Origin of the sequence: Azotobacter chroococcum (assembly GCF_004339665.1) — a bacterium.
Classification (GTDB): Bacteria; Pseudomonadota; Gammaproteobacteria; order Pseudomonadales; family Pseudomonadaceae; genus Azotobacter; species Azotobacter chroococcum.
In genome coordinates this window covers 113,623-170,580 of the sequence record NZ_SMMU01000004.1, presented here as the reverse complement: position 1 = coordinate 170,580, position 56,958 = coordinate 113,623, and the positions used below count along the sequence as shown (strand labels likewise).

Genomic DNA, 56,958 nt, shown 5'->3' with positions numbered 1-56,958 from the left:
ACGCCGATCAGGAACAGGCCACCGGTCAGCAGGTAGAGCAGGCCGGTCAGCCACTTGCCCAGGTACATGCGGTGCACGCCGAAGACGCCGAGGAAGGTCAGCAGCAGCCAGGCGATGTTGTAGTCGGTGGAGCCGGCATGAAAGCGCAGGTCCGCCTCGCGGTCCATCGACGGGATCAGGAACAGGTCGATCAGCCAGCCGATGCCGAGCAGGCCGAGGGTGAAGAACCAGATCGTCCCGGTCAGCGGACGGCCGTAGTAGAAGCGGTGCGCGCCGAGAAAGCCGAAGATCCACAGCAGGTAGCCGATGAGCTTGCTGTGGGTGTCCTGAAGCTGCATGACGAATCTCCCGAAAGACATTCAGGATGGGCGAAGGCGGCCGCGACGGCAAGGACCCTGCCCTGCGGCAGCTCCGGCCCTTCAGCGCATGCGCCGGCCGGTGTCCTCCTCGCTGGCCTGCAGGCTGAGCCCGTCGGCCACGCTCTCCAGGTGCCGGCTGTCGGTCTCCGACTCCAGCTTGATCATCAGGCGCAGGTCGTTGGCCGAGTCGGCGTGGCGCAGGGCTTCCTCGTAGGTGATCTCGCCCTGGCTGTAGAGCTGGTACAGCGCCTGGTCGAAGGTCTGCATGCCCTGTTCGGTGGAGCGCTTCATCACCGCCTTGAGCTCGTGGACCTCGCCCTTGCGGATCAGGTCGGCGACCAGCGGGGTATTGATCAGCACCTCGATCACCGCCCGGCGCCCCTTGCCGTCCGGCGTCGGGATCAGCTGCTGGGCGACGATGGCGCGCAGGTTCAGCGACAGGTCCATCCACACCTGGTGGTGACGGTCGGCGGGGAAGAAGTTGATGATCCGGTCGAGCGCCTGGTTGGCGTTGTTGGCATGCAGGGTGGCCAGGCACAGGTGGCCGGTCTCGGCGAAGGCCACCGCGTAGTCCATGGTTTCGCGGGTGCGGATCTCGCCGACCATGATCACGTCCGGCGCCTGGCGCAGGGTGTTCTTCAGCGCCACCTCGAAGGACTCGGTGTCGATGCCCACCTCGCGCTGGGTGACGATGCAGCCCTGGTGCTGGTGGATGAACTCGATCGGGTCCTCGATGGAGATGATGTGGCCGCTGCTGTTCTGGTTGCGATAGCCGATCATCGCCGCCAGCGAGGTGGACTTGCCGGTGCCGGTGGCGCCGACGAACAGCACCAGGCCGCGCTTGGTCATCGACAGCTCGCGCAGTACCTCGGGCAGCTGGAGCTCATCGAAGGTCGGGATGCGCGTCTCGATGCGCCGCAGCACCATCCCCGCCAGGTTGCGCTGGTAGAAGGCGCTGACCCGGAAGCGGCCGATGCCACGGGCGCTGATGGCGAAGTTGCACTCGTGGCAGGCGGCGAACTCGCGGCGCTGCTGTTCGTTCATCACCGCGAACACGGTTTCCCGGGCCTGCTCCGGCGACAGCGGGTTGCGGGTCACCGGCACCAGGCGCCCGTTGAGCTTCATCGACGGCGGCATGCCCGCGGTGATGAACAGATCGGAAGCGCCCTTCTCCATCATCAGGCGCAGCAGCTTTTCGAATTCCATGGTCGTAATCGCCTGTCGCGCCCGCGCAAGAAGCGGCGCTTACTTAGAAGTTGTCGGGAATCTTCGCCTTCTCGCGGGCGTTCTCGCGGGTGATCGCGCCCCTGGACAGCAGGCTCTTCAGGCACATGTCCAGGGTCTGCATGCCAATCGAGCCGCCGGTCTGGATCGCCGAGTACATCTGCGCCACCTTGTCCTCGCGGATCAGGTTGCGGATCGCCGGGGTGCCGATCATGATCTCGTGGGCCGCCACCCGGCCGCCGCCGACCTTCTTCAGCAGGGTCTGGGAGATCACCGCCTGCAGCGATTCGGAGAGCATCGAGCGGACCATCGACTTCTCCTCCGCGGGGAACACGTCGACCACCCGGTCGATGGTCTTGGCCGCCGAGGTAGTGTGCAGGGTGCCGAACACCAGGTGACCGGTTTCCGCGGCAGTCAGCGCCAGGCGGATGGTTTCCAGGTCGCGCATCTCGCCGACCAGGATGACGTCCGGGTCCTCGCGCAGCGCCGAACGCAGCGCCCCGGCGAACCCCAGGGTGTCGCGGTGCACCTCGCGCTGGTTGATCAGGCACTTCTTCGATTCGTGGACGAATTCGATCGGGTCCTCGATGGTGAGGATGTGGTGGTGCTTGTTGGCGTTCAGGTAGTCGAGCATGGCCGCCAGGGTGGTCGACTTGCCCGAGCCGGTGGGGCCGGTGACCAGCACCAGGCCGCGCGGCACCTCGGTGATCTTCTTGAACACCTCGCCCATCCCCAGGTCGTCCATGCTCAAAACGCGCGACGGAATGGTCCGGAACACCGCGCCGGCACCGCGGTTCTGGTTGAAGGCGTTGACCCGGAAGCGCGCCACGCCCGGCACCTCGAAGGAGAAGTCGGTTTCGAGGAACTCCTCGTAATCCTTGCGCTGCTTGTCGTTCATGATGTCGTAGATCAGCGCGTGCACCTGCTTGTGATCCATCGGCGGCAGGTTGATCCGGCGCACGTCGCCGTCGACACGGATCATCGGCGGCAGACCGGCGGAGAGGTGCAGGTCCGACGCGCCCTGCTTAGCGCTGAAGGCGAGCAGCTCGGTAATGTCCATGGGGGTCCCCAATCACAAACAAGCGGGTAGAATGCCGCGACAACCGGCGGCCCGGGCAGGAAACGGCACAAATGTCCACGATCCCAGAGAGTGTTGCAAAGGTTCGCGCGCGTATCCGTGAGGCGGCGCAAGCTTCCGGGCGCGATCCGCAGGACGTGCAGCTGCTGGCCGTGAGCAAGACCAAGCCGGCGAACGATTTGCGCGAGGCCTTCGCCTGCGGCCAGCGCGACTTCGGCGAGAACTACCTGCAGGAGGCCCTGGCCAAGCAGGCCGAGCTGGCCGACCTGGCGCTGACCTGGCATTTCATCGGGCCGATCCAGTCCAACAAGACCCGCGCCATCGCCGAGCATTTCGCCTGGGTCCACGCGGTGGACCGGCTGAAGATCGCCCAGCGCCTGTCCGAACAGCGCCCGACCGACCTGCCGCCGCTGAACCTCTGCCTGCAGGTCAACGTCAGCGGCGAGGCGAGCAAGTCCGGCTGCGCGCCCGCGGAACTGGCGGAACTCGCCCGCGCCGTGGCGGAGCTGCCCAACCTGCGCCTGCGCGGACTGATGGCGATTCCCGAACCGACCGACGACCCGACCGCCCAGCGCGCCGCCTTCGCCCGCCTGCGCGAGCTGAAGGACGGCCTCGGCCTCGATCTCGACACCCTCTCCATGGGCATGAGCCACGACCTGGAGGCCGCCATCGCCGAAGGCGCCACCTGGGTGCGCATCGGCACCGCCCTGTTCGGCGCCCGCGACTACGGGCAGCCTTCCCGCTAGATAAAGGAAAGTCCCTCATGAGTGACACCCGCATCGCCTTCATCGGCGCCGGCAACATGGCCGCCAGCCTGATCGGCGGGCTGCGCGCCCAGGGCCTGCCGGCCACCGCGATCCGCGCCAGCGACCCGGGCGCCGAGCGGCGCGCCCTCATCGCCGCCGAGCACGGCATCGAGCTGTTCGCCGACAACGCCGAAGCCGCCGCCGGCGCCGACGTGGTGGTGCTGGCGGTCAAGCCACAGGTGATGAAGGCGGTCTGCCAGGCGCTCGCCATCCACCTGCGTCCGGAACAAGTGATCGTCTCCATCGCCGCCGGCATCACCTGCGCCAGCCTCGAAGCCTGGCTGGGCGAGCGCCCCGTGGTGCGCTGCATGCCGAACACCCCGGCGCTGCTGCGCCAGGGCGTCAGCGGCCTGTTCGCCAACCCCCGGGTGTCCGCGGCCCAGCGCCAGCAGGCCGAACAGCTGCTCGGTGCGGTCGGCCTCGCCCTGTGGCTCGACGAGGAACGTCTGATCGATGCGGTGACCGCCGTCTCCGGCAGCGGCCCGGCCTATTTCTTCCTGCTCATGGAGGCCATGACCGCCGCCGGCGAGCGTCTCGGCCTGCCGCACGAAACCGCCGCGCAGCTGACCCTGCAGACCGCCCTGGGCGCCGCGCGCATGGCCACCGAAAGCGGCGTCGACGCCGCCGAACTGCGCCGCCGGGTGACCTCGCCGAACGGCACCACCGAGGCGGCAATCAACACCTTCCAGGCCGGCGGTTTCGAAGCCCTGGTGCAGCAGGCGCTGGACGCCGCTGCCCGACGCTCCGCCGAACTGGCCGAACAGCTGGGCCGATAAGGAGCCTACCCGATGAATGGAATGAACACTGCGGTCATCTACCTCGTGCAGACCCTCGGCAGCCTCTACCTGCTGATCGTCCTGCTGCGCTTCATCCTCCAGCTGGTGCGCGCCGACTTCTACAACCCCCTCAGCCAATTCGTGGTCAAGGCCACCCAGCCGCTGCTCAAGCCGCTGCGGCGGGTCGTGCCCGGCTTCGGCGGGCTGGACTTCGCCTCCCTGGTGCTGGCCATCCTGGTCCAGCTGGCGCTGATGATCGGCGTCCTGCTGCTGATGGGCTACGGCGTCGGCGGCTATCTGCTGCCGCTGCTGCTCTGGTCGGCGATCGGCGTCACCTCGCTGTTTCTCAAGGTGTTCTTCTTCGCCCTGATCGTCAGCGTGATCCTCTCCTGGGTCGCCCCCAGCAGCTACAACCCGGCCGCGCAGCTGGTCAACCAGATCTGCGAGCCCCTGCTGTCGCCGATCCGCCGTATCCTGCCGAACCTCGGCGGGCTGGACATCTCGCCGATCTTCGCGTTCATCGCGCTGAACCTGGTCGACATGCTGGTGATCAACAACCTCGCCGCCATGAGCGGCATGCCGCGCGCGCTCAGCCCCTTTCTCTGATGAGCTGGTTCCGTTGGGACGGCGAGGACCTGATCCTCGCCTGCCATCTGCAGCCCAAGGCCAGCAAGGACGAATTCGCCGGGCTGCACGGCGAGCGCCTGAAGATCCGCCTCACCGCCCCGCCGGTGGAGGGCAAGGCCAACGCCCATCTGCTGGCCTTCCTCGCCGGCGCCTTCGGCGTGCCGAAGAGCCAGGTGAGCCTGGAAAGCGGCGAGTTGAACCGCCAGAAGCGGGTACGCATCCGCCAGCCGCGGCAGCTTCCCGCGCTGCCCGGCCTCACCCCGCGGCCGGGCGCCTGAGCCGCGGCCGGTGTGGTGTTGCAGCCCTTGCCAAGGGCATGACCCTTGCCGGCAGGCAGCGCCTTGCCCGGGCGACCTTCAGGCGGCAACGCAAGCGTGGAAATAATCGATGACAGGCCCTAGACTGGCGCCTCTTTTTTGCAAGAGCAGGGGCCTGCCATTGGCTTTTCCCGAAGATTCTGTCGGTCTGGTTCGCCCGCAGATGCTGCACTTCAGCGAACCGCTGATGCTCGCCTGCGGACGCAGTCTGAGCGACTACGAACTGGTCTATGAAACCTACGGCGAACTCAACGCGGCACGCAGCAATGCGGTGCTGATCTGTCACGCCCTGTCCGGCCATCACCATGCCGCCGGCTACCACAGCCCCGAGGAGCGCAAGCCCGGCTGGTGGGACAGCTGCATCGGCCCCGGCAAGCCCATCGACACCCGCCGCTTCTTCGTCGTCAGCCTGAACAACCTCGGCGGCTGCAACGGCTCCACCGGCCCCGGCAGCCTCAACCCGGCGACCGCCCGCCCCTACGGCGCGGACTTTCCGGTGGTGACGGTGGAGGACTGGGTGCACAGCCAGGCGCGCCTGGCCGATGCCCTGGGCATCCAGCAGTGGGCCGCGGTGGTCGGCGGCAGCCTCGGCGGCATGCAGGCCCTGCAGTGGACCATCAGCTATCCCGAACGGGTCCGCCACTGCCTGGCGATCGCCTCGGCGCCCAAGCTGTCGGCGCAGAACATCGCCTTCAACGAGGTGGCACGCCAGGCGATCCTCTCCGATCCGGACTTCCACGGCGGGCATTTCCAGGAGCACGGGGTGATCCCCAAGCGCGGCCTGATGCTGGCGCGCATGGTCGGCCACATCACCTACCTGTCGGACGACGCCATGGGCGAGAAATTCGGCCGCGAGCTGAAGACCGACCAGCTCAACTACGACTTCCACAGCGTCGAGTTCCAGGTGGAGAGCTACCTGCGCTACCAGGGCGAGGAGTTCTCCGGGCGCTTCGACGCCAACACCTACCTGCTGATGACCAAGGCGCTGGACTACTTCGACCCCGCCGCCGCCCACGGCGACGACCTGGCCAGGACCCTGGCGGCGGCCCGGGCCGACTTCTGCCTGATGTCCTTCACCACCGACTGGCGCTTCTCGCCGGCCCGCTCGCGGGAGATCGTCGACGCGCTGATCGCCGCCGGCAAGAACGTCAGCTACCTGGAAATCGACGCGCCGCAGGGCCACGACGCCTTCCTGATACCGATTCCCCGCTACCTGCAGGGATTTCGCAGCTACATGAACCGAATCGCGGTATGACACGCCCATGAGAGCCGATCTGGACATCATCCAAGAGTGGATTCCCGCCGGCAGCCGGGTGCTCGACCTCGGCTGCGGCGACGGCGAGCTGCTGGCCCGGCTGCGCGAGCACAAGGAGGTCAGCGGCTACGGCCTGGAGATCGACCCGCAGAACATCGCCGCCTGCCTCGACAAGGGCATCAACGTGATCGAGCAGGACCTCGACAAGGGCCTCGGCAACCTCGCCAGCGACAGCTTCGACGTGGTGGTGATGACCCAGGCGCTGCAGGCCGTGCACTACCCGGATCGCATCCTCGAGGAGATGCTGCGGGTCGGCCGCACCTGCATCATCACCTTTCCCAACTTCGGCCACTGGCGCTGCCGCTGGGACCTGGCGAGCAAGGGGCGGATGCCGGTTTCCGAGTTCCTGCCCTACACCTGGTACAACACGCCGAACATCCACTTCTGCACCTTCAAGGACTTCGAGGCCCTGTGCCGCGAACGCCAGGTGCAGGTGCTGCAGCGCCTGGCCGTGGACCGCGAGCACCGGCATGGCTGGGCCAGCCGCCTGTGGCCTAATCTGTTAGGTGAAATCGGCATCTACCATGTCAGTCGTCGCTGACCGCGCCCCCGGCCGGCCGCGGCGACCCGGGCGGATGCCCTCGCCCCGCGTTCCTGGTAAGGAGATCGCCATGTCTCGCCCCGCCCTGTTCCTGCTTGCCCTCTGCCTGTCGCTGCCGGCCACCGCCGCCGAGCGCCTGCAGAAATTCGCCGACCTCGATGTGCACTACAGCGCCTTCAACTCCGGCTTCCTGCAGCCGGAAATCGCCAGCGCCGCCGGCATCGTCCGCGGCAAGAAGCAGGGCGTGCTCAACATCGCCGTGCTGAAGGCCGGCAAGGCCCAGTCCGCGACGGTCAAGGCCCAGGTACGCAACACCCTGGGACAGATCCGCGCGCTGAGCTTTCGCGAGGTCCGCGAGGGCGAGGCCATCTACTACCTGTCGCAGTTCCCCTTCGACCAGGAAACCCTGCACTTCAAGGTCGACGTCCAGAGCGGCGGCGGTCCCCTCAACAGCTTCGAATTCGACCAGCAATTCTTCCCCGACGAATGATGACTCTCTCCCAACTGGTACTGGCCAGCCACAACGCCGGCAAGCTCAAGGAACTCCAGGCCCTCCTGGGCGACGCCGTCCAGGTGCGCTCGGTCGGCGAATTCAGCGACGTCGAGCCGGAAGAAACCGGCCTGTCCTTCGTCGAGAATGCCATCCTCAAGGCCCGCCACGCCGCCCGCGTGTCCGGCCTGCCGGCGCTGGCCGACGACTCGGGCCTGGCGGTGGACGCCCTCGGCGGCGCGCCGGGCATCTACTCGGCACGCTATGCCGGTGGCGGCGGCGATGCGGCGAACAACGCCAAGCTGCTGGAAGCGCTCAGGGACGTGCCGGACGCCGGGCGCGGCGCCCGGTTCGTCTGCGCCCTGGCCCTGGTGCGGCATGCCGAGGACCCGCTGCCGATCCTCTGCGAGGGCCTCTGGCACGGGCGCATCCTGCACGCACCGCGCGGCGCGCAGGGCTTCGGCTACGACCCGCTGTTCTGGGTGCCGGAGACGGACTGCTCCAGCGCCGAGCTGGCACCGCCGGAGAAGAACCGCCTGAGCCACCGCGCCCGCGCCATGGCCCAGCTCAGGCAGCGGCTGGGGCTGGCATGAGCCGGCAACCCTCTCCCCTCGCGCCTCTCCCGGAGGACGAGGGGAGGAAAAGCGGACTCCAGCTCCCCCCCCTGGCGCTGTACATCCACATCCCCTGGTGCGTGCGCAAGTGTCCGTACTGCGACTTCAACTCCCACGCCGCCGGCCCCGAGCTACCGGAAGAAGCCTATGTAGACGCCCTGCTCGCCGACCTCGAGGCGGACCTGCCGGCCGCCCACGGCCGCGGGCTGGTATCGATCTTCCTCGGCGGCGGCACGCCCAGCCTGTTCTCCGCCCGCGCCCTCGACCGCCTGCTGAACGGGATCGAGCGGCATCTCGCCTTCGCCCCTGACATCGAGATCACCCTCGAGGCCAACCCCGGCACCTTCGAGCAGGCCAAGTTCGCCGACTACCGGCGCCTCGGCATCAACCGCCTGTCGATCGGCGTGCAGAGCTTCCAGACCGCGCAGCTCCAGGCGCTGGGCCGCATCCACGACGGCCTCGAGGCGATCCGCGCCGCCGAAATGGCGCGGCGCGCCGGTTTCGACAACTTCAACCTCGACCTGATGCACGGCCTGCCCGACCAGGACGTGGCCGGCGCGCTGGCCGACCTGCGCCAGGCCGTCGCCCTCGGACCGACGCACCTGTCCTGGTACCAGCTGACGCTGGAGCCGAACACCCTGTTCTGGAGCCAGCCGCCGGAAATCCCCGAGGACGACCTGCTCTGGGACATCCAGGAAGCCGGCCAGGCGCTGCTGGCCGCCGAAGGCTTCGTCCAGTACGAGACCTCGGCCTATGCCCGGGACGGCCGGCGCGCACGGCACAACCTCAACTACTGGACCTTCGGCGACTTCCTCGGCATCGGCGCCGGCGCCCACGCCAAGCTCAGCGATCCGCACGGCCACATCCGCCGCACCTGGAAAACCCGCCTGCCGAAGGATTACCTCGACCCGGCCAGGCGCTTCCAGGCCGGCGAGCGCCTGCTGGAAGCGGCCGAGCTGCCGTTCGAGTTCATGATGAACGCCCTGCGCCTGACCGAGGGCGTGCCGGCGGAGCTGTTCGCGCAGCGCACCGGCCTGCCGCTGGCGGCCATCGCCGAGCCCTGCACCGCCGCCCGCGCCGCCGGACTGCTGGAGAACGATCCGCAGCTATTGCGCCCGACTGCCCGCGGCCAGCTGTTTCTCAACGACCTGCTGCAGCATTTCCTGCCGTAGGCGTGGCCGGTGCAGGGTGGAAAACGACCGCAGGTCTTTTCCACCCTACGCCCCCGCTCAATCGATGCGCTGGAACTTCAGATCCCATACCCCGTGGCCGAGGCGCTCGCCGCGGCGCTCGAACTTGGTCACCGGGCGCTCCTCGGGGCGCGGCACATAGGTGCCGTCCGCGGCCAGGTTGCGGTAACCCGGCGCGGCGCTCATCACTTCCAGCATGTGCTCGGCGTAGGGCTGCCAGTCGGTGGCCATGTGCAGCACGCCACCGACCTTGAGCTTCTGCCGCACCAGTTCGGCGAACGCCGGCTGGACGATGCGCCGCTTGTGGTGGCGGCTCTTGTGCCAGGGGTCGGGGAAGAACAGCAGCACGCGGTCCAGGCTGGCATCGGCCACGCATTGGCGCAGCACGTCCAGCGCATCGCAGCTGTAGACGCGCAGGTTGGTCAGGTTCTGCGCTAGGGCGCCGTTGAGCAGGGCGCCGACGCCCGGCTTGTGCACCTCGACGCCGATGAAGTCCTGCTCCGGCGCGCTTGCCGCCATCTCCAGGGTCGAGTGGCCCATGCCGAAGCCGATCTCGAAGGTGCGCGGCGCATGGCGTCCGAACACCTGGTCGAAGTCGCGCAGTCCGTCTTCCAGGGCCAGGCCGAATTTCGGCCAGCCCTGTTCGAGGCCGCGCTGCTGGCCTTCCGTCATGCGCCCGGCGCGCATCACGAAACTCTTGATGGTGCGCAGACGCGGCGCTTCGTCGGCGGTTTGCGGCGCTTGTTGGATTTCGTCGGTCATAACGCTTCCTGAAAAGACAAACGAGCCCTGCCCTCGCGGACAGGACTCGCTTCGCTGAACGCAGGCGACGCCGGGCGCCGCCCGGCAAATTAACGGATCAAGCCTTCCAGCGGCGACGAGGCGCTGGCGTAGAGCTTCTTCGGCATGCGCCCGGCGAGCCAGGCCAGGCGCCCGGCCTCGATGGCGTGCTTCATCGCCCGGGCCATCAGCACCGGGTCCTGGGCGTGGGCGATGGCGCTGTTCATCAGCACCGCCTCGCAGCCCAGCTCCATGGCGATGGTCGCGTCCGAGGCGGTGCCCACCCCGGCATCCACCAGCACCGGCACCGTCGCCTCCTCGAGGATGATGCGCAGGTTGTAGGGGTTGCAGATGCCGAGGCCGGTGCCGATCAGGCCGGCCAGCGGCATCACCGCGATGCAGCCCATTTCTGCCAGCTGACGGGCGATGATCGGGTCGTCGCTGGTGTAGACCATCACGTCGAAACCGTCCTTGACCAGCACCTCGGCAGCCTTGAGGGTCTCGATCACGTTGGGGAACAGAGTCTTCTGGTCGGCCAGCACTTCCAGCTTGACCAGCTGGTGGCCGTCCAGCAGCTCGCGGGACAGACGGCAGGTGCGCACCGCCTCCTCGGCGGTGTAGCAGCCGGCGGTGTTCGGCAGGATGGTGTAGCGTGCCGGGCTGATCACGTCGAGCAGGTTCGGCTCGCCGGGGTTCTGGCCGATGTTGGTGCGGCGCACCGCGACGGTGACGATCTCTGCGCCGGAGGCCTCGATGGCCTGGCGGGTCTCCTCGAGATCCTTGTACTTGCCGGTGCCGACCAGCAGACGCGACGTGTAGGTGCGGCCGGCCAGGGTAAAGGGCTTGTCGTTGCGAGCGGGACTCATCGGGATTTCCTCCTGGGCAGGCGGTTGAAAGGGTAGTGCCGGAGCGCCCTCCGGCGGTCGGGCCGGGCGCGAAGGTGCTTCAACGACCTGCTAACCACCACCAATGGCGTGCACCACCTCCACCCGGTCGCCCTCGCGCAAGGCGGTGGCGGCGTGCAGACTGCGGGGCACGATGTCGAGATTGAGTTCGACCGCGACGCGCCGGCCGGCCAGATCCAGACGGGCCAACAGATCGGCGATGGTCTGGCCATCGGCAAGGTCGTAGGGTTCGCCGTTCAACTGAATGCGCATGACGGGTTCGCTGCGTCCGGAAGGTTCGGCATTCTAGCGCCGATCCGCGGCGATCACCAAGGCAGCGGCGGGGGGCCACCCGGCACTCAGACCGAGCCCCCCAGGCGCCAGCCGGCCAGCCCTAGGCACAGCCAGCCGAGGAGGAAGGCCAGGCCGCCGAACGGTGTGACCAGACCGAGCTTGAAGCCGCCCAGGGTGAGCAGGTAGAGGCTGCCGGAGAACATCAGGATACCCAGGCCGAAGAGGATGCCGGCGGACGCCAGCAGGCGCCCCGGGCGATGCAGGGCGAGCAGGCCGACGGCGAGCAGCGCCAGGGCGTGGAACTGCTGGTAGTGCACGCCGGTCTGGAACACCTCGAGGTATTCCGGGCTCAGCAGACCGCGCAAGCCATGGGCGCCGAAGGCGCCGAGGGCGACGCCGGCGAAGCCGAACAGGGCCGCCAGCACGAGAAAGACACGCGCCATGAATGAGCTCCGGACAGACGAAAGAGGGCCGCTATAATGGCCCGCCCGACCGCCCCGGCCAAGTCGACCATGCCCCGCACCCTGCTCCGCCGCCTGCTCCAGCTTCCGCTCTGGCTCGCCGCCGGCTCCCTCCTGCTGGTGCTGAGCCTGCGCTGGGTGCCGCCGCCGGGCAGTGCGCTGATGGTGGAGCGCAAGGTCGACTCCTGGCTCGAGCGCCGCCCGCTCGACCTGCAGCGGGAATGGCGCCCCTGGGCCCAGCTGCCGGACGACCTGAAGATGGCGGTGATCGCCGCCGAGGACCAGCACTTCGCCGAACACTGGGGTTTCGACCTCGCGGCGATCCGCGCCGCCCTGGCACACAACGAGCTGGGCGGCACGCTGCGCGGCGCCAGCACCCTCAGCCAGCAGGTGGCGAAGAACCTGTTCCTCTGGTCCGGGCGCAGCTGGCTGCGCAAGGGCATCGAGGCCTGGTTCACCGCCTTGATCGAGCTCTGCTGGTCCAAGCAGCGGATTCTCGAGGTCTACCTGAACAGCGCCGAATGGGGCGACGGGGTCTTCGGCGCCGAGGCCGCCGCCCGTCATCATTTCGGCATCGGCGCCCCCTACCTGTCGACCCGCCAGGCCAGCCTGCTCGCCGCCGTCCTGCCCAATCCGCGGGAATGGAGCGCGTCCGCGCCGAGTGCCTACGTCAATCGCCGCGCCGACTGGATCGCCCGGCAGATGCGCCAGCTGGGCGGCAGCGCCTACCTCGAGCGTCTCGGCGGGCCGCATCCGCCCCGCTGAGTACGCGGCAGCCTACAGCCAGCCGTGTTCGGCCATCGACAGCGGCTCGCCGTCGCCGACGATGAAATGGTCGAGCACCCGCACGTCGACCAGCGCCAGCGCCTCCTTCAGCCGCTGGGTCAGGCTGCGGTCCGCCTGGCTCGGTTCGGCGACACCCGAAGGGTGGTTGTGGGTGAGGATCAGCGCGGCGGCGTTGTGCGCCAGGGCGCGCTTGACCACCTGGCGCGGATAGACGCTGGCGCCGTCGATGGTGCCGTGGAACAGCGCCTCGAAGGCCTGCACCCGGTGCTTGGCGTCGAGGAACAGGCAGCCGAAGATCTCGTGGGGCTCGTGGCGCAGGCGCGCCTTCAGGTAGTCGCGCACCGCCTGCGGACTCTCCAGCGCCGGATCGCGGCGCAGGCGCTCGGCCAGATGCCGGCGTGACATTTCCAGCACCGCCTGCAGCAGGGCGAACTTGGCCGGGCCGAGGCCGAGGCGGCGGCTGAACGAGGCGCGGTCGGCCTCCAGCAGGGCGCGCAGGCTGCCGAAGTCGTTCAGCAGATGGCGGGCCAGGTCCACCGCGCTTTGCCCGGCGACCCCGGTGCGCAGGAAGATCGCCAGCAGCTCGGCATCGCTCAGCGCCAGCGCGCCCTGTTCCAGCAGTTTTTCCCGCGGCCGCTCCGTCGCCGGCCAGTCCCGAATGCTCATGCCACCTCCCTGTCGACCCCCGCTGATCCCGGTGCGGGGCTGTGCTATCTTAGCCGGCATTTTGTGCCCGGCCGTGACGGGGAGCACGCCCGGACAGCCTCGCAAGGCAGCCGGGGGCCTGGGCAAGCGATCACGACAACAAAGCAAGGCAGGCCTATGCAGCGGCTGTATCGGAAACGCATCGTCCTGGGCGTCGGCGGCGGCATCGCCGCCTACAAGAGCGCGGAGCTGGTCCGCCGCCTGCGCGACCAGGGCGCGGAAGTCCATGTGGTGATGACCCGGGGCGGGCGCGAGTTCATCACCCCCCTGACCCTTCAGGCCCTGTCCGGCCATCCGGTGCATCTGGATCTGCTCGATCCGGCCGCCGAAGCGGCGATGGGCCACATCGAGCTGGCCAAATGGGCCGACCTGGTGCTGATCGCCCCAGCCACTGCCGACCTGCTGGCGCGCCTCGCCCAGGGCATGGCCGACGATCTGCTGACCGCCCTGGTGCTGGCCACCGACGCGCCGGTGGCCCTGGCCCCGGCGATGAACCAGGCGATGTGGCGCGACCCGGCGACCCAGGCCAACGCGCAGACCCTCGTCGCGCGCGGCCTGCGCCTGTTCGGTCCGGCCGAAGGCAGCCAGGCCTGCGGCGACGTCGGCCCGGGGCGCATGCTGGAACCCGCGGAACTCGCCCAGCGGGTCGCCGACTGCTTCGCAAGCGGCTGCCTGACCGGCCGCCACGTGCTGATCACCGCCGGCCCGACCCGGGAAAACATCGACCCGGTGCGCTACCTCACCAACCACAGCTCCGGCAAGATGGGCTTCGCCCTGGCCGAGGCCGCCGCCGAGGCCGGCGCCCGGGTCACCCTGGTCAGCGGCCCGGTGCACCTGCCGACGCCGGAGCGGGTCGAGCGCATCGACGTGGTCAGTGCCCACGACATGCTCGCCGCCTGCGAGGCGGCGATGCCCTGCGACCTCCTCATCGCCGCCGCCGCGGTGGCCGACTACCGGCCGCAGGTGGTCGCCCCACAGAAGCTGAAGAAGGACCCGAACAACGACGACGGCCTGCTCCTGCAGCTGGTGCGCAACCCGGACATCCTCGCCACCCTGGCGCAGCGCGCCGACCGCCCGTTCAGCGTCGGCTTCGCCGCCGAGACCGAAAACCTGCTGGAATACGCCCTGCGCAAGCTGAACGCGAAGAACCTCGACCTGATCGTCGCCAACGATGTGGCCAACCCCGGCATCGGCTTCAACAGCGAGGAGAACGCGGTCAGCGTGATCGACCGCGCGCAGCAGGAAACCCGCTTCGCCCAGACCAGCAAGGGCAAGATCGCCCGCCAGCTGATCGCCTTCATCGCCGACCGCCTCGACAAGGCCTGATACCCATGCACAGTCTGCAAGCCAAGATTCTCGATCCCCGCCTGGGCAGCGACTATCCGCTGCCGGCCTACGCCACCGCCGGTTCCGCCGGCCTCGACCTGCGCGCCATGCTCCAGGAGGAGCTGAGCCTGGAGCCGGGCCAGACCGCGCTGATCCCCACCGGACTGGCCATCCACATCGCCGACCCGGGACTGGCCGCGCTGGTCCTGCCGCGCTCGGGCCTGGGCCACAAGCACGGCATCGTCCTCGGCAACCTGGTCGGGCTGATCGACTCCGACTACCAAGGCGAGCTCATGGTCTCCTGCTGGAACCGCGGCCAGAGCAGCTTCCGCATCGCAGTCGGCGAACGCATCGCCCAGCTGGTGCTGGTGCCGGTGGTGCAGGCGCACTTCGAGCTGGTCGAGGCGTTCGACGCCAGTCAGCGCGGCGCCGGCGGCTTCGGCCATTCGGGCAGTCACTGACGTGGAACTCTGCGCCGCCCCGTCCATCAAACCTGCGGGTCGGCGCCTGATGGCAATCGAATGGCTGCCTGCCCGCCGCGTCGGTCGCCGACTGCTGCACTCAACGACATGCCCGACATGGACATCCTTGAAGTAACCCGGACCGCCAGTCCGGAAACATCGGAGCACCACCCCCGCATGAACAGCCTCCAGAAAGCCCCCTCCCTGCCCGCCAGCATCTTCCGGGCCTATGACATCCGCGGCGTGGTCGGCGACAGCCTGACCCCGGAAGCCGCCTACTGGATCGGCCGGGCCATCGGTTCGGAAAGCCTGGCCAAGGGCGAGCCGAACGTTTCGGTCGGGCGCGATGGCCGCCTGTCCGGCCCCGAGCTGGTCGAGCAGTTGATCCGCGGCGTGCGCGACAGCGGCTGCACCGTCAGCGACGTCGGCATGGTGCCGACCCCGGTGCTCTACTACGCGGCCAACATCCTCGCCGGCAAGTCCGGCGTGCAGCTCACCGGCAGCCACAACCCGCCGGACTACAACGGCTTCAAGATCGTCGTCGCCGGCGACACCCTGGCCAACGAACAGATCCAGGTGCTGCGCGAGCGCATCGAGAGCGGCAACCTGAGCGCCGGCGAAGGCCGCGTCGAGCAGGTCGACGTGCTGGAACGCTATTTCGAGCAGATCCGCGGCGACATCCGCCTGGCGCGCAAGCTGAAGGTGGTGGTCGACTGCGGCAACGGCGTCGCCGGGGTGATCGCCCCGCGCCTGATCGAGGCCCTCGGCTGCGAGGTGATCCCGCTGTTCTGCGAGGTCGACGGCAACTTCCCCAACCACCACCCGGACCCGGGCAAGCCGGAGAATCTGGAAGACCTGATCGCCAAGGTCGCCAGCGAGAAGGCCGACCTCGGCCTGGCCTTCGACGGCGACGGCGACCGCGTCGGCGTGGTGACCAACAGCGGCGCCATCATCTACCCCGACCAGTTGCTGATGCTCTTTGCCAAGGACGTGGCCAGCCGCAACCCCGGTTCCGAGATCATCTTCGACGTCAAGTGCACCCGCCGCCTGACCCCGCTGATCAAGGCCAGCGGCGGCCGTCCGCTGATGTGGAAGACCGGCCACTCGCTGATCAAGAAGAAGATGAAGGAAAGCGGCGCCCTGCTCGCCGGCGAGATGAGCGGGCACGTGTTCTTCAAGGAGCGCTGGTTCGGCTTCGACGACGGCATCTACAGCGCCGCGCGCCTCTTGGAGATCCTTGCCCAGGATTCGCGCAATGCCGACCAGGTGTTCGCCGATTTCCCGGTGGACCTCTCCACCCCGGAGATCAACGTCAAGGTCACCGAAGAGAGCAAGTTCACCATCATCGAGGCCCTGCAGCGCGATGCCCAGTGGGGCGAAGGCGCCGAGGTGAGCACCCTCGATGGCGCGCGCGTCGACTACCCGAAGGGCTGGGGCCTGGTGCGCGCCTCCAACACCACCCCGGTGCTGGTGCTGCGCTTCGAGGCCGAAACTGCCGAGGAGCTGCAACGCATCCAGGAAGTGTTCCGTGCGCAGCTCTATAATGTCGCCCCGGATCTGAAGCTGCCGTTCTAAATCCGGCCGGCATGCCGAGGCCGACGCCCGCCGCCAGGCGAGCGTCGGCCTTTCGCCATTTGGACGGCGACCGATTTCTCGCCGGCGCCTGCAGGCGTCGGACGCATTCACCCCAGTCTCTGTTCAGCGGAGTTCAGCATGACCCTCAGCCGTGATGCCGCCACCCAAGTCGCCAAGGTTCTCTCCGAAGCACTGCCCTACATTCGCCGCTTCGTCGGCAAGACCCTGGTGATCAAGTACGGCGGCAACGCCATGGAAAGCGACGAGCTGAAGACCGGCTTCGCCCGCGACATCGTGCTGATGAAGGCGGTCGGCATCAACCCGGTGGTGGTGCACGGCGGCGGCCCGCAGATCGGCGACCTGCTCAAGCGCCTGTCCATCGAGAGCCGCTTCGTCGACGGCATGCGCGTCACCGATGCGCAGACCATGGACGTGGTGGAGATGGTCCTCGGCGGCCAGGTCAACAAGGACATCGTCAACCTGATCAACCGCCACGGCGGCAGCGCCATCGGCCTGACCGGCAAGGACGCCGGGCTGATCCGCGCCAGGAAGCTCAAGGTCACCCGCCAGACGCCGGAAATGACCCAGCCGGAGATCATCGACATCGGCCAGGTCGGCGAGGTCGAGTCGGTCAACACCGGGCTGCTGAACATGCTGGTGCAGGGCGACTTCATCCCGGTGATCGCGCCGATCGGCGTCGGCGCCGACGGCGAGTCCTACAACATCAACGCCGACCTGGTCGCCGGCAAGGTCGCCGAGGCGCTCAAGGCCGAGAAGCTGATGCTGCTGACCAACATCGCCGGCCTGATGGACAAGGAAGGCCGGGTGCTCACCGGCCTGTCCACCGAGCAGGTCGATGCCCTGATCGCCGACGGCACCATCTACGGCGGCATGCTGCCGAAGATCCGCTGCGCCCTCGAGGCGGTCCAGGGCGGCGTGACCAGCGCGCATATCATCGACGGCCGGGTGCCCAATGCGGTGCTGCTGGAGATCTTCACCGACACCGGCGTCGGCACCCTGATCACCAACCAGCAGTCCTGAAGCCGGCGGCCGGCAAACGCGGACACGAAAAGGGGAGCCTCGAGCTCCCCTTCTTCTTCAGCCGCCCGATCAAATGCCGTATTGCGCGCGGTAGGCTTCCACGGCCGGCAGATGCCGCTTGAGCTCGGCATCTTCCGCCAAGTATTCCAGCACGTCGGAGAGGGAAGCGATGCTGACCACCGGCATGGCGAAGTCGCGCTCGACTTCCTGGATCGCCGACAGCGCGCCCTGGCCGCGCTCCTGGCGGTTCAGCGCGATCAGCACGCCGGCCGCCTGGGCGCCCTGGCCCTGGATGATCTGCATCACCTCGCGGATCGCCGTGCCGGCGGTGATCACGTCATCGACGATCAGCACCCGCCCGGCCAGCGGCGCCCCGACCAGGGTGCCGCCCTCGCCGTGATCCTTGGCCTCCTTGCGGTTGAAGCACCAGGGCAGGTCGCGGCCGTGGTGCTCGGCCAGCGCCACCGCGGTCGCCGCGGCCAGCGGGATGCCCTTGTAGGCAGGCCCGAACAGCACGTCGAAGGGGATGCCGCTGTCGACCAGCGCCGAGGCGTAGAAGCGCCCCAGCCGGGCCAGCGCCAGACCGCTGTTGAACAGCCCGGCATTGAAGAAGTAGGGGCTGGTCCGCCCCGACTTGAGGGTGAACTCGCCGAAGCGCAGCACACCGCGCTCGATGGCGAAACGAATGAATTCGCGCTGGTAGGCCTGCATGAAAAGTCCCGATAGGCACCGATTTAGCTATATGCTCCGAGGTCGGGTATCATACACGCTGGTTTTTTTGGGGGCCATGTATGCGGATCATCAGTGTAAACGTCAATGGTATTCAGGCTGCCGTCGAGCGGGGCCTGTTCAGCTGGCTGCAAGCCCAGAATGCCGACGTGATCTGCCTGCAGGATACCCGCGCTTCCGCCTTCGAACTGGACGATCCGACCTACCAGCTGGACGGCTACTTCCTCTACGCCAGCGAGGCGGAGGTCCCGAGCCAGGGCGGCGTGGCGCTCTATTCGCGACTGCAGCCCAAGGCAGTGATCGGCAGTCTCGGCTTCGAGACGGCCGATCGCTACGGGCGCTACCTGCAGGCCGACTTCGACAAGGTCAGCATCGCCAGCCTGCTGCTGCCCACCGGGCAGGGCGGCGACGAGAGCCTGAACCAGAAGTTCAAGTTCATGGACGACTTCGCCCACTATCTGGACAAGCAGCGCCGCAAGCGCCGCGAATACATCTACTGCGGCTCGCTGTACGTGGCGCACCAGAAGCAGGACGTGAAGAACTGGCGCGACTGCCAGCAGCTGCCCGGCTTCCTGGCGCCGGAGCGCGCCTGGATGGACCAGATCATCGGCCACATGGGCTACGTGGATGCCCTGCGGGAAACCAGCCGCGAGGGCGACCTCTACAGCTGGTGGCCGGACAGCGAACAGGCGGAAATGCTCAATCTCGGCTGGCGCTTCGACTATCAGCTGCTGACCCCGGGCATGCGCCGCTTCGTGCGCAACGCCCGCCTGCCCCGGCAGCCGCGCTTCTCCCAGCATGCCCCGCTGATCGTCGACTACGACTGGCTGCTGAGCCTGTAAGCGACGCCACCCCAGAAAAAGCCGGCCATGCCGGCTTTTTCTGGTCCGTTCACTTCACCAGACGCAGACAGAAGGGATAACGCCAGGCCTCGCCGGCATTCGCCCGGATGCCGGCGATGACCACCAGCACCAGCGTCGTCAGGTTGACCAGCAGCATCAGCGGGAAACCGATGAAGATCCAGGCCAGCGCACCGCAGAGCATCATCAGCAGGCTGTAGGTGATCTGGAAGTTGAGCGCCTCCCTGCCCTGCCGGTCGACGAAGGGATCGCGGTCCTTCTGCAGCTGCCAGACGATCAAGGGCCCCAGCACGTTGCCGATCAACGGCGCCACGAACCAGAAGAAGGCCGCGTAGTGGCAGAGCATCGCCCAGCGACGGGCCTGTGGGTCGGGCAGCGGAATGAGCGACTGCGACGTCATGGCGATCTCAGTCGGCCAGCACGGCGCGCTGCAGCTCGAACAGCTCGCGGATACCCTGGGTGGCCAGGGCCAGCATGGCGTTCAGCTCCTCCGGCTGGAAGGGCTCACCCTCGGCGGTGCCCTGTACCTCGATGAAACCGCCGGCGTCGGTCATCACCACATTCAGGTCGGTCTCGGCGTCGGAATCCTCGGGATAGTCCAGATCCAGCACCGGCTCGCCCCGGTAGATGCCCACGGAGACCGCCGCGACCATCTGCTTCAGCGGATCGCCCTTCAGCGCGCCACGCTTCTTCAGCACCGCCAGGGCATCGACCAGCGCCACCATGGCGCCGGTGATGGAGGCCGTGCGGGTCCCGCCGTCGGCCTGGATCACGTCGCAGTCGATGTACAGGGTGTTCTCGCCCAGCTTGCTCATGTCCAGCGCGGCGCGCAGCGAGCGGCCGATCAGCCGCTGGATCTCCAGGGTGCGCCCGCCCTGCCGACCCCGACTGGCCTCGCGCGCGGTACGCTCGCCGGTGGCCCGCGGCAGCATGCCGTACTCGGCGGTCAGCCAGCCCTTGCCCTGGCCCTTGAGGAAGCGCGGCACGCCGGACTCGGCGCTGACCGTGCAGATCACCCGGGTGTCGCCGAACTCCACCAGCACCGAGCCCTCGGCATGCCGGGTGTAGTTGCGGGTGATGCGGATCGGACGCAACTGGTGGGGCGCACGGCCACTGGGACGCTTCATCTGGGCTTACCTGTACGGTCGGGGAAAATTTGCCGGCCATTATAGGACGCCGATTGCCAGTCGGACATGCCGATTGGGCCGTGCCGACGCACTGCGCTACAATCCGTTCCCTTTAAATACGACGAATCGAGAGGTGGACACCATGGCGCACAGCATGACTGCCTTCGCCCGCGCCGAACGGGCCGGCGCTCACGGCACCCTGAGCTGGGAGCTGCGCTCGGTCAATCACCGTTATCTCGAACCGCACCTGCGCCTGCCCGAGGCCTTCCTCGACCTCGAGGGCACCCTGCGCGACGCCCTGCGCCAGGGGCTGTCCCGCGGCAAGGTGGAATGCACCCTGCGCTTCGACGAGGGCAGCGCCGGGCAGCCGCTGCAGATCGACCGCGAGCGCGCCAGCCAGCTGGTGGCCGCCGCCGAAGGCATCGCCGCGCTGATCCGCCAGCCGGCGCCGATCAACCCCCTCGAGGTCCTCGCCTGGCCCGGCGTGCTGGTCGCCACCGCGACCGATCACCAGGCCCTCAAGGCGGAAGCCCTGAGCCTGTTCGACGAGGCGCTGGCCCAGCTCAAGGCCGGCCGCGCCCGCGAAGGCGCGGAGCTGGCCCGGCTGCTCGCGGAGCGCCTCGACGCCATGCTCCAGGAGGTCGAGAGCTTGCGCCAGCTGGTCCCGCAGATGCTCGCCAACCAGCGCCAAAAGATCCTCGACCGCTTCCGCGACGCCCAGCTGGAGCTGGAGCCGCAGCGCCTCGAACAGGAACTGGTGCTGCTCGCCCAGAAGAGCGACGCGGCCGAGGAGCTGGATCGCCTCTGCACCCACATCGCCGAGGTCCGCCGCGTGCTCAAGGACGGCGGCACGGTCGGCCGCCGGCTGGATTTCCTGATGCAGGAACTCAACCGCGAGGCCAACACCCTCGGCTCCAAGGCCTTCGACCCCCGCTCCACGCAGACCGCGGTCAACCTCAAGGTACTGATCGAGCAGATGCGCGAGCAGGTGCAGAACATCGAGTGAAGCCCCTTCCCACGAGAATCCGCGTCCAGGAAACGTCCATGTCCGCCACCGGCACCCTCTACATCATTTCCGCACCCTCCGGCGCCGGCAAGACCAGCCTGGTCAAGGCCCTGATCGACGCCCTGCCGCAGGTGCGGGTATCGGTTTCCCACACCACCCGCAGCATGCGCCCGGGCGAGGTCGAAGGGGTGAACTACCACTTCGTCGAGCGCCCGACCTTCCTCGGCATGCTCGAACGGGGCGAGTTCCTCGAATACGCGGAGGTCTTCGGCAACCTCTACGGCACCTCGCAGCTGTGGCTGGAACAGACCCTGGCCGAAGGCTTCGACCTGATCCTAGAGATCGACTGGCAGGGCGCCCAGCAGGTCCGCCGGCTGCTGCCCCAGGCGCAATCGATCTTCATCCTGCCGCCGAGCCAGGAGGCGCTGCGCCAGCGCCTGACCAACCGCGGCCAGGACAGCGACGAGATCATCGAGCGGCGCATGCGCGAAGCGGTCAGCGAGATGAGCCACTACCTGGAATACGACTACCTAGTCATCAACGACGACTTCGCCCACGCCCTCGAGGACCTGAAGTCGATCTTCCGCGCCCGCCAGCTGCTGCAGGAAACCCAGCAGCGCCGCCACGGCGGCCTGCTCGTCGAACTGCTGGCCTGAGGCCGCGCCGGCAGCGCGCGGCCCCAGAACCCGTTCAGTGCCGGTGCAGGAAGGTCTTCAGCGCGGACACCAGCAGGATCACCCCGAGCAGGAGCATCAGCAGGCGCGTCGGTACCAGGCCGAGCAGCAGGCCGCCCAAAGCGGCACCAAGGATCGAGCCGGCCGCCATCCAGCCGAACAGCGGGCGTTCCCGGCCGAGGATGGCAAAAGCGCCGGAGCTGCTGTAGCGGGCGAAGCCGACGATCATGGTCGGCAGGCTGACCATCAGCGACAGGCTGCCGGCCAGCTTGATGTCCACCCCGTAGAGCAGCACGATGGTCGGGATCAAGAGCTCGCCGCCGGCCACCCCGAGCAGCGCCGCCACCACGCCGATGCCCAGCCCGGCGAGCAGGCCGGCGAGCAACTGCAGCGGCGCCGAAGCGAACAGCGGCGCGCTGCCGTCGTGCAGCCCGACGGCGGCCTCCGCCAGCATCACCAGCGCCAGCCCCACCAGCATGAGCATGACGATGCGGTCGAGCCACTGGCGCGACAGGCGCAGCGCATGCCCGGCCGCCCACCAGGCGCCGACCAGGCTGCCGGCCAGCAGGTTCAGGGCGATCCCCAGATGCGCCGCCAGTTGCTCCAGGGGGATGCCGCCGCTGCGAAACAGCAGGGCCGCGGCGACCACCACCAGGCTCATCGCCTTGTTGAAGATGACCGCTTCCAGGGTTTCCAGACGGAACAGCCCGATCAGCACCGGCAGGCGGAATTCCGCCCCGCCCAGGCCGATCAGCCCGCCCAGGGTGCCGATCAGCGAGCCGGCGAGGAAACCCTGGGCGCTGCGCAAGGAGGGCTGCATGGATTCAATGGCTTTCATGTCGTGCACTCACCAATATGTATACAAATAGATAACGAATACTATTTAGCAAGAAGCACGCCACCTGCCATAAAGGCCTTATATCAGGATTCACAAGGCATACCTCGGCCCGCCACGCCCCGGCGAAACCGGCGTATTTCGCTATATAGAAAAAGAAATCACGCTACCTGGGAACCGCTCGCGAGCCTGTCGCAACGCCAGCTCCCCGCCTGCGCCGCTGTCGCCTTTGCGACAAAGCCGACAGCCCGGCCCTTCCCCCGCCGGCGACCGCGCGGCCATTTGGCCCTTCCCTTCGAAGTGGCGTTTTCCTAGACTAGCCAGTCCGCTTGCCCATTTGGCTATTGCCACTCCCATTCGTCACGAGGAACACCATGGCCCGCGTTACCGTTGAAGACTGCCTGGACAACGTCGATAACCGCTTCGAGCTGGTCATGCTCGCCAGCAAGCGCTCGCGCCAGCTGGCCACCGGCGGCAAGGAGCCGCGGGTACCCTGGGAGAACGACAAGCCCACCGTGGTCGCCCTGCGCGAGATCGCCGCGGGCCTGGTCGACTACAACGTCATCGCCCAGGACGAGATCGTCGCCGAGGAGCCGCTGTTCGCCGCCTTCGAGGAAGACAGCAACGAGGCCCTGTAACGCGATGTCCGACAGCGGTCGCAGCACGGGAGCACTGTCCGCTCGCCAGGGGGGACATCCTTGGCCAGCATAGAAACCCTTGCCGATCGGCTCCTGACCTACCTCGCCCCGGACCAGGTCAACCTGGTCCGCCGGGCCTATTACTACGCCGAGCAGGCCCACGACGGGCAGCGCCGGCGCAGCGGCGAACCCTACGTCACCCATCCCCTCGCCGTCGCCAACATCCTCGCCGACATGCACATGGACCATCAGAGCCTGATGGCCGCGATGCTCCATGACGTGATCGAGGACACCGGCATTCCCAAGGAAGCACTGGTCGAGCAATTCGGCGAAACCGTCGCCGAGCTGGTCGACGGGGTCAGCAAGCTGACCCAGATGAAGTTCGAGAACAAGGCCGAAGCGCAGGCCGAGAACTTCCAGAAGATGGCCATGGCCATGGCCCGCGACATCCGCGTGATCCTCGTCAAACTGGCCGACCGCCTGCACAACATGCGCACCCTCGACGCCATGCCCTACGAGAAGAGCCGGCGCATCGCCAAGGAAACCTTGGAAATCTACGCGCCCATCGCCAACCGGCTGGGCATGCACAGCATGCGCGTGGAATTCGAGGACCTCGGCTTCAAGGCCATGCACCCGATGCGCTCGGCGCGCATCCGCCAGGCGGTGCGCCGCGCCCGCGGCAACCGCAAGGAAATCGTCGCCAAGATCGAGCAGTCGCTGGTCAACTGCCTCGAGCGCGAGGGCCTCGGCGGCGACGTCAAGGGCCGCGAGAAGCACCTCTACAGCATCTACAAGAAGATGCGCGGCAAGCGCAAGGCGTTCACCGAGATCATGGACGTCTACGCCTTCCGCATCGTGGTCGACAAGGTCGACACCTGCTACCGCGTGCTCGGCGCCGTGCACAACCTCTACAAGCCTCTGCCCGGCCGCTTCAAGGACTACATCGCGATTCCCAAGGCCAACGGCTACCAGTCGCTGCACACCACCCTGTTCGGCATGCACGGCGTGCCCATCGAGATCCAGATCCGCACCCGCGAGATGGAGGAGCTGGCCAACAACGGCATCGCCGCCCACTGGCTGTACAAGTCCGGCGACGAGGACCCGATCCGCGGCAACCATGCGCGGGCCCGGCAATGGGTCAAGGGCGTGCTCGAGCTGCAGCAGAGCGCCGGCAACTCGCTGGAATTCATCGAGAGCGTGAAGATCGACCTGTTTCCCGACGAGGTCTACGTGTTCACGCCCAAAGGCCGCATCATGGAGCTGCAGAAGGGCTCCACGGCGGTCGACTTCGCCTACGCGGTGCACACCGACGTCGGCAACAGCTGCATCGCCTGTCGCATCAACCGCCGCCTGGCGCCGCTCTCCCAGCCGCTGGAAAGCGGCGCCACGGTGGAGATCGTCACCGCCCCCGGCGCGCGGCCGAACCCGGCCTGGCTGAACTTCGTGGTCACCGCCAAGGCGCGCACCCACATCCGCCACGCCCTCAAGCAGCAGCGCCGCTCGGAATCCATCAGCCTCGGCGAGCGCCTGCTCAACAAGGTGCTCGCCGGCTTCGACGCCAGCCTCGAACAGACCCCCGAGGGACGCATCCGCGAAGTGCTCGACGAGTACCGGATGGAAGTTCTCGAGGACCTCCTGGAAGACATCGGCCTGGGCAACCGCATGGCCTACGTGGTGGCCCGCCGTCTGCTGACCAGCGAAGGCGAGGAACTGCCCAGCGCCGAGGGCCCGCTGGCGATCCGCGGCACCGAAGGCCTGGTGCTGAGCTACGCGCGCTGCTGCTCGCCGATCCCCGGCGACCCCATCGTCGGCCACCTGTCGGCGGGCAAGGGGATGGTCGTGCACCTGGAGAACTGCCGCAATATCGGCGAGATCCGCCACAACCCGGAAAAATGCATCCCGCTGACCTGGTCCAAGGAGGTCAGCGGCGAATTCAACGTCGAGCTGCGCGTCGAGCTGGAACACCAGCGCGGCCTGATCGCCCTGCTCGCCGGCAGCGTCAACGCCGCGGACGGCAACATCGAGAAGATCGGCATGGACGAACGCGACGGCCGCACCAGCGTGGTCCAGCTGGTGGTCAGCGTGAAGGACCGCATCCACCTGGCCCGGGTGATCAGGAAGCTGCGCGCCCTCAAGGGCGTCCTCCGCCTCACCCGCGTACGCGCCTGACGGCGGGCGCCGGCCCGCGCGCCCGTTCAGACTTTCCCCCCAAGGAGCTCCCCATGAGCAAGACCGTGATCAACACCGACAAGGCCCCCGCCGCCATCGGCACCTATTCCCAGGCGATCAAGGCCGGCGACACCGTCTACCTGTCCGGACAGATCCCCCTCGATCCCACGACCATGGAACTGGTCGAAGGCGACTTCGAAGCCCAGACCGTGCGGGTGTTCGAGAACCTCAAGGCGGTCGTCGAGGCGTCCGGCGGCTCGTTCGCCGACATCGTCAAGCTGAACATCTTCCTCACCGACCTGGCGCACTTCGCCAAGGTCAACGAGGTCATGGGCCGCTACTTCGCGCAGCCCTACCCGGCCCGCGCCGCCATCGGCGTCGCCTCCCTGCCGCGCGGCGCGCAGGTGGAAATGGACGGCATCCTGGTCCTCGGCTGAGGCCCGCGGGCGGAGCCGCGCCGCTCCGCCCTTCCCCATCCGCGCACGCTCCGCCCCTCAGCGTTATATTTACGAATATATAACGCTTGCCCTACACTGCTTCCCGGCCCCGCCAGCCAGGCACCCGAGCCTTGGCGGGAGAAGGATCTGTTCGCCCCTGTCCGGCACCTCCGGACAAGTCACGCATTCGCATGAATGACCTGCGCCGGGCCATCCCCGAGGGACGGCTGCGCATTCGACAATCTGTCCGCCATCCGCTGCACAGCGCACGCCGGAGCAGCGCCCCGCGCGCGGCCTCCCGGCAGCCGAGGCGGGCACGCCATGAGGAGGCACGCCATGTCCAACCCGCCGCTGGATAGCGAGGAAACCGCAACCACCCTCGCGATCACGCCGATCCCCGCCGAGTCCCTGCCGCTGGTGCGCGACACCATCGAGCGCCTGCGCCCGGGAGTGCAGCGCGACGGCGGCGACCTCGAACTGGTCACCGTGCAGGACAACATCGTCCGCCTGCGCCTCAAGGGCGCCTGCGTCGGCTGCGCGATGTCTGCCCAGACCCTCGGCGGCGTGCGCCGCGAGCTGGTCAGGGTGCTCGGCAACCCCTCGGTTCGCGTGCTGCCGGCCCCCTGAGCAACCCCCATGCGCCCGACAGCACGCCAGACAGGAGCGGTTTCCATGTCCAGTCTTCCCCACTACTGCGAATGCGACTTCGGCGAGTGCCGCACGGACCTGCTGCCGCTGCTCTACGAAATGAGCCAGATCGCCACGGAGAGCGGCGACCTGTCGAGCATCATCAACATCCTGCTGCGCCTGATGCAGCGCCACATGAAGGTGGTGCGCGGCATGGTCAGCCTCCACGACCGCGACTCCGGCAGCATCGTCCTGCACGAGAGCTTCGGCCTCAGCGCCGAGGAGGCCGGCAAGGGCGTCTACCTGCTCGGCGAGGGCATCACCGGGCGGGTGGTGGAGACCGGCCAGAGCATCGTCGTGCCCTGCATCCGCGACGAGCCGGCGTTCCTCAACCGCACCGGCAGCCGCGACTGCGAAAGCGACGACGCCAACCTGTCGTTCATCTGCGTGCCGATCATGCGCGGTCGCCAGGTGATGGGCACGATCAGCGCCGAGCGCCTCTACGACAACGCCGAGCTGCTCAAGCTCGACGTCGAGGTGCTGTCGATCCTCGCCACCACCACCGCCCAGGCGGTCGAGCTGTACCTGGTCGAGAACGTCGAGAACGTCGCCCTCGAGGCGGAGAACCGCCGGCTGCGCAGCGCGCTGGGGGAACGCTTCAAGCCCGCCAACATCATCGGCAATTCCAAGCCGATGCTCGAGGTCTACCAGTTGATCGAGCGCGTGGTGCGCACCAGGACCACGGTGCTGATCCTCGGCGAGAGCGGCGTCGGCAAGGAACTGGTGGCCGGCGCCATCCACTACAACAGCTCGATGGCCAAGGGGCCGTTCGTCAAGTTCAACTGCGCCTCGCTGCCCGAATCGGTCATCGAGAGCGAGCTGTTCGGCCACGAGAAGGGCTCCTTCACCGGCGCCATCGGCCTGCGCAAGGGCCGCTTCGAGGAGGCCGCCGGCGGCACCATCTTCCTCGACGAGGTCGGCGAGATGTCGCTGACCACCCAGGCCAAGCTGCTGCGCGTGCTGCAGGAGCGCAGCTTCGAGCGGGTCGGCGGCAACACCACCCTTCATGTCGACCTGCGGGTGATCGCCGCGACCAACCGCAACCTCGCCGAGATGGTCGCCGAGGGCAGCTTCCGCGAGGACCTCTACTACCGCCTCAACGTCTTCCCGATCACCATCCCGCCGCTGCGCGAGCGCGGCAGCGACATCATCACCCTGGCCGACCACTTCGTCTCGCGCTTCTCGAAGGAGATGGGCATCGAGGTCAAGCGCATCTCCACCCCGGCGCTGAACATGCTGCAGACCTACCACTGGCCGGGCAACGTGCGCGAGCTGGAGAACGTCATCGAGCGGGCCATGCTGCTCAGCGAGGACGGGGTGATCCACGGCTACCACCTGCCGCCCTCGCTGCAGGCGCCGGTGGTCGGCGACGGCGAGGCGCCGGCGGACGGCCTCGAAGCGCGCCTCAACGCCATCGAGTACGAACTCATCGTCGAGGCCCTCAAGCTGCACCACGGCAACATGACCGAGGCCGCGGCCCACCTCGGCCTGACCCGCCGCGTGCTCGGCCTGCGCATGGGCAAGTACCACCTCAACTACCGGAACTACCGCTGAGCGCGGGCGGCGTGCCGGGCGCCGTTCGCGAAGGTACCGCCGCGTACAGGGATCGTTCGCCGCGGTACGCCCAGGCCCCGTCTCCCCCGGCAAACCCGCTCTACGGCGCGGCTTTCCGGGTTTGGCGCGCTGTTTGCTCCAGCCTTCTTCAGGGGTTCGCGGCGGAGCGCTCCCCGCCGCACGCGCTCCGCCCGCCGAACGGCACTTTTCCATCCACCGCACGCGACGGCCGCTGCCCGTCCGAAGGGGTACGATGAACCAGACCGAAATCCACAACCTGCTCGACGAGCCGGCCTGCACCCACAACACGGCGGGCAAGACCGGCTGTTCGCGTTCGCGCCCCGGCGCCACCCAGGGCGGCTGCGCCTTCGACGGCGCGCAGATCGCCATCCTGCCGATCGCCGACGCCGCGCACATCGTCCACGGCCCGATCGGCTGCGCCGGCAGTTCCTGGGACCTGCGCGGCAGCAGCTCCTCCGGCCCGCAGCTGTACCGCCTGGGGATGACCACCGAGCTGTCCGACGTCGACGTGATCATGGGCCGCGGCGAGAAGAAGCTGTTCCACGCGATCCGCCGGGCGGTCGAGCGCTACCGTCCGCAGGCGGTGTTCGTCTACGGCACCTGCGTGCCGGCCATGCAGGGCGACGATATCGAGGCGGTGGCGCGCGACGCCAGCCAGCGCTGGGGCGTGCCGGTGATCCCGGTGGACGGCGCCGGCTTCTACGGCACCAAGAGCCTGGGCAACCGCATCGCCGGCGAGACCCTCTACCGCCACGTCATCGGCAGCCGCGAGCCGGCGCCGGTTCCGCAAGGCGCCGTCGGCCGCGGGATCAAGGTGCACGACGTCAACCTGATCGGCGAATACAACATCGCCGGCGAGTTCTGGCGCGTCGCGCCGCTGTTCGACGAACTCGGCCTGCGCATCCTCTGCACCCTCTCCGGCGACGCGCGCTTTCGCGAGGTCCAGACCATGCACCGCGCCAAGGCCAACATGGTGGTCTGCTCCAAGGCCATGCTCAACGTCGCCCGCCACCTGCGCGAGGACTACGGCACGCCGTTCTTCGAGGGCAGCTTCTACGGCATCGCCGACACCTCCCAGGCGCTGCGCGACTTCGCCAGGGCGATCGACGACCCGTCGCTGTCGGTGCGCACCGAGCTGTTGATCCTGCGCGAGGAGAACAAGGCCAGGGCGGCGCTCGCCCCCTGGCGCGAACGGCTGGCCGGCAAGCGCGCGCTGATCTTCTCCGGCGGGGTGAAATCCTGGTCGGTGGTCTCGGCGCTGCAGGATCTCGGCGTCGAGGTGATCGCCACCGGCACCGAGAAATCCACCGAGGAGGACCGCGCGCGGATCCGCGAACTGATGGGGGCGAACGCCCGGATGATCGACGACAACGACCAGGGCGCGCTGATCGCCACCTGCATCGAGAGCGGCGCCGACATCCTGATCGCCGGCGGCCGCTACCTGTACGCCGCGCTCAAGGCGCGCCTGGCCTTCCTCGACATCAACCACGAACGCGACTTCGGCTACGCAGGCTACGCAGGCTTCGTCGAACTGGCCCGCCAGCTGGCGCTGGCCGTGCACAGCCCGGTGTGGCAGCGCGTGCGCCAGGAGCCGCGCTGGGTGCGCGCGAGCACCACGACAGCCCTGCTGGAGGAAGCCTGACATGGCCCGGATCGTCCAGACCAACAAGCCGCTGAGCGTCAACCCGCTGCGCGTCAGCCAGCCGATGGGCGCCGCGCTGGCCTTCCTCGGCCTGGCCCGCAGCCTGCCCCTGGAACACGGCGCCCAGGGCTGCACGGCGTTCAGCAAGGTGTTCTTCACCCGCCACTTCCGCGAGCCCATCCCGCTGCAGACCACCGCGCTCGACATGTTCAGCAGCGTGCTCGGCGGCGACGAGCGGCTGCAGGAAGGCCTGGCCACAGTGATCGACGAACACCGCCCGGAGGTGATCGGGCTGGTCACCACCGGCCTGGTGGAAATGCAGGGCGCCGACATCCGCCGCGTGCTGCGCAGCTTTCACGCCGGCCGCTGCGAAAGCGCCAGCGTCATCGCGGTGAACACCCCGGACACCCTCGGCGGGCTGGAGAGCGGCTACGCCCTGGCGGTGCAGGCGATCATCGAGGCCCTGGTGCCGGACGCCGTACTGCCGGCGGCGCAGCGCGCCCATCGCCAGGTCAACCTGCTGGCCGGATCGATGCTGACCCCCGCCGACGTCGAGGCGATCCGCGAATGGATCGAGGCCTTCGGCCTGCAGGCGGTGATCCTTCCCGACCTTGCCGACTCCCTCGACGGCCACCTGACGCCCCAGGGCTACAGCACCCTGACCAGCGGCGGCACCAGCCGCCAGGCGATCGCCGCCATGGGCCGCTCGGCGCTGACCCTGGTGATCGGCGACTCCCTCGGCAGCGCCGCCGACCTCTTGCAGGCGCGCACCGGGGTGCCGGACCTGCGCCTGCCCGGGCTGACCGCGCTGGCCGACTGCGACGCCTTCGTCCAGGCGCTCGCCGACGTCTCCGGCCGCCCGGTGCCGGCACGCATCCTCCGCCAGCGCGAGCAGCTGCTCGACGCCCTGGTCGACAGCTACGTCCCGGTCGGCGGCGCGCGCATCGCCATCGGCGCCGACGCCGACCAGTTGGTCGCCCTCGGGCGCTTTCTCGACGACATCGGCGCCCGCCTGGTCGCCGCGGTCAGCCCCTGCCGCACGGCGGCGCTGCAGGCGCTGAACGTCGAGGAGGTGGTGGTCGGCGACTTCGAGGATCTCGAGGAGCGCGCCCGCGCCGCCGGCGCGCAGCTGCTGATCGGCAACTCCCACGCCCTGCAGAGCGCCGAGCGCCTGGGCATCCCGCTGCTGCGCGCGGGCTTCCCGCAGTACGACCACTACGGCGCGGCGGCGCGCCTGTGGGTCGGCTACCGCGGCGCGCGCCAGCTGCTCTTCGAACTGGCCAACCTGTTCGCCCCCCGGGGCGCCGGCATCGCCCCCTACCACTCGCCGCTGCGCCAGGACTTCGACGGCGCCGCCGCACCTTCCGCGAGGAGCATTTCCGCATGATCAAAGTCGCCTTCGCCTCCAACGACCGCGTCAACGTCAACCTGCACTTCGGCGCCGCCGACACCCTGGTGGTCTACGACGTCTCGCCGGGCTACGCCGAACTGCTTGGCGTCGGCGAATTCGTCAAGGTCGACATGAAGGGCGAGAACCGCCTCAAGGCCCTGTCGACCGACGAGGAAACCGCCAACGTCGTCGACCTGCAGCTCAGCGCCGAGGAACTGGAACGCCTCGCCGCCAAGCCGCCGGAAGACAAGGTGATCGCCAAGCTGGAGTTCCTCGACGGCTGCTCGGCGATCTACGCCGCCTCGATCGGCACCTCGTCGATCAAGCGGCTGATCGCCGCCGGCATCCAGCCGATCATCGTCGGCACCGGCCAGACCATCGAGGACCTGCTCAACGAGGTCAGCCTCGCCCTGCACTGCGGCGGCCTGAGCTGGGTCGAGCGCGCCAAGGCCAGGGCCGAACGCACCGCCCAGGCCCCCGCCGCGCCCCGCGAATCCGCCGGCGGCCTGCGCCTGATCACCTCCATCGACGAGCTGGAGTAGCCGTCATCTCCCGTGCGCCGCTACAGAGGCGGCGGTCGACGCTCAGTGCATCGAGTGATGATGCGCGGAATGCCCCTCCACAGCGTCCTTGCCGTGGTCGCCGAGCTGGGCGCCGATCCAGCTGTGAAGCGCATGGATCAGCTCGGGCCTGCTGGCGATGAACTGCAGCTGCGCACCGTTCTGGAGATCCGCGTACTTCACCGACATCTCGCCCGGCTTGGCCTGCCTGAGCGCCTCGAGGCCCGGCATGTCGTGGCCATGGATGGTTTCCGGGCCGGAAAAATCCCCCTTGGCGAACTGATCGCCGATGTCCTGCAGATGCTGACGGACCAGCCTCAGCTGGGCGGGGTCCGCACCGTCCTTCAGGACGACTTTCTGTACGCCGCCGTCGGGCGTTCTTTCGAAGACATGCGTGGTCTGGCTCAAGGCGAAGGGCATCACCTGCGTACCACGCCGGGCGACCTCCGCCTGGCGCTCGGGCGATGCCTGCGACGCGAATGCCTGGCCGGAAAGACATACAGCGATGCCCAGTACTGACAAGAGCCTCAACGATCTTTCCATGGAATTCAAAATACCCTCCTGCATCAAATGCCTGTTCAACACCTCAACGACTGGCCAGCGACTTGCCTGCGGCAAGTTCCGAAGCCGGCAGTTCCTCAACCGGCCATCAGCCGCCGGCCATTGCCGAAACAATACATTTTCACCCGGTTTCCGCTCACCTTTTGGGGCGAACGGCATGCCCGAGTACAGTGAAACGGCTCTGGCAGGACTGAACCTTGATTGAAAAAAATTCCAGTAAATACAGCTTTAGAATTTTATTTCCTATTTTGCCGGAAGGATTCCTTCCCGGCCGCGCCCCAGAGCCGTCCGAGCCAGAATAGCAATTGATAAGCATTATTATCTGAATTAAAGTCCCGGCTCCCCCGCAGCGCTGCTGCTCTGCTACACAAGGAGCGGAGTTCCGATGTTCGAGCTGAATGACGTCAGCTTCAACCTGGCCGGCCGCCCCCTGCTGCACCCGGTCAGCCTGCAGATCCCCCGCGGCCAGATGGTCGGCCTGATCGGCCACAACGGCTCGGGCAAGTCCACCCTGCTCGGGCTGCTGGCCCGCCAGCTGGCGCCGAGCGGCGGCCTGCTGCGGCTGGACGAGCGACCGCTGGCCGCCTGGTCCGCGCGCGAGTTCGCCAGCCTGGTCGCCTATCTGCCGCAGCGAGTGCCGGCGACGTGTACCCTGAGGGTGTGCGAACTGGTCGGCTTCGGCTGCCATCCCTGGCGCGGCCTGCTGGGGCGCTTCGGCGCCTGCGACCGGCTGCAGGCCGAGCGCGCGCTGGAGCTGACCGGCACCGCGGAGCTCGCCGGGCAGCGGGTCGACCGGCTCTCCGACGGCGAACGGCAACGTGTCTGGCTGGCCATGCTGCTGGCGCGGAACACCCGCTACCTGCTGCTCGACGAGCCCGTGGCGGCGCTCGACCTGGCCCGCCGGCTGGACATCCTCGTCCGCCTGCGCGAACTCAGCCGGCGCCTGGCCCTGGGCGTGGTGGTGGCGCTGCACGACATCAACCTGGCCGCCCGCTACTGCGACCGGCTGGTCGCCCTGCACGGCGGCCGCCTGCTGGCCAGCGGCAGCCCGGCCGCGCTGATGAATCCCGCCACCCTGGAGGCGATCCACGGCATTCCGATGCGCGTGCTGCAGCATCCCGACAGCGGGCATCCGATCGCCGTGGTGCAGTGAGGCGCGCCCCACCGCGCTGCTGGCCGACTGGCTGGGGCGCAACCGGCCGGGAATGGCGGCAGATCCTTCGGGTCATGGCAGCGGTGGAAAACGCTGCGCGGTTTTCCACTCTACGCCCGGGTCCGGATTCGTAGGGTGGGAAACGGCCGCAGGCCTTTCCCACCACAAGCGCGAAGGTAGAGGAAAAACGCTGTCCGCGTTTCCCTGTCCCGCAGGAGCCAGCCTGCTGGCGATCAGGACCCGACGCAAAGGCATCGCCAGCCAGCTGGCTCCTACAAGGGCGGTGCGGGCAGTCGCCGCCGAAGGGCAGGCTCAATCCCCGGGCAGCACACCGCGACCATCAAAACCTCATTGCCCATCCAGCCTCGCCGCATGGGCAACGGCGTTCTCCGCCATCCGCTTGCCCGCCATCTTGACGCGGCCCTGGCGCTTTCTCCACCAGATCAGCGTCCCGGTGACCGACAGCATGGCCACGGCCAGGCCCAGCACGCAGACGAAGAGTTTGAACGGCAGACCCCACAGCGCCGCCATGTGCAGGCTGACGAACCAGCTGCGGAGGGTGTCGCCGCTGGCCGCGCCGGTGGGCAGCCAGACGTGCACGAGCGCGCCGGAGTTGGCGTCGAAGCTCACCTGGGTGCCGCCCCAGTGCTGCGACAGGTCGCGATCGCTGTGCACCCGGTAGCGGTACTGCCCGCTGCGCGGGTCGTAGGTGAGCGCGTCCTCCCACTGCACGGCGAAGCCCTGCGCCTGCGCCTCCCGGGCCATCAGGCGGCGGCCGGTCTCGCGCGCCTCGAACCAGTCGAGGTCCGGCTCGAGCGGCAAGGACGCCGGGCTCCGCCTCTCCGCCGCGTCCGGCTGATGGGCGAACAGCGCCTTCATCACCGGGTCGTAGACCTCGGACAGGTTGAAGGCCACGCTGCTCCAGGCCAGCACGAACAGCATCGCCCACGGCCACAGGCCGCCGGCACGGTGCAGGTCGAAGTTCAGCTTGTAGCTGCCGCCCGTCCAGCGCACCTGCCATGCCGGCCACCAGCGGGCCGGCCAGCCTTTTCCCGCCGTACGCGGCGCCCGGTTGCGCTGGCGGGCCGGGAAGGTCAGATAGGCGCCCGCGAAGCAGTCCAGCGTCCACAACAGGGCGACGATGCCCAAGAGGTAGCTGCCGACGCTGCCCAGCGCCAGCGAGTAGTGCAGGCGATAGACGAAGGGCATGAGGTTCTTCGGCCCCTGGGCGATGTCGCCCCACTTGCGCGCGCCGAGCACCTCGCCCGTGTACGGGTTCACGAAGACCTGGTCGTTGGCCAGCTCGGGCACCGCGCCGCTGGCGTCGGGCAGCGCAAAGAGGCGAAAGACCATCGAGCGGCCCGGCTCCACCGTCAGCGGCGTGCGCGCCACGAAGGCCTCCGGGTGCAGGTCCTGGACGCGCGCGCGCAGGGCCAGGGGATCGAGCGGCCGGGCTTCCGGCCCGGGCGGCTCGGCATGGAACAGCGCCGGGCTGATGGCGGCCTCCAGCTCCTCGTTCCAGGCCAGCAGACTGCCGGTGAGGCCTGCCACCAGCAGGAAGCCGGCCATCGTCAGGCCCACGTAGCGATGGATCAGCACCAGCAGCGGCCGGTCGATCCGCCAACGCCCGCCGCCGAAGCGGCGCAGCAGCCCGTCGCAGGCCGCCCCGACAAGCCTGCGCAGCCTCATGACGGCACGCCGGCAGCGCTCGTTTGCGGCTCCGCGGCCACCGCCCGGGCCGGCGTCTCGACCGCCGTCACCTGGCCGTTCTCCATGCGGATCAGGCGATCGGCGAGGTGGAAGTAGCGGTCGTCGTGGGAGATCACCAGCACGGTCTTGCCCATGGCCTTCAGTTCGGGGAGCAGCTCGCAGTAGAACACTTCCTTGAATACCGGGTCCTGGTCGGCCGCCCACTCGTCGAAGACCAGGAAGGGGCGGTCCTCGAGATAGGCCACGACCAGCGCCAGACGCTTGCGCTGCCCCTGGGAGAGCGAGCGCGTGGTGAAGGCGCCGTCGCGCACCTGTACCTTGTGCTGCAGGTGGAGCTTGGCGAGCAGCGCGTTGCCCTTGGCGTCCAGATCGGCCGAGGGCGCATCGAGCAGGCGCTCGAACAGGTGGAAATCCGAGAAGATCGCCGAGAAGTGCTGCCGGTAGCCATCGCGGTTGCCGTCGTCCACCGCCTCGCCGTCGAGCCGGATCACGCCCTCCTCCGGCCGGTAGAGGCCCACCAGCAGCTTGGCCAGGCTGGTCTTGCCGCTGCCGTTGCCGCCGACCAGGAAACTGAGCTGCCCGGGCGCGAAGTCCAGGTCGACCGGCCCCAGGGTGAACACCTCGTCGGCCGCCTCGTGGTAATAGCGGTGGCAGACGCCCTCCAGGCTCAGGCTGGCGAGCGCGGCCGGCGCCTGCGGCAGGGCTTCGGCCTCGCCCTGCTGCAACTCGCTGGTGATCTCGTCGATGCGCGCCGCCGAGACCTTGGCCAGATTGGCCCTCGGCAGGGCGAGCAGCAGGTTCTCCAGCGGCGCCACCATGTAGACGAAGACCAGCGCGAAGCCGGTCATGATCCGCGCCCGGTCGGGCACATCGCCGACCAGCACGAACAGCACCAGACCGATGAAGGCATAGATCAGGAAATTGCCCCAGGCCGCCGAGATGACGAAGATCGACATGCCGAGCGTGCGCTCGCGGCGCACGCCCTCGATCGAGGCGCCCAGCACCTCCTTCGAGAAGCGCGCCCGCTTGAGCGCATGCAGACGCAGCTCCTTGGCGCCCTCCACCAGCGAGCGGAAGTGGCCGAACAGGCGGTCCTGCTCTTTGGAGGCGGCGTCCAGATGGCGGATCGCCCGCAGATGGGCCAGGTGGTAACCGAGCGAGCCCAGTCCTATGACCACGGCCGCCGCGAGGAATATCTGCCAGGACAGCCAGGCCATGTAGGTCAGGCAGCCGGCCACGACGATGGCATTGACCAGGATGGCCGGGAAGCTGACGAAGAACTCGGCGACCGTGGCGCTGTGCTCGGACAGCGCCGACTGCACCCGCGGCCCGCCGATTTCCTCCAGCCGGCGAAAATCGGCGCCGACCACCCGTTCCGAGATGAAGCGCCGCAGCTCGGCGTGCGAGCGCTGGCTCAGGCGCTCGAACAGCACCGACGAGAGCATGTGGGCAAGCATCGCCGCCAGCGCGATGCCCGCGAAGTGCCAGGCCAGGCTGGCGCGCTGCTCCGGGCTGCCCGCTGTCAGTGCGGCATTGATCTGGGTGACGAGCAGCACGCTGCACACCCCGGATACGACGCTCACGACGGCGGCGGCGGCCAGCAGGCGGCGGGACTCTCTGATCAGATGGACAAGCACGGATGGATCACCTCGGGCTGGAGAACGGAAAACACCTCAAACCAAGACGGATCGCCCGCCGCTTTGTTTACCGCCGGCCTGGCACCCGCCCGGTGCATGCCAGCCACGCACCGGGCGACGCACCTCGCCGATCAGGGCTGCAGCACGACCCGCCCGAGTTGCGGGTCGCGGGCGATGTCCGCCTCGCGGAACGGGAAGCGCAGCCAGTCCTTGCGCGCGTAGCGCGCCACCGGAGCGCTGCCGCGGCCGTTGTCGACCGCCGTCTCGTCCTGGCCATGGGCCAGCAGCGTGTGCGCCTCCACGCCGTCCGGGCCGAAGTGCACCACCTGCAGGTAGCTGTTGGCCAGCGCGTTCGGTCCCAGCCGCTCGTCCCCCTCGTAAGGGCAGGCCACGGTGAAATAGCCGGCCGAGTGGCAGCCGCCATAGAGCGGCAGCCGGCCGCCGCCGCTCGCCACGAAACGCTCGCTGGAAAGCGGCGCATCCAGCGCCTGCCCCCTGGCGGCCAGCGCCTCCACCGCAACGGCCAGGGCCCGGGCCACGCGGCCGTCATCGCGGCCCGGCGCGCGCGGAGTGTCCAGCGGCGCCTCGCGGGAGAAGGCCACCCGATAGAGCGCATCGTCCGGAATCCTCTCCAGGCGCGCCCAGAAGGCCTCCCAGAGCAACGCGCCGCGATCGTCGGCGTCGGCCTTGCCGGACCACTGGCGCAGGACCTCGCAGGCCCGGGCGACCTCCACCTTCCGGGCCGCCAGCCCGACCTTGACGCTGCCTCCAGGCTCCGCCGCCTCCAGGTCGGCGCCATCCAGCGCCACCACCGGCTGGGCGCAGGCCTGCGCGAGCAGTTCGTCCTTGAACAGCTCGGCGGAGTAGGCGCGTGGCGTGAGCACCGCCTGCATCAGCTGGCGGCTCAGCGCCTGCGCCGGCTGCGGCGCCCCCCGGGAGAGCTCCTCGGCGATCCGGTGGCCCAGCCGCCCGCGCAGCGACAGGGGCTGCCGCTCCCCGCCCAGCACGGCGGGGAAGCCCTCCAGCGGCTGGTGCACGTTGCTCAGCCAATAGCTGTCGTTCATGTTGGCGACATAGTCCTCGCGCAGCAGCTGCGGCATGCCGCGGGCCGGCATGGCGCCCGGCTGCACCGCCTCGTCATCCGTGCGCCAGGCGCATTCCGAACGGCTGCCGTCCAGGAAGGGGGCCGCCGCGTCCAGACGGGCGAAGCCCTTGGCCAGCGGCGTGGAACAGGCTTCACGCAGCTCGTCGGTGACGTTGGGCACCGCGCCGACGTCGCCGTACCAGACGCGCCCGTCGCCGCGCGCGATCGCCACCGTATTGACCCAGGGCACCGCCGCCTCGCGGCGCTGGATGGCGATGAACTCGTCGAGCGACTTCGCCTGGTTCCAGTAGAAGAAGTTGCGGAAGATGCGGAAGTTCTCCGTGTTCACGTCGCGGATCGCCAGCGCATGCGTGGCGCTCCAACCGAAGGCGGCATTGTGCCCGCCCAGGTCGACCACCGGCCCGAAGCGCGTGCTGTAGAGGGTTCTCGCCACGCTGCGCGGCTCGCCGTTCTCATCGCGAACCGCCACGCTCACCTCGCGCGCCACCATCGGCTCGACCCTGCCGTCGACCAGATAGCGGGTCGGGTCGGCTGCGTCGAGCTTCAGCTCGAACAGGCCGAAGCGGCGCGCCTCCGACACCGTGTGGCTCCAGGCCACCTGCTCGTTGAAGCCGAGCATGACCACCGGCACGCCGAGGAAGGCGACGCCGGCCACGTCGAGCCGGCCGGGGATGCTCAGGTGCATCTGGTAGAAGCGATCCGGCCCGCCCCAGTACCAGTGCGGGTTGCCGAACAGCAGCGCGCCCTCCTCCCCGGTGGCCTGCCGGCCGAAGGCGAGCACGTTGCTGCCCAGGCCCGCCCGCTCGCCGATGCGCTTGGCCAGCCTGGCGCGCAGGGCCGCGTCATCGCCCCCCGCGGCGGCCACTCTGGGCGCCGCCGGCTTGGCATTGACGATCTCCGGGATGAAGCGCGCATAGCCGGCGGCGATCTGGGCCGCGTACAGGCGGCGGTAGAGGTCGTCCGCGCCGATCTCGCGCACCCAGGCCTGGTCGAGGCAGGTGCGCCGCCCGGCATCCTGGCCGCGCCGCGCCTCGGCCAGGTAGCGGTTGTAGCCCGCGGCGAAGCCCTCGAACAGCTCGTGCAGCTCGGGCGGTTGTTCGGCACGCAAGCGCTCGACCAGCGCAGCGTCGGCGAAGCCGCGGAAGAAGAAGTCCAGGTCCAGGTTCTTCGGCCGGCCGAAGGTGGAATCGCGCGCCGGTCGCGCTTCGGCGCCGAAGAACCAGGCGCGCCGGCCCTCGTAGGTCACGAAGGCCTCGGCCAGCGTGCACAGGGCGTCCTGCGCCTGCACGTAGCCGACGCCGAGGCCCAGCCCGCGCCAGCTCGCGGCGCGCAGGTGCGGGATGCCGTCGGTGGTGCGGCGGATCTCGACGCCGCCTGCCAGCGCCTCGGCAGAGGCTTCGCCGGCGCTCTTCGCCTGCAGCGCCGGCGCCAGCGCGGACAGCCCTACCGCCAGCAGCAACGCGCATCCCTTGCGGAGGAGCCCGCCCGGCGCCGTTCGTCGAGTCGATTTGTACATACTTCACTCCGAATCCGTGAGGGCCAGTCACCGGTCGTTTCGCCGACCGGGCCGACAGAAGGGGCTGCCGGGCCGAAGGCGCCGCAGGGCGCGCAAGGCCGGCCCTGCAGCCGGTCAGGAACGCCGCTGGAAACCCTCCAGCACGTTCGCCGTGTTGATGCCCACCGCGGCCACCGCATAGCCCCCTTCGAACACGAACACGGAAGGAAGGCCGGCTGTGGCGAGCGCCTCGCCCACCTGAAAATAGTCGTCGCTCTGCAGCCGGAAGCCGGAGATCGGGTCGCCTGCGAAGGTGTCCACGCCCAGCGACACCACCAGGGCCTCGGCCCGGTAGCCGGCGATGGCGCGCAGCGCCTGCCCCAGCGCGGCGAACCAGGCCGCGAAGCCGGTGCCCCGCGGCAGCGGCAGGTTCAGGTTGAAGCCGAGGCCAGCTCCCGCGCCCGTCTCGTCGGCATGGCCGAGGTAGAACGGGTATTCGCTGCGCGGATCGCCGTGCAGGCTCGCATAGAGGACGTCGGCGCGGTCATAAAAGATGCTCTGAGTGCCGTTGCCGTGGTGGTAGTCGATGTCCAGCACGGCGACCCGGCCGGCGCCGCCGTCGCGCAGGGCCTGCACGGCGAGGGCGGCGTTGTTGAGAAAGCAGTAGCCGCCGAAGAAGTCCTGGCCGGCGTGGTGCCCGGGCGGGCGCGTCAGGGCGAAGGCCGCCCTTTCGCCGGCCAGCACCCGCCCGGCGGCGGACAGCGCGCACCAGGCGCCGCTGCGCGCGGCCTGCCAGGTGCCGGCGGTCAGGGGCGTGCCCGCATCGAAGGAGAACAGCCCCATGCGCGCCGCGAAATTCTCCGGCAGCACGTCGCTGCGGTGGCCGCGCACCGGCCAGACCGACGGCAGCGCGTCGCGCCGGGCATTGGCCGGGTCCAGACTCACCCATTCGTCCCAGGCGCCGCGCAGGAACTCGACATAGCGGGGCGCATGGATGCGGCTCAGCGCCGCGTCGTCGAAAACCTCGGCCGGCTCGATCGCGCCGAGGCGCCGGCGGCGCAGCTCGTCCAGCACCCGGTCGGCACGCGCCGCCACCTCGAAGCAGGGCACCAGCGCGCCGCGGAACATCTCCACCCGGCCCTGATGGAGGCTGTGCCGGTCATTGTAGAAAGTGATCATCGGCCGGCCCGGTCAGGCTTTCGCCAGATGCGCCAGGCCCTGGTGCAGCGCCGGGAACAGGCTGTTGTTGAAGTTGTTCCAGCGCAGTTCGAGGATGCTGTCCTGCGGGTCGATCGCGGTGTTCAGCACGTCGAGGATGACCTCGCCGGAATCGATGCCATTGTCCACGTAATGGAACGAGGCCCCGGTCATGTTCACCACCGGCACCGCCCTGGTCTCCATCGTGTCCCAGTTGACCACCTTCCTGCCATGCACGCCGTGCAGGGCGTCGAGCGTCGCGTAGGCGCCGCGGCGCTCGTAGGGCGACTCGAGCCGGGTGATGCCCGGATGGATGTTCACGATCCGCCGGTGGAAGGGGCTGCCCGGCCGCACCAGCTCGTCGAGGATGACCAGTAGGCCGTCGAGCACGACGAGTTCGGCCTCCAGCTCGAACAGCCGGTCCAGCAGGCGCGCCTCGAAGTCGCGCTTGCCGGCCGGCCGCTCGGGGGCGTTCAGGGGCAGGCGCCGGTAGGTCGAGGGAATCGGGCAGAGCAGATCGTTCAGGCGCCGGCCCTGCGCGCACAGCTCCGGCGGATAGAACCACTGCCGGTCCGGCTGGTACGCAAAGCCATAGTCCTTGAGCTTCTCCCGGTCGAGCGGCGAACCCTCGTCGTCGTCGTGGATCACCCCCTCCAGGGAATAGGCGTCGCCCAGCTCGGTCTCGTCGAGCGCTTCGGCCAGGTATTCGAGCGGGGACTTCATGTAGCGGGTCCCCGCCTTGTACGCGATGTGCTGCCCGGCCTTGTCGGCGGCGGCATTTCTCAGGGACCAGATGTAGACGAGTTTTGTCTTCGGCATGTCGGTGCGATCACACGTGGGTTCCAAGATCCGGCAAGACCTCTGCCGCCCGCTGGCAGTTCGGACATCCGGTCGCCGGCCTGCCGGCGGACCCGCGGCGCGACAGCCCGGGGCCATCCCGGGCCGACCCCGCACGCCGAACTCGTGGATACAGACGAACGACGCAGCAGGGCGTTTAGCCGTCAGGGCGAGCGCCAGGCAGGCAACTAAACATTCGGCGCGCCGGTTCGTCTTGGCTTGTACGTACTGGAACAGGCCTCCCGATCCGTCCCTCCGACGCCGGAAATCCGACCAGCCGCTTCACCTTCATCGTGCAGATCTGACGCTTGTCCCTTTTCTCCACCCTTGTTCTGGGAGGTTTGTGATGCACCCATTTCCGGCCACTCCGACTGTTCGCACCACTGACGCCGTCGATGAACTCGCCAGGCGCCACAATGCGCTTTCGCAGCCCTACACACTGGCGAAGAACCCGCTGCTGGAACGGCAGGAGGCCCGCGAGTCGAGTGCGCGCAGCTACCCGCGCCGCATTCCGCTGGCGCTCAAGCGCGCCCACGGCATCTATGTCGAGGATGTGGAGGGACGCGTGTTCATCGATTGCCTGGCCGGGGCGGGCACCCTGGCGCTGGGGCACAACCACCCCGTGGTCATCGAGGCGCTCCGCGAGGTTCTCGCCGACGGCCTGCCGCTGCACACGCTGGACCTGACCACCCCGGTCAAGGACCGCTTCGTGCAGGACCTGTTCGATATCCTGCCGGCCGACTTTGCGCGCGACGCCAAGGTGCAGTTCTGCGGTCCCACCGGCGCCGATGCGGTCGAAGCCGCCCTGAAGCTGGTCAAGACGGCCACCGGACGCGGCACCATGCTGGCCTTCCACGGTGCCTATCACGGCATGACCCAGGGTGCGCTGCACCTGATGGGCAGCCTGGGGCCGAAGCGGCCGCTGAACGGCATCCTGCAGGGCGTCCAGTTCCTGCCCTATCCCTACGACTATCGCTGCCCCTTCGGGCTGGGCGGCGAGGCCGGCGTGCAGACGGGACTGCGCTACATCGAGACCGTCCTGAACGACCCGGAGGGCGGCATCCCCCATCCGGCGGGCCTGATCTTCGAGGCCGTGCAGGGCGAAGGCGGCGTCGTCCCGGCGGCCGATGCCTGGGTGCGCGGCGTGCGCGAACTCACCGCGCGGGCGGACGTGCCGCTGATCGTCGACGAGATCCAGACCGGCTTCGGCCGTACCGGCAGGATGTTCGCCTTCGAACACGCCGGCATCACGCCGGATGTGGTGGTGCTCTCCAAGGCCATCGGCGGCGGCCTGCCGCTGTCCGTGGTCGTCTACCGCGGCGAACTCGACCAGTGGAAGCCCGGCGCCCACGCCGGCACCTTCCGCGGCAACCAGCTGGCGATGGCGGCAGGTTCGGCGACGCTGCGCCTCATCCGGGCCGAGGCCCTGCACGACCAGGCGCAGCGCAACGGAGAACGCCTCGCCGCCGGCCTCCGGCAGCTGCAGCGCGATTACCCGCAGTTCGGCGACGTGCGCGGTCTCGGCCTGATGCTCGGCGTCGAGATCGTCGATCCCCACGGCGAGCGCAATGCCCACGGCCACCCTGCGGCCGCCCCGGCCCTGGCCGGCGCCCTGCAGGCCGAATGCCTGCGCCACGGCCTGATCATCGAACTCGGCGGCCGGCACGGCAGCGTGGTGCGCTTCCTGCCGCCGCTGATCATCAGCGAGGCGCAGATCGACCATGTGCTCGAGATCTTCGCCACCGCCGCCGCGAAGACATTTCGCAGCGCATCGGCGCTGGCCTGTTGAACGGCAGGCCAGACAGGCGTCCGAAACCGATTCGAAAGATTTCCCTCCCTTGACCCAGCACACCCATGAAAATCAAGAGCCACTCCCGCAAACACGACACCACTCCCCAGCTCACGCCCATCGCCCAGGTCCTGCAGGCCGTCCTGCTGCTGAGCGTTGCGCTCGCAGCAAGTCCCGCGCGTGCGGAGGATGAAGATCCCGCCGCGGAAGCCCAGGCCGCGGCAAGTTCCGGGCGCGAGGAAGATGAACAGCAAGGGACGGCCGGCTTGGCGACGATGCTGCCCACCCTCACCGTCAACGCCAGCGCGGACTCGGCGCCCGACGGCACGGCCGCCAGCGGCTACCGCGTGAAGAGTGCCTCGGTCGCCGGCTTCAGCGAGCAGGACATCCTCGATACGCCGTTCTCGGTCAAGGTGCTGTCGGCCGACCTGATGAAGAACCACAACGTCAAGACCCTCTCCGACCTGGACAAGCTGGACGCCAGCGTGACCTCGTCGATCGCCAACCCCGGCTGGTACAGCTCGCCGTCCATTCGCGGCTTCACCCTCGATAACACGGTCAACTTCCGCTACAACGGGCAGATGATGGTCAACATGCAGGCCACCGGCATGGAGAACAAGGAGCGGATCGAGGTCCTCAAGGGCCTGTCCTCCATGCAGACCGGCTTCGCCGGACCCGGCGGCCTGATCAACTACGTGACCAAGCGGCCCACAGCCGCTCCGCTCACCGAGATCAACTACTACGTCAACGAGTTCGACAACACCCGGGGGCATGTCGACATCAGCCGCCGCACCAACGATGGCCGCTTCGGCCTGCGGATCAACGCCGCCACCGAGGAGGAGCGCTCCTACGTGCGCAGCGTCGACGGCGAACGGCGCTTCTTCGCCCTGGCCGCCGACGCGCTGCTCACTCCCGACACCATTCTCGAATTCGACGTCGAGTACGAACGCCGCGAGCAGAACGGCCAGCCCTTCCTGGAGCCCGAAGCCGATGGCGAGCTGCCTTCAGCCTTCGACCCGCGCACCTTCCTCGGCCAGAGCTGGGCGCGCTACCCCACCGAGTACACCATGGTGAGCGGCAAGCTGAAGCACTTCATCAACGACGACTGGTCCTTCACCCTCGACGGCAACTGGTCGAAGCTGCGCCGCGAGCAGAACATGGTCTGGGCCCACTGGGGCATCCAGGAAAACGGCGACAGCGAGACCTACCTGTATTATTCGCCGGACCAGGAAGCCAACCCGATCAACGCCCGCCTGACCATCAACGGCCGCTTCGACACTGGCCCCTTCAACCACGAGCTGGCCTTCGGCGGCATGATGCACCGCCTCAAGCAGCGCTGGGGCGACGGCTATTTCGACTTCCTCGGCAACAGCAACATCTACAACCCCGTGTCCATCGCCGATCCCTCGCCCGACGCCCCCGACGCCCGGCTGGCCCGCCGCGTCGAGGAGGACGGCGTGTTCCTCCACGACGTGATCTCCTTCGGCGAGTCCTGGAAGCTGCACTGGGGCGGCCGCTACTCCATGCGCACCGAGAGAAGCTACGACACCACCACGGGCCACCGGACCAACGAATACAAGGATTACGTCTTCACTCCCAGCTACGCGCTGGTCTACAAGCCGCAGTCCAACGTCTCGCTCTACGTGAGCTACATCGAAGGCCTGGAGCAGGGCGGTACCGCGCCGGCCGACGCCGTCAACCACAACGAACAGCTGAGCCCGCTGATCAGCGAGCAGTGGGAAGCCGGCCTCAAGGTGGAGTTCGCCCGGGGCCTGAACTTCGACGTCTCGCTGTTCCGCATCGAGAAGCCCTTCGAATTCACCAACGCCGACGGTTATTACGTGAAGGACGGCGAGCGCCGCCACGAGGGCCTGGAACTCTCGCTCACCGGCAAGGCCTCGCCGGAGTGGACGATCTTCGCCAGCGCCATGTTCCTCGATGCCGAGCTGATGGATGCCAGCGAGGATATCGACGGGAACCGCCCCTCCGACACCCCGGCCAAACGCTTCTCGGCGATCACCGAATACAGCCCGCTATGGCTCAACGGCTGGACCTTCACCGGCAGCTGGACGCACAACGGCGCCCGTCACGTCACCGAATACAACAACAGCGAATCCGCGCCGTCCTACGACGTGTTCGGCCTCGGCGCCCGCTACGAGACCAAGATCGGCCCGGCCCACACCACGGTCCGCCTGAACCTCGACAACGTGTTCGACAAGAACTACTGGAGCAGCGTGGAAAGCGCCAACCTGGTCGCCGGCGCCCCGCGCACGGCCAGCGCCAGCCTGAGCGTGAGGTTCTGACGCAAGCGCGGGCCGGCCAGCCGGCCCGCCCCCTCCCCGCCCGGCAGCGCCCGCGCTGCCGGTTCCTTCCCGCCGGCCTCGCCCGGCTCCGCTAGCGCCCCTCCCCATCGCTCCTGCGCGAAAGCACACCCGAGCCCCGTGCCATCGCAACCGGCCAGCGAATGCCGGAGCGGCATTGCCCTGCAGGAGCGCTTGAAAGAAGGAAAGGCCGGAGGCCGAACGAGCAGAGCGCTCTCGTCCGGCCTGCGGCCTTCAGGGCTTGCCGGCAGCCTTAGCGCCCGCCGGCCTGCAGGCGCTCGAGCAAATCCGCCGCCACCTGCGCCTCGCGCACGATGCGCAGGTGATCCGCCGCGCTCCCGCGGTTCTCGCCGATGGCGATGCCCAGCCAGGCGGCGAAGTCCGCCGCTTCCGCCGCGCGCGCAGCGGACCACCAAGCCGTCAGCGGCGCCTGCAGCGGCGGCGCGGCGACCGGCGTCCGGGCGAGGCGGTCGAGGGCGCGCGCCGTGAGGAACATGTCCACCAGCTCCTGGCTGCCCAGCAGGCCGTATTCGTGCAACTGCTCCCGCTCGACCCGCGCCAGCAGCAGATCGACCAGGCCGTGGAGCGACTCGGGGGTCGCCACGGTAGCCTCGAGGCGGGCACGGACGCCGGCATCCTCCAGCAAGGCGGCATGCCGGTGGGCGGGCAGCAGGATCGCGAAGAAGCCCATGAGCTCGTCGAGCCAGGTCGCGGCCTGCGGCGTGGCGTCCGGCACGTACGGGTCGATGGCGCCGACGAAGCGGACCTCCTGCCCCTCGCCCTCCAGCAGCCCCGCGACCAGAGGCGCCAATGCGCCGCCCAGCGACCAGCCGCAGAGCCGGTACGGCCCAGCCGGCTGCTGCGCCCGGATCGTCGCCGCGTGCAGCCGCGCCAGGTCGAGCAGATCCTGCGGTGCGCTGCCCCTGCCATCCCGGTACGGCAGCCCGACGAGCGTGACCCGCCCGGCCAGCGCCCGGGCGAGCGTCGTGTAGTCCAGCACGCTGCCCCAGCCGTCGTGCAGGCAGAACAGCGGCGGCTGCTCCGCCACCGGCGGGTTCAGCCGCACCGCCGGCGCCGGGCCGCCGCGCGCGGCCAGCGCGGCGACGCTGGGATGGGCGTACAGCTCCTGCAGGCCGATGGCCAGGCCGCCGGCGTCCTGGCGCAGCCGCTGGGTCACCCGCAGCGCCGCCAGGGAATGCCCGCCCAGCTCGAAGAAGTTGTCGTGGCGCCCTACCCGCTCGATGCCCAGCACCTCGGCCCAGATCCCGGCGAGCCGCTCCTCGATTTCGCCCTGCGGCGCCTCGTAGTCCCGGTCGCTCGCCAGCTCCGGCGCCGGCAGCGCCTTGCGGTCCACCTTGCCGTTGGCGTTCAGCGGCAGGGTCTCCAGCACCACGACGGCGCTTGGCACCATGTAGTCCGGCAGCAGCCGGCCCAGCCGTTCGCGCAGCTGGCCGCCATCGAGCAGCTGGCCGCCCGGCGCCGCCGCGTAGCCCACCAGCCGCGCCCCGCCCGGCCCCTCCTGGGCCACCACCACCGCCTCGCGCACCCCGGGCTGGGCCAGCAGCTGCGCCTCCACTTCGCCCAGCTCGATGCGCAGGCCGCGGATCTTCACCTGGTGGTCGAGGCGCCCCAGGTATTCCAGCTGCCCTTGCGCGTTCCAGCGCACCAGGTCGCCGGTGCGATAGAGCCGCTCGCCCGTGCCGAACGGATCGGCCACGAAACGCTCGGCGGTCAGGCCCGGCCGGTTCAGATAGCCGCGCCCCAGCCCCACGCCGCCCAGGTACAGCTCGCCGGCCACGCCGGGCGGCACCGGGTTGAGCGCCGCATCGAGCACATGGGTGCGGATGCCGCTGATCGGCCGGCCGATCGGCACCTGGCTCTGCCCGTCGGCGCGGCAGGTCCACTGGGTCACGTGGATGGCCGCCTCGGTCGGGCCGTAGAGGTTCTGCAGACTCACGCCTTCCAGCCGCTCCAGCGCCTCGTGCTGGGTCGCCGCCGGCATCGCCTCGCCGCCGCAGATGACGTGGCGCAGGCGCGTCTGACTCTCGATGCCCTCGTGGGCCAGGAATGCCTGCAGCATCGAAGGCACGAAGTTCAGCGTGGTGATGCAGTGACGCCGGATCAGCGCCACGATCCGCTCCGGGTCGCGCTGGTCGCCCGGCCGGGACACCACCAGGGGCACCCCGGTGGTCAGCGGCCAGAAGATCTCCCACACCGAGACGTCGAAGCCGAACGGCGCCTTGTGCAGTACGGCATCGGCCTCGGTCAGCCTGTAGGTCTCCTGCATCCAGCGCATGCAGCTGTACAGCGAGCGGTGCCGGTTGGCCGCGCCCTTGGGCCGGCCGGTGGAGCCCGAGGTGTAGATCACGTAGACCAGGCTGTCGCCGTGCAGCGCGACCTGCGGGTCGTGGTCGGGCTCGCCGTCGAGGTCGAGGCGGTCCAGCTCCAGCACGCTCAGCGCCCGGCCGTCGGGAATGCGTCCGCCCAGACCGCTCTGGGTGAGCAGCAGCCCGATGCCGCTGTCCTCGACCATCCAGGCCAGCCGCTCGTCGGGATAGTCCGGGTCGAGCGGCACGTAGGCGCCGCCGGCCTTGAGGATGGCCAGCAGGCCCACGATCATCTCGACCGAACGCTCGACGAAGATCCCCACCCGCGTCTCGGGCGCAACGCCCAGGGCGATCAGCCGGTGCGCCAGGCGGTTGGCCCGGCGGTTCAGCTCGGCATAGCTCAGCTGCGTCTCGTCGAAGATCAGCGCCACCGCCTCCGGGCGCTCGCCGGCGTGGCGCTCGAAGAGCCGGTGGACCGGTACGGCGTCCGCATAGTGGCGCTCGTCCTCGCTCCACTGGCGCAGCTCGGCGCGCTCGGCCGCGCCGAGCAGGTGCAGATCGTCCAGCGCCACGTCGGGGGTCTCGACCAGGCCCTGCAGCACCCGCAGGTAATGCTCCGCCAGACGCTCGATGGTACGCGGCGCGAACAGCTCCGCCGCATAGCCGAAGCTCGCCTGGAGCCGGCCGTCGGGCCGCTCGATGGTGTCCAGGTTCAGCTCGAACTGCGCGGCCCGCGTGTCCAGCGGATAGTCCTCCAGCTCGAGGCCGGCCAGCCGCTCGAGGGCGCGATAGTCGGCGCGCAGATGGTTGAACATCACCTGGAACAGCGGATTGGTGGCCAGGCTGCGCTCGGGCTGCAGCGCCTCGACCAGTTGCTCGAAGGGCAGGTCCTGATGCGCCTGGGCGCCGACCGCCGCCTCCCGGGCCTGCGCCAGTACCTCGCCCAGACTCATGCGGCCGTCCAGGCGGTTGCGCAGCACCTGGGTGTTGATGAACACCCCCACCAGCGCCTCGGTCTCCACCCGGTGCCGGTTGGCGACGGGCACGCCGACGCGGATGTCCGGCTGCCCGGTGTAGCGGTACAGCAGCGCCTGGAAGCCGGCCAGGAGCAGCATGAACAGCGTCGCGCCCTCGGCCCGGGCGCGCTCGTGCAGGCCGCGCACCAGCGCCTCCGGCAGCTCGACCTGGTGCCGCGCCGCCCGGTAGCGGCCATCGGCGCGGCGCGGCCGGTCGGTGGGCAGCTGCAGCACCGGATGCTCGCTGCCCAGCTGCGTCCGCCAGTAGTCGAGCTGCCGCTCGCGCTCGCCCGCCTCCAGCCAGTGGCGCTGCCACAGCGCATAGTCGGCGTACTGGATCGGCAGCGCCGGCAGCTGCGCCGCGTGCCCCTCGACGTGTGCCCGGTAGAGGGCCACGAACTCGTCGACGATGAGCTGCAGCGACCACTCGTCGGCGACGATGTGGTGCATGGCCAGCACCAGCACATGCCGGTCGGCCGCCTCGCGGATCAAGCCCACCCGCAGCAGCGGGCCGCGGGTCAGGTCGAACGGCGTCTCGCCGATGCCCCGCGCCGCCTCCCTGACCCGCGCCGCGCGCGTGGCGGCCTCGAGCGCCGTGCAATCGAGCGGGATGAACTCGACCTCGCCCTGCGCCAGGATGACCTGCTCGCTGCTTTCGCCGACGGCGCGGAACCGGGTGCGCAGCGCCTCGTGGCGCGCCGCCAGGGCATTGAAGCTCGCCTGCAGCGCCGGCACGTCGAGCGGCCCGGCGATGCGCAGCGCCCCGGTGATGTGGTAGGCCGTGCTGCCGGGGTCGAGCTGCCAGAGGAACCATTGCCGCGCCTGGGCGTGGGACAGCGGGCAGCAGCTCTGCAACGCCTCCTCGCGGGCTGGCACGGGGAACTGGCCGATGGCCAGCCCCTCGCTGCGGATCTTCTGGTAGACCGCGCGGCGCTGCTCGGCGGTCAGGCGGGAAAAACGTTCGGCGACGCGCCGGATTGCCGGGGTTTCCATCATGCGCTCTCCAGGCTGTCGATAAAGGCGTCGATCTCCGCCAGCGCCGCCGAGGCGTCGCCGGCGGCCGTGGCGGCGGCATGCGCGGCCAGCTCCGCGAGGACCGGCCACTGGAACAGGTCGCGCACCGTCACGGCCGCGTGCAGGGCGCCCTGCGCGCGGGCCGCCACCTGCACCGCCGCCAGCGAGTGCCCGCCGCGCTCGAAGAAGTTGTCGTGGCGTCCCACGCGCTCGACGCCCAGCACCTCGGCCCAGATCCGCGCCAGCGCCTGCTCGGTCTCGCTCTGCGGCGGCGCGTATTCGCGGTCATCGGCCAGCTCGGGATCGGGCAGCGCCTTGCGGTCGATCTTGCCGTTGGCGTTCAGCGGCAGCGCCTCCAGCACCACGATCGCCGCCGGCACCATGTACTCGGGCAATTCCTCGCCCAGCCCGGCGCGCAGGCGCTGCGCGTCCGGCGCGTCGCCGGCGACATAGCCGACCAGCCGCGCGCCGCCCGGCCCGGCGAGGGCCACGACCACCGCTTCGCGCACCTCGGGCCGGGCCAGCAGTTGCGCCTCGATCTCGCCCAGTTCGATGCGGAAGCCGCGCACCTTGACCTGATGGTCGGCGCGGCCGAGGTATTCCAGCTGGCCCTGGGCGTTCCAGCGGGCGATGTCGCCGGTGCGGTACAGCCGCCCGCCCGCGGCGTCGAACGGGTTGGCCACGAAACGCTCGGCGCTCAGGCCGGGGCGTCCGTGATAGCCGCGCGCGAGCAGGTCGCCGCCGAGGTACAGCTCGCCGGCGACGCCCACGGGCGCCGGGTTCAGGTCGGCGTCCAGCACGCAGGCATGGCGGCCAGCCAGCGGCTGGCCGATGGGCATCTGGCCCGGCAGCGTTTCCTCGCCCGCGACGTAGCGCCGGCAGTCCTGCACCGTGGCGGTCACCACCGTCTCGGTCGGCCCGTAGGTGTTGAGCAGCCTGACGTGCGCGAGGCCGGCCTCGCGCCAGGCCTGCACGCCGTCCGGCGGCATGGCTTCGCCGGTGGCCTGCACCTGGCGCAGCGCGCCATAGTCGCGCGGCCCCTGGCGGGCGAAGTCCTGGGCGAGCAGATGCCAGTAGGCGGTGGGCAGGTCGGCGATGCTGATGCGCTTGTCGAGCAGCTCGCGGTGGAAGGTTTCGCTGTCCCACAGCTCGGGGCCGCGCAGCACCACGGCAGCGCCGGCCACCAGCGGCGGGAAGAGCTGCTCGACGAAGCCGTCGAAGTTGATGGTGGAGAACAGCAGCATGCGCTCGGCCGGCGTCAGGCCGAAATAGCCCACCGCGATCTGGCTGTGTTCGGCGAGCGCGGCATGGGCGATGCCGATGCCCTTGGGCCGCCCGGTCGAGCCCGAGGTGTAGATCACGTAGGCCAGGCTCTCGCGGTGCAGCTCGACCTGCGGGTCGTGCTCGGGCTCGCCGCCGAGCTCGGCGCCGTCCAGCAGCAGCGTCGCCAGCGCCTCGCCGCCCGGCACGCGGCCCTCGAGGTGGCGCTGGGTGACGAGCAGCGCGATGCCGCTGTCCTCGCGCATGTAGGCCAGGCGCTCCTGCGGATACTCCGGATCAAGCGGCACGTACACCCCGCCGGCCTTGAGGATGCCCAGAAGGCCCACGATCATCTCGACCGAGCGCTCCACCGCGATGCCGACCCGGGTCTCGGGGCCGACGCCCAGGGCGATCAGCCGGTGCGCCAGGCGGTTGGCCCGGCGGTTCAGCTCGGCATAGCTGAGCTGCTGGTCGTCGAAGACCAGCGCCAGCGCCTGCGGGCGCTCGCGCACCTGCCGCTCGATCAGCCGGTGCACCGGCTCGGCGTCCGGGTAGCGCTGCGCGTTGATCCCCCACTGGCGCAGCCGGGCCCGTTCGGCCTCGCCCGGGACGCCCAGCTCGCCCAGGCAGCGCTCCGGCCCCTGGGCCAGCGCCAGCAGGAGCCCATGCAGGTGCCCGGCCAGTTGCCCGACCTGCTCGGCCGAGAAGCACTGGCCCTGGAAGGCGTACTCGATGTCCAGGGTCCGGCCCTGGTGCACCGTCAGGGTCAACGGGTAGCTGGTTTCCTCGCGGCTGTCGCGCATGGCGAAGCGCAGCTGGCGGTCGCCCGCCTGGCGCAGCGCTTCGTCCACCGGATAGTTCTCGAACACCACGATGCTGTCGAACAGGCCCTGGCCGCCGGCACCGGCCCAGCGCTGGATCTCGAACAGCGGCGTGTGCTCGTGCTCCCGCGAGGCGGCGTTCTGCGCCTGCAGGTCGCGCAGCCACTGGCCGACGCGCTGCTGCGGCTGCAGCCTCGCCACCACCGGGAGGGTGTTGATGAACAGACCGAGCATCTGCTCGGCGCCGGGCAGGTCCACCGGCCGGCCGGCGGTCGTCGCCCCGAAGCAGACCACGTCCTGCCCGGTGTAGCGCTGCAGCAGCAAGGCCCAGGCGGCCTGCACCAGGGTGTTCGGGGTCACCCGCTGGGCGCGGGCGAACTCCGCCAGGCGCGCGGTCTCGGCGCTGTCGAGTACCTGGCGGTGGAGCCGGTAGCCCTCGCCGCCGACCGGCTGGCGCAGCGCGGCGGCCAGCCGGGTGGGCTCGCCGATGCCCGCGGTCAGGGTGCGCCAGTAGTGTTCCGGGGCGGCGGCGTCCCGCGCCTGCAGCCAGGCGATGTAGTCGCGGAAGCGACCGCCCTGCGCCGGCAGGGGCTGCCCCGCGTAGACCCCGAGAACCTCCGCCAGCAGGCGCGAGGTGCTCCAGCCGTCGAGCAGCAGGTGGTGGCGGGTCCAGACCAGGTGATGCCGGTCGGCCGCGGTCCGCACCAGCACCAGGCGCATCAGGGGCGGGGCGGCCAGATCGAAGCCGCGCTCGAGCTCGTCCCGCGCCAGGGCGTCGAGCGCCGGCGCCTGGTCGGCGCGCCCGCACCAGTCCTGCATCGCCAGCGGCACCGCCAGCGACCGGGCGACCCACTGCAGCGGGCGCTCGCCCGGCACGAAGCCGGTGCGCAGCACCTCGTGGCGGTCGAACATCGCCTGCCAGGCCGCCTTGAAGCGGGCCGGGTCGAGGCCGTCGATGTCGATGCGCAGCTGGTTGACGTAGGCGGTGCCGCCCGGCTCGTAGGCGCTGTGGAAGAACATGCCCAGCTGCATCGGCGAGAGCGGATAGAGGTCCGCCAGGTTCTCCAGCGCCACCGGCAGCCGGTCGAGCTGCGCCTGGCTGGCGTCCGCCAGCGGGAAGTCGGCCGGCGTGATGCCGGTGGCTCCGCTGGTGCAGTGCTCGATCAGCTCCTCCAGTTCCCGCTGGAAGCTTTCGGCAAGATGCTGCACCGTCGCCTCGTCGTGGATCGCCGCGCTGTAGGTCCAGCGCACCCGCAGCTCGCCGCGGTGCATCAGTGCGCCGACCTCCAGCCAGGTGCGCCGCCGGGCGGACGGCGCACGCTCCTCGCCGGCGCTCTCGCGCGCCAGGCGCCAGAGCGCATCGGCGGCGAAGCTCTGGTCGAACTGGCCCAAGTAGTTGAAGGTCACCTGCGGACAGGCGCCTTCGGTCAGCCCCCGTCCCTCCTCGGTCAGGTAGCGCAGCACGCCGTAGCCCAGGCCCTTGTTCGGCACCCGGCGCAGTTGCTCCTTGACCGCCTTGATGCTGGCACCCGGTGCGCCGTCGCCCGGCTGCAGGCGCACCGGGAACAGGCTGGTGAACCAGCCCACCGTCCGCGACAGGTCGAGGCTGTCGTCCAGCGCCTCGCGGCCGTGGCCCTCCAGCTCGACCAGCACGCTTTCGCGGCCGTCCCAGGCGCACAGGGTGCGGGCCAGCGCGGTGAGCAGGATGTCGTTGATCTGCGTGCGGTAGGCCTGCGGCACCTCGCTCAGCAGGCGCTCGGTGAAGTCCTCGTCGAGGCTGATTTCGACGCTGCGGGCATCGGCCACCCGGTTGCTGCCCGCGGCGACGCCGGGCAGGTCGGGCTCCTGTGTGCCGGCCAGCGCCTGCCAGTACGGCAGCTCGGCCCTGAGCGTCTCGCTCCGGGCGTATTCGCCCAGCGCCCGCGACCAGGCGGCGAGCGACGTGGTCTGCGCCGGCAGCGCCAGCGGCTCGCCGGCGACCAGCTGGCGGTAGGCGGTGTGCAGGTCTTCGAGCAGCACCCGCCAGGAGACCCCGTCGACCACCAGGTGATGGGCGACCAGCAGGAGCCGGCCGGAGCGGCCCGGCCCCAGATCCATCCACACCGCCTTGAAGGGTTGCGCCAGGCTCAGGCTGCGCTGGGCGGCGTCGGCGGCCCGGCCGATGGCCTCGGTCACCTGCCGCTCGCCGCCGAACTCGACGCGCTCGAAGCAGCTCGCCCCCTGCGCCGCCGTGCAGCGCTGCCGCCAGGCGCCCTGCTGCTCGTCGAAGCGCAGGCGCAGCGCGTCATGATGGGCGACCACCTGCTCCACCGCCTGGCGCAGCCGCGCCGTGTCCACGGCCTCGGTGGCGCTCAGCAGCAGCGACTGGTTCCAGTGCTGCGGCGCCTCGAAGCGCTGCTCGAAGAACCAGCGTTGCACGGGAAGCAGCTCGAAGGCCTCGTCCACGGCTTCCGTCTGCAGCGGAGCCGCCGCCGGTGCCGCGCTCTCCACGACCGTGGTGACGGCCCCGAGTGCGGCGATGCTCTGCAGCTCCATCAATTGCCTGGGGGTGAACCTGAGGCCGCGCTTTCTGGCCCGCGCGATGATCTGCAGGGTGAGGATGGAGTCGCCGCCGAGTTCGAAGAAGTTGTCGTGGCGGCCGACGCGCTCCACGCGCAGCACCTGCGCCCAGATCTCCGCCAGCGCCTGCTCGACCTCGCCCTGGGGCGCCTCATGGCGCTTCGCTTCGGTCTTTTCCGGCGCGGGCAGGGCCTTGCGGTCGACCTTGCCGTTGACCGTCAGCGGCAGGGCCTCGAGCTGCACGATGGCGGCAGGCACCATGTAGTCGGGCAGCGTCCTGGCCAGCTCCTCGCGCAGCAGGCCGACATCGACCGGCGCCCCACTGCGCGAGACCACATAGCCATGCAGCTGGGTGCGTCCGTCCTCGCTGTCCCGGGCGACGACCTCCGCCTCGGCGATGCCAGGGCGCGCCTGCAGCGCCTGCGCGACCTCGCGCAGTTCCACCCGGTAGCCGCGCACCTTGACCTGGTCGTCCACCCGGCCCAGGAATTCCAGGCTGCCATCATCCAGCAGCCGCACCCGGTCGCCGGTGCGGTACAGGCGCTCGCCCGTGCCGAACGGGTCGGCGACGAAGCGCTCGGCGGTCTGCCCCGCGCGGCCCTGGTAGCCGCGCGCCACGCCGGCGCCGCCCAGGTACAGCTCGCCGGCCACGCCCTGCGGCAGCGGATTGAGCTCGGGGTCGAGCACCAGGGCCCGCAGATTGGCCAGCGGGCGGCCGAGCGGCAGCGTCACGGCGCTGCGCTTCGCCGTCTCGGCCGGCTGGGTCAGCACGCCGACGGTGGTCTCGGTCGGCCCGTAGTGGTTGAGCACGCGGCACTGCGGCTGCAGTGCGCGGACCCGCTCGAGCAGCGGCCAGTGCGTCGCCTCGCCGCCGACCACCAGCGCATGCCGGGGCAGCACGGCGGCCGGGTCGGCCGCCTGCAGCAGCGCCTGCAGATGGCTGGGCACGATCTTCAGCACGTCGATGCGCTGCTCGCGCATGTAGCGGCCGAAGCGATCCGGATCGAAGGCCCGCTCGGCGTCGATCAGGTGCAGGGTGCGCCCGCTGCACAGCGCGCCGAAGAAGCTCGTGTGCCCCAGGTCCGCGGCGACGGTCGAGACCATCGCCATGTTGCCGGCCAGCTCGGGCAGATCGAGCCGGGCCAGCACGGCCTGCACGTAGTTGGCCAGCGCGCCGCGGCTGACCACCACGCCCTTGGGCTGGCCGGTGGAGCCGGAGGTGTAGATGACGTAGGCCGCCTGCTGGGCATGCGCCCTGGGCAGCGCGACCGGGGCGGCGTCGGCGGCCTGGAAGCCCAGCTCCAGCACCGGCACCGCCGGCTGCCAGGCCGGCGCGCGGGCGGCCAGCAGCCAGCGCACGCCACTGTCGGCCAGCTGATAGGCCAGACGCTCGGCGGGCAGCTGCGGATCGAGCGGCACATAGGCCGCGCCGGCTTTGAGCGCCGCCAGCACGCCGAGGACGAATTCGCAGGAGCGTTCGGCATGGATGCCGACGCGGGTCTCCGGGCCGGCCCCCGCGCCGACCAGTTGCGCCGCCAGGCGGTCAGAGTGGGCGTCCAGCTCGGCATAGGTGAAGCAGCGCTCCTCGCCGCGCACGGCCACGCCCTGCGGAGCGCGGGCCACGGCATCGGCCCACAGCTCGATCACGTCGGCGCGCGGGAAGCGGGTCCGCGGACCCTGCAGCTCCGCCAGCGGGCCGGGCAGCGCCAGCTCGGCGAGCGTGGCGTCCGGCCGGGCGACCACCTGCTCGGCGAGAACCTGGAAGGCCTGGGCGAAACGGGCGATGGTCGAGGCGTCGAACAGCGCCGCCGCATAGGCCAGGACCGCCTGGATGCCGCGCGGCCGGTCGGTGAAGTCCAGGCTCAGGTCGAAGTGGGCGTGGCCGCCCGACAACCCTTCGATACTGGCCTCCAGGCCGGCCACGCGCCGCGTCGCCGGCAGATCGTCCTGCTGCGTGCACTTCACCTGGAACAGCGGGTGCAGGCCGGGCTGCCGCTCGGGCTGCAGGGCCTCGACCAAGAGGTCGAAGGGCAGGTCCGGATGCGCCTGCGCATCGAGCACCGTCCCGCGCACCGCAGCCAGCAGCGCGAGAAAGCTCCCGGTCGGCTCGAGCCGGGTGCGCAGCACCTGCACGTTGGTCAGGTAGCCGATCAGCCCGCGGGTTTCCGCGCGCTGGC

48 protein-coding genes and 1 pseudogene (2 of these 49 cut by a window edge) are annotated in these 56,958 nt (G+C 69.5%); 29 read left to right on the top strand and 20 right to left on the bottom strand.

All coding sequences use genetic code 11. The features are described 5' to 3' along the window. The 3 genes from EV691_RS06055 to EV691_RS06045 all read right to left on the bottom strand — a co-directional run. Positions 1–338, bottom strand: the 5' portion of a protein-coding gene (locus tag EV691_RS06055) for an NINE protein (RefSeq protein WP_131300812.1). The gene continues 64 nt to the left of window position 1, outside the view; 338 of the gene's 402 nt are visible here — the first part of the coding sequence; its start codon is at positions 336–338; the stop codon falls past the left edge of the window. Positions 339–419: 81 nt separating this feature from the next. After that, complete coding sequence (locus EV691_RS06050) at positions 420–1,565, bottom strand: PilT/PilU family type 4a pilus ATPase (protein ID WP_039806759.1); 1,146 nt, start codon at positions 1,563–1,565, stop codon at positions 420–422. Positions 1,566–1,608: 43 nt separating this feature from the next. After that, a complete protein-coding gene (locus EV691_RS06045; RefSeq protein WP_131300810.1) occupies positions 1,609–2,643 on the bottom strand; it encodes a type IV pilus twitching motility protein PilT in 1,035 nt (344 codons plus the stop codon). A 71-nt stretch (positions 2,644–2,714) separates the two neighbouring features. On the opposite strand from EV691_RS06045, the gene EV691_RS06040 reads away from it, so the two are divergent. From EV691_RS06040 to hemW, 9 genes are all read left to right on the top strand, one after another. Beyond that, positions 2,715–3,407: a YggS family pyridoxal phosphate-dependent enzyme gene (locus EV691_RS06040; protein ID WP_131300808.1), complete on the top strand. Its 693-nt coding sequence runs from the start codon at positions 2,715–2,717 to the stop codon at positions 3,405–3,407. Positions 3,408–3,424: 17 nt separating this feature from the next. Then, complete coding sequence (gene proC / locus EV691_RS06035) at positions 3,425–4,243, top strand: pyrroline-5-carboxylate reductase (protein ID WP_131300807.1); 819 nt, start codon at positions 3,425–3,427, stop codon at positions 4,241–4,243. A gap of 12 nt (positions 4,244–4,255) precedes the next feature. After that, complete coding sequence (locus EV691_RS06030; RefSeq protein ID WP_039806769.1) at positions 4,256–4,849, top strand: YggT family protein; 594 nt, start codon at positions 4,256–4,258, stop codon at positions 4,847–4,849. Beyond that, on the top strand, positions 4,849–5,148 hold the full coding sequence (locus EV691_RS06025; protein WP_131300805.1) for a DUF167 domain-containing protein: 300 nt from the start codon (positions 4,849–4,851) through the stop codon (positions 5,146–5,148). Before EV691_RS06030 ends, EV691_RS06025 begins: the two co-directional genes overlap by 1 nt. 154 nt (positions 5,149–5,302) lie before the next feature. Beyond that, positions 5,303–6,442 carry a homoserine O-succinyltransferase MetX gene (gene metX, locus EV691_RS06020; RefSeq protein ID WP_131300898.1) on the top strand — a complete coding sequence of 380 codons (1,140 nt, stop codon included), beginning with the start codon at positions 5,303–5,305 and terminating at the stop codon, positions 6,440–6,442. 7 nt (positions 6,443–6,449) lie between these two features. Beyond that, a complete protein-coding gene (gene metW / locus EV691_RS06015; protein ID WP_131300803.1) occupies positions 6,450–7,043 on the top strand; it encodes a methionine biosynthesis protein MetW in 594 nt (197 codons plus the stop codon). Positions 7,044–7,113: 70 nt separating this feature from the next. After that, entirely contained in the window at positions 7,114–7,533 is a 420-nt protein-coding gene (locus tag EV691_RS06010; RefSeq protein WP_131300801.1) for a DUF4426 domain-containing protein, read from the top strand. Next, positions 7,530–8,126 (top strand): RdgB/HAM1 family non-canonical purine NTP pyrophosphatase, encoded by a 597-nt coding sequence (gene rdgB, locus EV691_RS06005; protein WP_131300799.1) that lies wholly within the window; start codon positions 7,530–7,532, stop codon positions 8,124–8,126. The genes EV691_RS06010 and rdgB overlap by 4 nt, the downstream gene beginning before the upstream one ends. Then, a complete protein-coding gene (gene hemW / locus EV691_RS06000) occupies positions 8,123–9,319 on the top strand; it encodes a radical SAM family heme chaperone HemW (RefSeq protein WP_131300797.1) in 1,197 nt (398 codons plus the stop codon). The genes rdgB and hemW overlap by 4 nt, the downstream gene beginning before the upstream one ends. Positions 9,320–9,376: 57 nt before the next feature. On the opposite strand, the gene trmB is transcribed toward hemW, so the two are convergent. From trmB to EV691_RS05980, 4 genes are all read right to left on the bottom strand, one after another. Then, positions 9,377–10,099, bottom strand: a complete 723-nt coding sequence (trmB, locus tag EV691_RS05995; protein ID WP_131300796.1) for a tRNA (guanosine(46)-N7)-methyltransferase TrmB — start codon at positions 10,097–10,099, stop codon at positions 9,377–9,379. Between the two features lie 89 nt (positions 10,100–10,188). Further along, entirely contained in the window at positions 10,189–10,983 is a 795-nt protein-coding gene (locus EV691_RS05990; RefSeq protein WP_131256350.1) for a thiazole synthase, read from the bottom strand. 90 nt (positions 10,984–11,073) lie between these two features. After that, complete coding sequence (gene thiS / locus EV691_RS05985) at positions 11,074–11,274, bottom strand: sulfur carrier protein ThiS (protein ID WP_089169573.1); 201 nt, start codon at positions 11,272–11,274, stop codon at positions 11,074–11,076. An 86-nt stretch (positions 11,275–11,360) separates the two neighbouring features. Continuing rightward, on the bottom strand, positions 11,361–11,738 hold the full coding sequence (locus EV691_RS05980; protein ID WP_131300794.1) for a DUF423 domain-containing protein: 378 nt from the start codon (positions 11,736–11,738) through the stop codon (positions 11,361–11,363). A gap of 69 nt (positions 11,739–11,807) precedes the next feature. Here EV691_RS05980 and mtgA point away from each other — a divergent pair, with 69 nt between their 5' ends. After that, positions 11,808–12,521 carry a monofunctional biosynthetic peptidoglycan transglycosylase gene (gene mtgA / locus EV691_RS05975; RefSeq protein WP_207390268.1) on the top strand — a complete coding sequence of 238 codons (714 nt, stop codon included), beginning with the start codon at positions 11,808–11,810 and terminating at the stop codon, positions 12,519–12,521. A 12-nt stretch (positions 12,522–12,533) separates the two neighbouring features. Here the strand turns inward: mtgA and radC are convergent, their stop codons facing one another. Further along, positions 12,534–13,208, bottom strand: a complete 675-nt coding sequence (radC, locus tag EV691_RS05970) for a RadC family protein (RefSeq protein WP_131300790.1) — start codon at positions 13,206–13,208, stop codon at positions 12,534–12,536. A gap of 156 nt (positions 13,209–13,364) precedes the next feature. On the opposite strand from radC, the gene coaBC reads away from it, so the two are divergent. From coaBC to argB, 4 genes are all read left to right on the top strand, one after another. Next, entirely contained in the window at positions 13,365–14,573 is a 1,209-nt protein-coding gene (gene coaBC, locus EV691_RS05965; protein WP_131300788.1) for a bifunctional phosphopantothenoylcysteine decarboxylase/phosphopantothenate--cysteine ligase CoaBC, read from the top strand. Positions 14,574–14,578: 5 nt separating this feature from the next. Next, the gene (gene dut / locus EV691_RS05960; protein ID WP_039806793.1) at positions 14,579–15,034 is read left to right on the top strand and encodes a dUTP diphosphatase; all 456 of its coding nucleotides are present in this window, start codon (positions 14,579–14,581) and stop codon (positions 15,032–15,034) included. Between the two features lie 177 nt (positions 15,035–15,211). Next, complete coding sequence (gene algC, locus EV691_RS05955; protein WP_207390261.1) at positions 15,212–16,609, top strand: phosphomannomutase/phosphoglucomutase; 1,398 nt, start codon at positions 15,212–15,214, stop codon at positions 16,607–16,609. Between the two features lie 138 nt (positions 16,610–16,747). After that, the gene (gene argB, locus EV691_RS05950) at positions 16,748–17,650 is read left to right on the top strand and encodes an acetylglutamate kinase (RefSeq protein WP_131300784.1); all 903 of its coding nucleotides are present in this window, start codon (positions 16,748–16,750) and stop codon (positions 17,648–17,650) included. Positions 17,651–17,719: 69 nt separating this feature from the next. On the opposite strand, the gene pyrE is transcribed toward argB, so the two are convergent. Next, positions 17,720–18,361 (bottom strand): orotate phosphoribosyltransferase, encoded by a 642-nt coding sequence (gene pyrE, locus EV691_RS05945; RefSeq protein ID WP_039806801.1) that lies wholly within the window; start codon positions 18,359–18,361, stop codon positions 17,720–17,722. Positions 18,362–18,441: 80 nt separating this feature from the next. Here pyrE and EV691_RS05940 point away from each other — a divergent pair, with 80 nt between their 5' ends. Beyond that, a complete protein-coding gene (locus EV691_RS05940; RefSeq protein ID WP_131256345.1) occupies positions 18,442–19,221 on the top strand; it encodes an exodeoxyribonuclease III in 780 nt (259 codons plus the stop codon). Between the two features lie 49 nt (positions 19,222–19,270). Here EV691_RS05940 and EV691_RS05935 read toward each other — a convergent pair whose 3' ends face one another. Beyond that, positions 19,271–19,639, bottom strand: a complete 369-nt coding sequence (locus EV691_RS05935) for a DUF4870 domain-containing protein (RefSeq protein WP_131256344.1) — start codon at positions 19,637–19,639, stop codon at positions 19,271–19,273. 7 nt (positions 19,640–19,646) lie between these two features. Further along, positions 19,647–20,366 (bottom strand): ribonuclease PH, encoded by a 720-nt coding sequence (rph, locus tag EV691_RS05930; RefSeq protein WP_039806809.1) that lies wholly within the window; start codon positions 20,364–20,366, stop codon positions 19,647–19,649. Positions 20,367–20,508: 142 nt separating this feature from the next. On the opposite strand from rph, the gene EV691_RS05925 reads away from it, so the two are divergent. Both EV691_RS05925 and gmk read left to right on the top strand, forming a co-directional pair. Then, a complete protein-coding gene (locus EV691_RS05925) occupies positions 20,509–21,372 on the top strand; it encodes a YicC/YloC family endoribonuclease (RefSeq protein ID WP_039808310.1) in 864 nt (287 codons plus the stop codon). A gap of 38 nt (positions 21,373–21,410) precedes the next feature. Further along, the gene (gmk, locus tag EV691_RS05920) at positions 21,411–22,028 is read left to right on the top strand and encodes a guanylate kinase (protein WP_131300782.1); all 618 of its coding nucleotides are present in this window, start codon (positions 21,411–21,413) and stop codon (positions 22,026–22,028) included. 34 nt (positions 22,029–22,062) lie between these two features. Here the strand turns inward: gmk and EV691_RS05915 are convergent, their stop codons facing one another. Continuing rightward, on the bottom strand, positions 22,063–22,884 hold the full coding sequence (locus EV691_RS05915; RefSeq protein ID WP_131300780.1) for a sulfite exporter TauE/SafE family protein: 822 nt from the start codon (positions 22,882–22,884) through the stop codon (positions 22,063–22,065). A gap of 371 nt (positions 22,885–23,255) precedes the next feature. On the opposite strand from EV691_RS05915, the gene rpoZ reads away from it, so the two are divergent. From rpoZ to EV691_RS05875, 8 genes are all read left to right on the top strand, one after another. Beyond that, positions 23,256–23,519, top strand: coding sequence for a DNA-directed RNA polymerase subunit omega (gene rpoZ / locus EV691_RS05910; protein WP_131300778.1), 264 nt, complete (start codon positions 23,256–23,258; stop codon positions 23,517–23,519). Between the two features lie 60 nt (positions 23,520–23,579). Further along, a complete protein-coding gene (spoT, locus tag EV691_RS05905; protein ID WP_131300776.1) occupies positions 23,580–25,688 on the top strand; it encodes a bifunctional GTP diphosphokinase/guanosine-3',5'-bis pyrophosphate 3'-pyrophosphohydrolase in 2,109 nt (702 codons plus the stop codon). 53 nt (positions 25,689–25,741) lie between these two features. After that, entirely contained in the window at positions 25,742–26,125 is a 384-nt protein-coding gene (locus EV691_RS05900) for a RidA family protein (protein WP_131300775.1), read from the top strand. Positions 26,126–26,461: 336 nt separating this feature from the next. After that, on the top strand, positions 26,462–26,752 hold the full coding sequence (locus EV691_RS05895) for a NifU family protein (protein WP_089169588.1): 291 nt from the start codon (positions 26,462–26,464) through the stop codon (positions 26,750–26,752). A gap of 45 nt (positions 26,753–26,797) precedes the next feature. Next, on the top strand, positions 26,798–28,366 hold the full coding sequence (locus tag EV691_RS05890) for a sigma 54-interacting transcriptional regulator (RefSeq protein ID WP_131300773.1): 1,569 nt from the start codon (positions 26,798–26,800) through the stop codon (positions 28,364–28,366). Positions 28,367–28,619: 253 nt separating this feature from the next. Continuing rightward, a complete protein-coding gene (nifE, locus tag EV691_RS05885; RefSeq protein WP_131300771.1) occupies positions 28,620–30,029 on the top strand; it encodes a nitrogenase iron-molybdenum cofactor biosynthesis protein NifE in 1,410 nt (469 codons plus the stop codon). A 1-nt stretch (position 30,030) separates the two neighbouring features. Further along, entirely contained in the window at positions 30,031–31,416 is a 1,386-nt protein-coding gene (gene nifN / locus EV691_RS05880; RefSeq protein ID WP_131300769.1) for a nitrogenase iron-molybdenum cofactor biosynthesis protein NifN, read from the top strand. Continuing rightward, positions 31,413–31,961, top strand: coding sequence for a NifB/NifX family molybdenum-iron cluster-binding protein (locus EV691_RS05875; RefSeq protein ID WP_131300767.1), 549 nt, complete (start codon positions 31,413–31,415; stop codon positions 31,959–31,961). Before nifN ends, EV691_RS05875 begins: the two co-directional genes overlap by 4 nt. 42 nt (positions 31,962–32,003) lie before the next feature. On the opposite strand, the gene EV691_RS05870 is transcribed toward EV691_RS05875, so the two are convergent. Beyond that, positions 32,004–32,387: an aspartate carbamoyltransferase gene (locus tag EV691_RS05870; RefSeq protein WP_243649659.1), complete on the bottom strand. Its 384-nt coding sequence runs from the start codon at positions 32,385–32,387 to the stop codon at positions 32,004–32,006. Between EV691_RS05870 and EV691_RS23780 the strand changes: the two genes are divergently transcribed. Continuing rightward, the gene (locus tag EV691_RS23780; RefSeq protein ID WP_243649658.1) at positions 32,374–32,745 is read left to right on the top strand and encodes a hypothetical protein; all 372 of its coding nucleotides are present in this window, start codon (positions 32,374–32,376) and stop codon (positions 32,743–32,745) included. The two genes, EV691_RS05870 and EV691_RS23780, sit on opposite strands and share 14 nt — an antisense overlap. 180 nt (positions 32,746–32,925) lie before the next feature. After that, positions 32,926–33,693 carry an ABC transporter ATP-binding protein gene (locus EV691_RS05860; RefSeq protein ID WP_131300763.1) on the top strand — a complete coding sequence of 256 codons (768 nt, stop codon included), beginning with the start codon at positions 32,926–32,928 and terminating at the stop codon, positions 33,691–33,693. Positions 33,694–34,041: 348 nt separating this feature from the next. Here the strand turns inward: EV691_RS05860 and EV691_RS05855 are convergent, their stop codons facing one another. The 5 genes and pseudogenes from EV691_RS05855 to EV691_RS05835 all read right to left on the bottom strand — a co-directional run bounded on the left by EV691_RS05855 (position 34,042) and on the right by EV691_RS05835 (position 41,656). After that, positions 34,042–35,382 carry a PepSY-associated TM helix domain-containing protein gene (locus EV691_RS05855; RefSeq protein WP_131300761.1) on the bottom strand — a complete coding sequence of 447 codons (1,341 nt, stop codon included), beginning with the start codon at positions 35,380–35,382 and terminating at the stop codon, positions 34,042–34,044. Then, a pseudogene (locus EV691_RS05850) lies at positions 35,379–37,043 on the bottom strand (cyclic peptide export ABC transporter); the annotation flags it as partial. The pseudogene EV691_RS05850 and the gene EV691_RS05855, both read right to left, overlap by 4 nt. Before the next feature lie 128 nt (positions 37,044–37,171). Beyond that, on the bottom strand, positions 37,172–39,604 hold the full coding sequence (locus EV691_RS05845) for a penicillin acylase family protein (protein ID WP_207390260.1): 2,433 nt from the start codon (positions 39,602–39,604) through the stop codon (positions 37,172–37,174). Between the two features lie 171 nt (positions 39,605–39,775). Beyond that, a complete protein-coding gene (locus tag EV691_RS05840) occupies positions 39,776–40,819 on the bottom strand; it encodes a histone deacetylase family protein (protein ID WP_131300755.1) in 1,044 nt (347 codons plus the stop codon). Between the two features lie 12 nt (positions 40,820–40,831). Next, the gene (locus tag EV691_RS05835) at positions 40,832–41,656 is read right to left on the bottom strand and encodes a formyl transferase (protein ID WP_131300753.1); all 825 of its coding nucleotides are present in this window, start codon (positions 41,654–41,656) and stop codon (positions 40,832–40,834) included. 364 nt (positions 41,657–42,020) lie between these two features. Between EV691_RS05835 and EV691_RS05830 the strand changes: the two genes are divergently transcribed. Together EV691_RS05830 and EV691_RS05825 are read left to right on the top strand one after the other, a co-directional pair. After that, on the top strand, positions 42,021–43,463 hold the full coding sequence (locus EV691_RS05830) for a diaminobutyrate--2-oxoglutarate transaminase (protein ID WP_131300751.1): 1,443 nt from the start codon (positions 42,021–42,023) through the stop codon (positions 43,461–43,463). 65 nt (positions 43,464–43,528) lie between these two features. Then, positions 43,529–45,766 carry a TonB-dependent siderophore receptor gene (locus tag EV691_RS05825; protein ID WP_131300749.1) on the top strand — a complete coding sequence of 746 codons (2,238 nt, stop codon included), beginning with the start codon at positions 43,529–43,531 and terminating at the stop codon, positions 45,764–45,766. Positions 45,767–46,037: 271 nt separating this feature from the next. On the opposite strand, the gene EV691_RS05820 is transcribed toward EV691_RS05825, so the two are convergent. Further along, positions 46,038–50,123 (bottom strand): non-ribosomal peptide synthetase, encoded by a 4,086-nt coding sequence (locus EV691_RS05820; protein WP_131300747.1) that lies wholly within the window; start codon positions 50,121–50,123, stop codon positions 46,038–46,040. Next, positions 50,120–56,958: the 3' portion of a non-ribosomal peptide synthetase gene (locus EV691_RS05815; protein WP_131300745.1), read on the bottom strand. It continues 973 nt past the right edge of the window; the window shows 6,839 of its 7,812 coding nt (coding positions 974–7,812); its start codon lies off the right edge, out of view; it ends in the stop codon at positions 50,120–50,122. The genes EV691_RS05820 and EV691_RS05815 overlap by 4 nt, the downstream gene beginning before the upstream one ends.

Excerpts from the sequence above, each read along its gene's own strand:
- EV691_RS06050 (WP_039806759.1), bottom strand. The coding sequence starts at position 1,565 with ATGGAATTCGAAAAGCTGCTGCGCCTGATGATGGAGAAGGGCGCTTCC.
- EV691_RS06045 (WP_131300810.1), bottom strand. The coding sequence starts at position 2,643 with ATGGACATTACCGAGCTGCTCGCCTTCAGCGCTAAGCAGGGCGCGTCG.
- EV691_RS06040 (WP_131300808.1), top strand. The coding sequence starts at position 2,715 with ATGTCCACGATCCCAGAGAGTGTTGCAAAGGTTCGCGCGCGTATCCGT.
- proC (WP_131300807.1), top strand. The coding sequence starts at position 3,425 with ATGAGTGACACCCGCATCGCCTTCATCGGCGCCGGCAACATGGCCGCC.
- EV691_RS06030 (WP_039806769.1), top strand. The coding sequence starts at position 4,256 with ATGAATGGAATGAACACTGCGGTCATCTACCTCGTGCAGACCCTCGGC.
- EV691_RS06025 (WP_131300805.1), top strand. The coding sequence starts at position 4,849 with ATGAGCTGGTTCCGTTGGGACGGCGAGGACCTGATCCTCGCCTGCCAT.
- metW (WP_131300803.1), top strand. The coding sequence starts at position 6,450 with ATGAGAGCCGATCTGGACATCATCCAAGAGTGGATTCCCGCCGGCAGC.
- EV691_RS06010 (WP_131300801.1), top strand. The coding sequence starts at position 7,114 with ATGTCTCGCCCCGCCCTGTTCCTGCTTGCCCTCTGCCTGTCGCTGCCG.
- rdgB (WP_131300799.1), top strand. The coding sequence starts at position 7,530 with ATGATGACTCTCTCCCAACTGGTACTGGCCAGCCACAACGCCGGCAAG.
- hemW (WP_131300797.1), top strand. The coding sequence starts at position 8,123 with ATGAGCCGGCAACCCTCTCCCCTCGCGCCTCTCCCGGAGGACGAGGGG.
- trmB (WP_131300796.1), bottom strand. The coding sequence starts at position 10,099 with ATGACCGACGAAATCCAACAAGCGCCGCAAACCGCCGACGAAGCGCCG.
- EV691_RS05990 (WP_131256350.1), bottom strand. The coding sequence starts at position 10,983 with ATGAGTCCCGCTCGCAACGACAAGCCCTTTACCCTGGCCGGCCGCACC.
- thiS (WP_089169573.1), bottom strand. The coding sequence starts at position 11,274 with ATGCGCATTCAGTTGAACGGCGAACCCTACGACCTTGCCGATGGCCAG.
- EV691_RS05980 (WP_131300794.1), bottom strand. The coding sequence starts at position 11,738 with ATGGCGCGTGTCTTTCTCGTGCTGGCGGCCCTGTTCGGCTTCGCCGGC.
- mtgA (WP_207390268.1), top strand. The coding sequence starts at position 11,808 with ATGCCCCGCACCCTGCTCCGCCGCCTGCTCCAGCTTCCGCTCTGGCTC.
- radC (WP_131300790.1), bottom strand. The coding sequence starts at position 13,208 with ATGAGCATTCGGGACTGGCCGGCGACGGAGCGGCCGCGGGAAAAACTG.
- coaBC (WP_131300788.1), top strand. The coding sequence starts at position 13,365 with ATGCAGCGGCTGTATCGGAAACGCATCGTCCTGGGCGTCGGCGGCGGC.
- dut (WP_039806793.1), top strand. The coding sequence starts at position 14,579 with ATGCACAGTCTGCAAGCCAAGATTCTCGATCCCCGCCTGGGCAGCGAC.
- algC (WP_207390261.1), top strand. The coding sequence starts at position 15,212 with ATGAACAGCCTCCAGAAAGCCCCCTCCCTGCCCGCCAGCATCTTCCGG.
- argB (WP_131300784.1), top strand. The coding sequence starts at position 16,748 with ATGACCCTCAGCCGTGATGCCGCCACCCAAGTCGCCAAGGTTCTCTCC.
- pyrE (WP_039806801.1), bottom strand. The coding sequence starts at position 18,361 with ATGCAGGCCTACCAGCGCGAATTCATTCGTTTCGCCATCGAGCGCGGT.
- EV691_RS05940 (WP_131256345.1), top strand. The coding sequence starts at position 18,442 with ATGCGGATCATCAGTGTAAACGTCAATGGTATTCAGGCTGCCGTCGAG.
- EV691_RS05935 (WP_131256344.1), bottom strand. The coding sequence starts at position 19,639 with ATGACGTCGCAGTCGCTCATTCCGCTGCCCGACCCACAGGCCCGTCGC.
- rph (WP_039806809.1), bottom strand. The coding sequence starts at position 20,366 with ATGAAGCGTCCCAGTGGCCGTGCGCCCCACCAGTTGCGTCCGATCCGC.
- EV691_RS05925 (WP_039808310.1), top strand. The coding sequence starts at position 20,509 with ATGGCGCACAGCATGACTGCCTTCGCCCGCGCCGAACGGGCCGGCGCT.
- gmk (WP_131300782.1), top strand. The coding sequence starts at position 21,411 with ATGTCCGCCACCGGCACCCTCTACATCATTTCCGCACCCTCCGGCGCC.
- EV691_RS05915 (WP_131300780.1), bottom strand. The coding sequence starts at position 22,884 with ATGAAAGCCATTGAATCCATGCAGCCCTCCTTGCGCAGCGCCCAGGGT.
- rpoZ (WP_131300778.1), top strand. The coding sequence starts at position 23,256 with ATGGCCCGCGTTACCGTTGAAGACTGCCTGGACAACGTCGATAACCGC.
- EV691_RS05900 (WP_131300775.1), top strand. The coding sequence starts at position 25,742 with ATGAGCAAGACCGTGATCAACACCGACAAGGCCCCCGCCGCCATCGGC.
- EV691_RS05895 (WP_089169588.1), top strand. The coding sequence starts at position 26,462 with ATGTCCAACCCGCCGCTGGATAGCGAGGAAACCGCAACCACCCTCGCG.
- EV691_RS05890 (WP_131300773.1), top strand. The coding sequence starts at position 26,798 with ATGTCCAGTCTTCCCCACTACTGCGAATGCGACTTCGGCGAGTGCCGC.
- nifE (WP_131300771.1), top strand. The coding sequence starts at position 28,620 with ATGAACCAGACCGAAATCCACAACCTGCTCGACGAGCCGGCCTGCACC.
- nifN (WP_131300769.1), top strand. The coding sequence starts at position 30,031 with ATGGCCCGGATCGTCCAGACCAACAAGCCGCTGAGCGTCAACCCGCTG.
- EV691_RS05875 (WP_131300767.1), top strand. The coding sequence starts at position 31,413 with ATGATCAAAGTCGCCTTCGCCTCCAACGACCGCGTCAACGTCAACCTG.
- EV691_RS05860 (WP_131300763.1), top strand. The coding sequence starts at position 32,926 with ATGTTCGAGCTGAATGACGTCAGCTTCAACCTGGCCGGCCGCCCCCTG.
- EV691_RS05855 (WP_131300761.1), bottom strand. The coding sequence starts at position 35,382 with ATGAGGCTGCGCAGGCTTGTCGGGGCGGCCTGCGACGGGCTGCTGCGC.
- EV691_RS05840 (WP_131300755.1), bottom strand. The coding sequence starts at position 40,819 with ATGATCACTTTCTACAATGACCGGCACAGCCTCCATCAGGGCCGGGTG.
- EV691_RS05835 (WP_131300753.1), bottom strand. The coding sequence starts at position 41,656 with ATGCCGAAGACAAAACTCGTCTACATCTGGTCCCTGAGAAATGCCGCC.
- EV691_RS05830 (WP_131300751.1), top strand. The coding sequence starts at position 42,021 with ATGCACCCATTTCCGGCCACTCCGACTGTTCGCACCACTGACGCCGTC.
- EV691_RS05825 (WP_131300749.1), top strand. The coding sequence starts at position 43,529 with ATGAAAATCAAGAGCCACTCCCGCAAACACGACACCACTCCCCAGCTC.
- EV691_RS05820 (WP_131300747.1), bottom strand. The coding sequence starts at position 50,123 with ATGATGGAAACCCCGGCAATCCGGCGCGTCGCCGAACGTTTTTCCCGC.